General features: G+C 65.2%; 55 protein-coding genes (2 of these 55 cut by a window edge). 31 read left to right on the top strand and 24 right to left on the bottom strand.

From position 1 onward, the window contains the following. Positions 1 to 824 carry the 3' portion of a tRNA epoxyqueuosine(34) reductase QueG gene (gene queG / locus AC0L21_RS24645; RefSeq protein ID WP_473264340.1) on the top strand. Its footprint begins 328 nt before the window's first position, so only the last 824 of its 1152 coding nucleotides appear in the window; its start codon lies off the left edge, out of view; the stop codon is at positions 822 to 824. 195 nt (positions 825 to 1019) lie between these two features. Next, entirely contained in the window at positions 1020 to 1817 is a 798-nt protein-coding gene (locus AC0L21_RS24640; RefSeq protein ID WP_473264339.1) for an acyl-CoA thioesterase domain-containing protein, read from the top strand. A 17-nt stretch (positions 1818 to 1834) separates the two neighbouring features. Here AC0L21_RS24640 and AC0L21_RS24635 read toward each other — a convergent pair whose 3' ends face one another. Further along, positions 1835 to 2299, bottom strand: a complete 465-nt coding sequence (locus AC0L21_RS24635; RefSeq protein ID WP_473264338.1) for a nuclear transport factor 2 family protein — start codon at positions 2297 to 2299, stop codon at positions 1835 to 1837. A 149-nt stretch (positions 2300 to 2448) separates the two neighbouring features. After that, positions 2449 to 3273 carry an alpha/beta hydrolase gene (locus AC0L21_RS24630; RefSeq protein WP_473264337.1) on the bottom strand — a complete coding sequence of 275 codons (825 nt, stop codon included), beginning with the start codon at positions 3271 to 3273 and terminating at the stop codon, positions 2449 to 2451. Between the two features lie 249 nt (positions 3274 to 3522). On the opposite strand from AC0L21_RS24630, the gene infC reads away from it, so the two are divergent. Next, a complete protein-coding gene (gene infC / locus AC0L21_RS24625; RefSeq protein ID WP_085349942.1) occupies positions 3523 to 4062 on the top strand; it encodes a translation initiation factor IF-3 in 540 nt (179 codons plus the stop codon). A gap of 91 nt (positions 4063 to 4153) precedes the next feature. On the opposite strand, the gene AC0L21_RS24620 is transcribed toward infC, so the two are convergent. After that, on the bottom strand, positions 4154 to 4552 hold the full coding sequence (locus tag AC0L21_RS24620; protein WP_473264336.1) for a hypothetical protein: 399 nt from the start codon (positions 4550 to 4552) through the stop codon (positions 4154 to 4156). Positions 4553 to 4823: 271 nt separating this feature from the next. On the opposite strand from AC0L21_RS24620, the gene rpmI reads away from it, so the two are divergent. Both rpmI and rplT read left to right on the top strand, forming a co-directional pair. Then, positions 4824 to 5024 (top strand): 50S ribosomal protein L35, encoded by a 201-nt coding sequence (rpmI, locus tag AC0L21_RS24615; protein ID WP_007598540.1) that lies wholly within the window; start codon positions 4824 to 4826, stop codon positions 5022 to 5024. An 89-nt stretch (positions 5025 to 5113) separates the two neighbouring features. Beyond that, positions 5114 to 5473 (top strand): 50S ribosomal protein L20, encoded by a 360-nt coding sequence (gene rplT / locus AC0L21_RS24610; RefSeq protein ID WP_007598538.1) that lies wholly within the window; start codon positions 5114 to 5116, stop codon positions 5471 to 5473. A gap of 11 nt (positions 5474 to 5484) precedes the next feature. Here the strand turns inward: rplT and AC0L21_RS24605 are convergent, their stop codons facing one another. Continuing rightward, positions 5485 to 5895 carry a hypothetical protein gene (locus AC0L21_RS24605; RefSeq protein WP_473264335.1) on the bottom strand — a complete coding sequence of 137 codons (411 nt, stop codon included), beginning with the start codon at positions 5893 to 5895 and terminating at the stop codon, positions 5485 to 5487. A gap of 149 nt (positions 5896 to 6044) precedes the next feature. On the opposite strand from AC0L21_RS24605, the gene pheS reads away from it, so the two are divergent. From pheS to AC0L21_RS24585, 4 genes are all read left to right on the top strand, one after another. After that, positions 6045 to 7127: a phenylalanine--tRNA ligase subunit alpha gene (pheS, locus tag AC0L21_RS24600; protein WP_473264334.1), complete on the top strand. Its 1083-nt coding sequence runs from the start codon at positions 6045 to 6047 to the stop codon at positions 7125 to 7127. Positions 7128 to 7204: 77 nt separating this feature from the next. Continuing rightward, complete coding sequence (locus AC0L21_RS24595) at positions 7205 to 7669, top strand: endonuclease domain-containing protein (protein ID WP_473264333.1); 465 nt, start codon at positions 7205 to 7207, stop codon at positions 7667 to 7669. Continuing rightward, positions 7666 to 10074 (top strand): phenylalanine--tRNA ligase subunit beta, encoded by a 2409-nt coding sequence (gene pheT / locus AC0L21_RS24590; protein ID WP_473264332.1) that lies wholly within the window; start codon positions 7666 to 7668, stop codon positions 10072 to 10074. The genes AC0L21_RS24595 and pheT overlap by 4 nt, the downstream gene beginning before the upstream one ends. A 23-nt stretch (positions 10075 to 10097) precedes the next feature. Then, positions 10098 to 10868, top strand: coding sequence for a sulfite exporter TauE/SafE family protein (locus tag AC0L21_RS24585; protein ID WP_473264331.1), 771 nt, complete (start codon positions 10098 to 10100; stop codon positions 10866 to 10868). Between the two features lie 159 nt (positions 10869 to 11027). Here the strand turns inward: AC0L21_RS24585 and AC0L21_RS24580 are convergent, their stop codons facing one another. After that, entirely contained in the window at positions 11028 to 12425 is a 1398-nt protein-coding gene (locus AC0L21_RS24580) for a flavin monoamine oxidase family protein (RefSeq protein WP_473264330.1), read from the bottom strand. A 192-nt stretch (positions 12426 to 12617) separates the two neighbouring features. Between AC0L21_RS24580 and AC0L21_RS24575 the strand changes: the two genes are divergently transcribed. Further along, entirely contained in the window at positions 12618 to 13595 is a 978-nt protein-coding gene (locus AC0L21_RS24575; RefSeq protein WP_473264329.1) for a YiiX/YebB-like N1pC/P60 family cysteine hydrolase, read from the top strand. 107 nt (positions 13596 to 13702) lie between these two features. Here the strand turns inward: AC0L21_RS24575 and AC0L21_RS24570 are convergent, their stop codons facing one another. Beyond that, a complete protein-coding gene (locus tag AC0L21_RS24570; protein ID WP_007598521.1) occupies positions 13703 to 13978 on the bottom strand; it encodes a metal-sensitive transcriptional regulator in 276 nt (91 codons plus the stop codon). 50 nt (positions 13979 to 14028) lie between these two features. Here AC0L21_RS24570 and AC0L21_RS24565 point away from each other — a divergent pair, with 50 nt between their 5' ends. Next, positions 14029 to 16464, top strand: coding sequence for a heavy metal translocating P-type ATPase (locus AC0L21_RS24565; RefSeq protein ID WP_473264328.1), 2436 nt, complete (start codon positions 14029 to 14031; stop codon positions 16462 to 16464). 292 nt (positions 16465 to 16756) lie between these two features. On the opposite strand, the gene AC0L21_RS24560 is transcribed toward AC0L21_RS24565, so the two are convergent. Both AC0L21_RS24560 and AC0L21_RS24555 read right to left on the bottom strand, forming a co-directional pair. Further along, positions 16757 to 17704 carry a hydroxymethylglutaryl-CoA lyase gene (locus AC0L21_RS24560; RefSeq protein WP_473264327.1) on the bottom strand — a complete coding sequence of 316 codons (948 nt, stop codon included), beginning with the start codon at positions 17702 to 17704 and terminating at the stop codon, positions 16757 to 16759. Continuing rightward, complete coding sequence (locus AC0L21_RS24555; RefSeq protein WP_473264326.1) at positions 17701 to 18882, bottom strand: CoA transferase; 1182 nt, start codon at positions 18880 to 18882, stop codon at positions 17701 to 17703. Before AC0L21_RS24555 ends, AC0L21_RS24560 begins: the two co-directional genes overlap by 4 nt. A gap of 107 nt (positions 18883 to 18989) precedes the next feature. On the opposite strand from AC0L21_RS24555, the gene AC0L21_RS24550 reads away from it, so the two are divergent. The 3 genes from AC0L21_RS24550 (at position 18990) to AC0L21_RS24540 (ending at position 22531) form a co-directional block, all read left to right on the top strand. After that, a complete protein-coding gene (locus AC0L21_RS24550) occupies positions 18990 to 19922 on the top strand; it encodes a LysR family transcriptional regulator (RefSeq protein ID WP_473264325.1) in 933 nt (310 codons plus the stop codon). A gap of 182 nt (positions 19923 to 20104) precedes the next feature. Further along, positions 20105 to 21523 (top strand): MFS transporter, encoded by a 1419-nt coding sequence (locus AC0L21_RS24545; RefSeq protein WP_473264324.1) that lies wholly within the window; start codon positions 20105 to 20107, stop codon positions 21521 to 21523. A gap of 267 nt (positions 21524 to 21790) precedes the next feature. Next, positions 21791 to 22531, top strand: a complete 741-nt coding sequence (locus tag AC0L21_RS24540; protein ID WP_473264323.1) for a sulfate transporter family protein — start codon at positions 21791 to 21793, stop codon at positions 22529 to 22531. A gap of 6 nt (positions 22532 to 22537) precedes the next feature. On the opposite strand, the gene AC0L21_RS24535 is transcribed toward AC0L21_RS24540, so the two are convergent. The 3 genes from AC0L21_RS24535 to nth are packed head-to-tail and all read right to left on the bottom strand — an operon-like array spanning position 22538 to position 26076. Continuing rightward, a complete protein-coding gene (locus tag AC0L21_RS24535) occupies positions 22538 to 24166 on the bottom strand; it encodes an MFS transporter (protein WP_473264322.1) in 1629 nt (542 codons plus the stop codon). After that, positions 24153 to 25289: an HlyD family secretion protein gene (locus AC0L21_RS24530; RefSeq protein ID WP_473264321.1), complete on the bottom strand. Its 1137-nt coding sequence runs from the start codon at positions 25287 to 25289 to the stop codon at positions 24153 to 24155. The genes AC0L21_RS24535 and AC0L21_RS24530 overlap by 14 nt, the downstream gene beginning before the upstream one ends. Before the next feature lie 34 nt (positions 25290 to 25323). Continuing rightward, positions 25324 to 26076 carry an endonuclease III gene (gene nth, locus AC0L21_RS24525; RefSeq protein ID WP_473264320.1) on the bottom strand — a complete coding sequence of 251 codons (753 nt, stop codon included), beginning with the start codon at positions 26074 to 26076 and terminating at the stop codon, positions 25324 to 25326. A gap of 22 nt (positions 26077 to 26098) precedes the next feature. Between nth and AC0L21_RS24520 the strand changes: the two genes are divergently transcribed. Then, a complete protein-coding gene (locus AC0L21_RS24520) occupies positions 26099 to 26632 on the top strand; it encodes a DUF2244 domain-containing protein (protein WP_473264319.1) in 534 nt (177 codons plus the stop codon). 56 nt (positions 26633 to 26688) lie between these two features. Then, positions 26689 to 27585, top strand: a complete 897-nt coding sequence (locus AC0L21_RS24515; protein WP_027514780.1) for a methylated-DNA--[protein]-cysteine S-methyltransferase — start codon at positions 26689 to 26691, stop codon at positions 27583 to 27585. Between the two features lie 187 nt (positions 27586 to 27772). Here AC0L21_RS24515 and AC0L21_RS24510 read toward each other — a convergent pair whose 3' ends face one another. The 8 genes from AC0L21_RS24510 to dnaK form a co-directional block, all read right to left on the bottom strand. Continuing rightward, the gene (locus AC0L21_RS24510) at positions 27773 to 28396 is read right to left on the bottom strand and encodes a 2,3-bisphosphoglycerate-dependent phosphoglycerate mutase (protein ID WP_007598504.1); all 624 of its coding nucleotides are present in this window, start codon (positions 28394 to 28396) and stop codon (positions 27773 to 27775) included. Positions 28397 to 28476: 80 nt separating this feature from the next. Continuing rightward, positions 28477 to 29292, bottom strand: a complete 816-nt coding sequence (gene dapB, locus AC0L21_RS24505; protein WP_473264318.1) for a 4-hydroxy-tetrahydrodipicolinate reductase — start codon at positions 29290 to 29292, stop codon at positions 28477 to 28479. A 262-nt stretch (positions 29293 to 29554) separates the two neighbouring features. Continuing rightward, positions 29555 to 29866, bottom strand: coding sequence for a DUF1330 domain-containing protein (locus AC0L21_RS24500; RefSeq protein ID WP_473264317.1), 312 nt, complete (start codon positions 29864 to 29866; stop codon positions 29555 to 29557). A gap of 80 nt (positions 29867 to 29946) precedes the next feature. Further along, complete coding sequence (pyrF, locus tag AC0L21_RS24495) at positions 29947 to 30654, bottom strand: orotidine-5'-phosphate decarboxylase (protein ID WP_473264316.1); 708 nt, start codon at positions 30652 to 30654, stop codon at positions 29947 to 29949. Between the two features lie 6 nt (positions 30655 to 30660). Continuing rightward, positions 30661 to 31239 carry an NADPH-dependent FMN reductase gene (locus tag AC0L21_RS24490; RefSeq protein WP_473264315.1) on the bottom strand — a complete coding sequence of 193 codons (579 nt, stop codon included), beginning with the start codon at positions 31237 to 31239 and terminating at the stop codon, positions 30661 to 30663. 57 nt (positions 31240 to 31296) lie between these two features. Continuing rightward, positions 31297 to 31896, bottom strand: a complete 600-nt coding sequence (locus AC0L21_RS24485) for a class I SAM-dependent methyltransferase (RefSeq protein ID WP_007598495.1) — start codon at positions 31894 to 31896, stop codon at positions 31297 to 31299. An 88-nt stretch (positions 31897 to 31984) separates the two neighbouring features. After that, on the bottom strand, positions 31985 to 33118 hold the full coding sequence (dnaJ, locus tag AC0L21_RS24480) for a molecular chaperone DnaJ (protein ID WP_473264314.1): 1134 nt from the start codon (positions 33116 to 33118) through the stop codon (positions 31985 to 31987). A gap of 275 nt (positions 33119 to 33393) precedes the next feature. Then, the gene (gene dnaK, locus AC0L21_RS24475) at positions 33394 to 35295 is read right to left on the bottom strand and encodes a molecular chaperone DnaK (RefSeq protein WP_473264313.1); all 1902 of its coding nucleotides are present in this window, start codon (positions 35293 to 35295) and stop codon (positions 33394 to 33396) included. Between the two features lie 394 nt (positions 35296 to 35689). Here dnaK and AC0L21_RS24470 point away from each other — a divergent pair, with 394 nt between their 5' ends. Next, positions 35690 to 36631, top strand: a complete 942-nt coding sequence (locus AC0L21_RS24470; protein ID WP_473264312.1) for a hypothetical protein — start codon at positions 35690 to 35692, stop codon at positions 36629 to 36631. 284 nt (positions 36632 to 36915) lie between these two features. Beyond that, positions 36916 to 37638, top strand: a complete 723-nt coding sequence (pncA, locus tag AC0L21_RS24465) for a bifunctional nicotinamidase/pyrazinamidase (protein WP_027514788.1) — start codon at positions 36916 to 36918, stop codon at positions 37636 to 37638. 140 nt (positions 37639 to 37778) lie between these two features. Here the strand turns inward: pncA and grpE are convergent, their stop codons facing one another. After that, positions 37779 to 38393, bottom strand: a complete 615-nt coding sequence (gene grpE, locus AC0L21_RS24460) for a nucleotide exchange factor GrpE (protein WP_275168934.1) — start codon at positions 38391 to 38393, stop codon at positions 37779 to 37781. A 96-nt stretch (positions 38394 to 38489) separates the two neighbouring features. Then, the gene (gene hrcA, locus AC0L21_RS24455) at positions 38490 to 39578 is read right to left on the bottom strand and encodes a heat-inducible transcriptional repressor HrcA (RefSeq protein ID WP_007604027.1); all 1089 of its coding nucleotides are present in this window, start codon (positions 39576 to 39578) and stop codon (positions 38490 to 38492) included. A 181-nt stretch (positions 39579 to 39759) separates the two neighbouring features. Between hrcA and rph the strand changes: the two genes are divergently transcribed. The 3 genes from rph to hemW are packed head-to-tail and all read left to right on the top strand — an operon-like array spanning position 39760 to position 42321. After that, positions 39760 to 40473 (top strand): ribonuclease PH, encoded by a 714-nt coding sequence (gene rph / locus AC0L21_RS24450; RefSeq protein ID WP_085349273.1) that lies wholly within the window; start codon positions 39760 to 39762, stop codon positions 40471 to 40473. Between the two features lie 11 nt (positions 40474 to 40484). Beyond that, positions 40485 to 41120, top strand: coding sequence for an RdgB/HAM1 family non-canonical purine NTP pyrophosphatase (gene rdgB / locus AC0L21_RS24445; protein WP_473264311.1), 636 nt, complete (start codon positions 40485 to 40487; stop codon positions 41118 to 41120). Positions 41121 to 41136: 16 nt separating this feature from the next. Then, positions 41137 to 42321 carry a radical SAM family heme chaperone HemW gene (gene hemW / locus AC0L21_RS24440; RefSeq protein WP_473264362.1) on the top strand — a complete coding sequence of 395 codons (1185 nt, stop codon included), beginning with the start codon at positions 41137 to 41139 and terminating at the stop codon, positions 42319 to 42321. Positions 42322 to 42467: 146 nt separating this feature from the next. Here hemW and AC0L21_RS24435 read toward each other — a convergent pair whose 3' ends face one another. After that, positions 42468 to 43721, bottom strand: a complete 1254-nt coding sequence (locus AC0L21_RS24435) for a penicillin-binding protein activator (RefSeq protein WP_473264310.1) — start codon at positions 43719 to 43721, stop codon at positions 42468 to 42470. Between the two features lie 351 nt (positions 43722 to 44072). Between AC0L21_RS24435 and rsmI the strand changes: the two genes are divergently transcribed. The 7 genes from rsmI (at position 44073) to AC0L21_RS24400 (ending at position 51233) form a co-directional block, all read left to right on the top strand. Further along, positions 44073 to 45023 carry a 16S rRNA (cytidine(1402)-2'-O)-methyltransferase gene (gene rsmI, locus AC0L21_RS24430; RefSeq protein WP_473264309.1) on the top strand — a complete coding sequence of 317 codons (951 nt, stop codon included), beginning with the start codon at positions 44073 to 44075 and terminating at the stop codon, positions 45021 to 45023. Continuing rightward, complete coding sequence (locus AC0L21_RS24425; protein WP_473264308.1) at positions 45010 to 45411, top strand: YraN family protein; 402 nt, start codon at positions 45010 to 45012, stop codon at positions 45409 to 45411. Before rsmI ends, AC0L21_RS24425 begins: the two co-directional genes overlap by 14 nt. Positions 45412 to 45421: 10 nt before the next feature. Next, positions 45422 to 46366, top strand: coding sequence for a glutathione synthase (gene gshB / locus AC0L21_RS24420; protein ID WP_027566221.1), 945 nt, complete (start codon positions 45422 to 45424; stop codon positions 46364 to 46366). A 446-nt stretch (positions 46367 to 46812) separates the two neighbouring features. Further along, complete coding sequence (cpaB, locus tag AC0L21_RS24415) at positions 46813 to 47616, top strand: Flp pilus assembly protein CpaB (protein WP_473264307.1); 804 nt, start codon at positions 46813 to 46815, stop codon at positions 47614 to 47616. 10 nt (positions 47617 to 47626) lie between these two features. Further along, on the top strand, positions 47627 to 49144 hold the full coding sequence (locus AC0L21_RS24410) for a type II and III secretion system protein family protein (RefSeq protein WP_473264361.1): 1518 nt from the start codon (positions 47627 to 47629) through the stop codon (positions 49142 to 49144). A gap of 68 nt (positions 49145 to 49212) precedes the next feature. Further along, the gene (locus AC0L21_RS24405; protein ID WP_473264306.1) at positions 49213 to 49947 is read left to right on the top strand and encodes a CpaD family pilus assembly protein; all 735 of its coding nucleotides are present in this window, start codon (positions 49213 to 49215) and stop codon (positions 49945 to 49947) included. Beyond that, positions 49944 to 51233: a CpaE/TadZ family protein gene (locus tag AC0L21_RS24400; protein ID WP_106943964.1), complete on the top strand. Its 1290-nt coding sequence runs from the start codon at positions 49944 to 49946 to the stop codon at positions 51231 to 51233. The genes AC0L21_RS24405 and AC0L21_RS24400 overlap by 4 nt, the downstream gene beginning before the upstream one ends. A 108-nt stretch (positions 51234 to 51341) precedes the next feature. On the opposite strand, the gene AC0L21_RS24395 is transcribed toward AC0L21_RS24400, so the two are convergent. Then, entirely contained in the window at positions 51342 to 52127 is a 786-nt protein-coding gene (locus AC0L21_RS24395; RefSeq protein ID WP_473264305.1) for a tetratricopeptide repeat protein, read from the bottom strand. A gap of 80 nt (positions 52128 to 52207) precedes the next feature. After that, a complete protein-coding gene (locus tag AC0L21_RS24390) occupies positions 52208 to 52453 on the bottom strand; it encodes a PilZ domain-containing protein (RefSeq protein WP_007598461.1) in 246 nt (81 codons plus the stop codon). A gap of 228 nt (positions 52454 to 52681) precedes the next feature. Between AC0L21_RS24390 and AC0L21_RS24385 the strand changes: the two genes are divergently transcribed. From AC0L21_RS24385 to AC0L21_RS24375, 3 genes are all read left to right on the top strand, one after another. Further along, complete coding sequence (locus tag AC0L21_RS24385; RefSeq protein ID WP_354254677.1) at positions 52682 to 54220, top strand: YifB family Mg chelatase-like AAA ATPase; 1539 nt, start codon at positions 52682 to 52684, stop codon at positions 54218 to 54220. 98 nt (positions 54221 to 54318) lie between these two features. Further along, on the top strand, positions 54319 to 54786 hold the full coding sequence (locus AC0L21_RS24380) for a hypothetical protein (RefSeq protein WP_473264304.1): 468 nt from the start codon (positions 54319 to 54321) through the stop codon (positions 54784 to 54786). A 140-nt stretch (positions 54787 to 54926) separates the two neighbouring features. Continuing rightward, positions 54927 to 55263, top strand: the 5' end (the start) of a protein-coding gene (locus tag AC0L21_RS24375) for an ATP-binding protein (RefSeq protein WP_473264360.1). Its footprint extends 1889 nt past the window's final position; only the first 337 of its 2226 coding nucleotides appear in the window; the start codon lies at positions 54927 to 54929; its stop codon lies off the right edge, out of view.

Here is a 55263-nt window from a genome sequence, read left to right as displayed (position 1 = left end):
ACTATCACGACCTCATCAAGAAGCGCCTGAAGGCGCTCGCACGATGGCTGGTCGCGACCGCAACTTCTGAGGTGAAGCCTTGCGAAGTGAAAGTGTTCGTCGACACCGCGGCCGTGATGGAGAAGCCGCTGGCGCAAGCCGCGCATCTGGGCTGGCAGGGCAAGCATACCAATCTGGTCTCGCGCGAATTCGGCTCATGGCTGTTTCTCGGCGCGATCTACACCACACTGGAGCTCCCGCGCGACGATGGCGAGATCGATCATTGCGGCTCGTGCCGGGCGTGTCTCGACATCTGCCCGACCGCGGCCTTCCCCGCGCCCTACAGACTCGATGCGCGGCGCTGCATCTCGTACCTCACCATCGAGAACAAGGGACCGATCCCGCGCGAATTTCGCAAAAGCATCGGCAACCGCATCTATGGCTGCGACGATTGCCTCGCCGCCTGTCCCTGGAACAAGTTCGCGCAGGAGGGCCGCGAAGCCAAGCTCGCCGCACGTGACGCTTTGCGCGCGCCAGGTCTCGCCGAGCTCGCGCGGCTTGACGACGCGTCGTTCCGTGCGCTGTTCACGAAGTCTCCGGTGAAGCGCATCGGGCGCGACCGCTTTTTGCGCAACGTGCTGATCGCTATCGGCAACTCCGGCGATGCGGCACTGGCGGACGAGGCGCGGCGATTGCTGGAGGATGAGAGCGCGCTCGTGCGCGGGGCCGCGGTGTGGGCGCTGGGGCGGTTGGTGCCACGGGATGAGTTCGAGGCGATCAAGACGAATGCGATTGCTGGCGAGTCCGACAATAGCGTGCGCGAGGAGTGGCGCACCGCCTCCTAATCCTCTGCTGTCATGCTCCGCGAAAGCGGGGCATCCAGTACGCCGCGGCGTCTCGATGCAATCACAACCGCCTCGGAGTACTGGATCGTCCGCCTTCGCGGACGATGACAGCAGTTGTGTAGAGCGCAGTGCTGCGCCACTGACATCTCGCCGCCACCCTTGATTTCCCCACGCGTTCCTTCAAGCTCGCGCATCATGACAAACATGCCTTTCTTCACCCGCGACGGCGACACATTCCATCCGACGGAAGTCGCCAACGGCCCTTGGGATCCGAAATCGCTGCACGGACGCGTCATCGTCGGCCTGCTCGGCTTCGCCATCGAGGAACGCCATTCCGGTCCTGAATTCGTGCCGGCGCGGCTAACCGTCGACATGTTTCGGCTGCCGACCATCGACAAGCCGATCGAGGTGACGACACGGCTGGTGCGCGACGGGATGCGCATCCGCGTCGTGGAAGCAGAATTCTTTTCCGGCGGCGTCGGCATGGCGCGCGCCTCGTGCCAGCTGTTGCGGCGAACGCAGAATCCGGAGGGCAATGTCTGGTCGCCGCCGAACTGGGACGTGCCGAAGCCGGCCGACATTCCCAAGCCCACCGATCCCAGGCTCGGCATGAACGGCAAATGGACCACGCGACCGATCGCCGGCCAGATGGGCTCGCTCGGGCCGCGAAAACTCTGGATGAGCGAGGTGCGCGAGCTGGTCGCGGGCGTGCCGATGACGCCGTTCGTCCATGTCGCCACCGGCGCGGACTTCGCCAGTCCGTTCGCGAACGCCGGCGACAACGGGCTCGGCTACATCAACAGCGACGTCACGATCTATCTGCACCGCCTGCCGGTGACGAACTGGATCGGCTTCGAGGTGGTGAACCACCAGGCCACCGACGGTGTCGCGATCGGCGAATGCTGGCTCTATGACGAGCAGGGCCCGATCGGCACCGCCACGGTCGCGGCGCTGGCGCAGCGCAAGCCGATGGTAAATCCGTCGAAGCGGTAGGTGCGCAAGAACGACGGCTAGCCAAAATGCCGCTTCATTTCCGGCCGCGCCTTGAGCTCCGCGCCCTGCCTGGCGACGATCTTCGCAATCCGTTCCGGCGCAAACTTCAAATCGACAAACGCCGGCGCGGTGTTGGCGACCTCGTGATAGCTGACGATCCTGCCGTCGCGGAGCGTCATGATCGCCACGCCCTCGAACATCGCCCGCGCGCCATTCGCCTCCGGCAAGGTCGAGCGATAGCTGAACGTGTAGCGCGCATAGAGCCTGGTGCCGTTCGACACCGGCTCGTGCATGTCCCAGCGGAAGTCGGTCGCCGTGCGATAGAACCAGTCGTCGATCATCGCGGCGATCTTCTCGCGGCCGGCGAAGGCGCCGTAGAACACGTCGTGATAGACGCCGTCCTCGGTGAAGAGATCCGCGAAGGCTTTTCCGTTGCGTTGTTCGACGGCATCGCAGAAGGCGCGCAGCATGGCGGTGGTCATCGGCGGTTCTCCCCTCCCATTCTCAGTCATGCCCCGGCTTGACCGGGGCATCCAGTACGCCGCGGCTTCTCGGCTTGAGCACGAGCGCCTCTGGAATACTGGATCGCCCGATCAAGTCGGGCGATGACACCGAGTGCTAGGTGGCGATTTCACCCGATCTCGGCCACGGCGGCAAGAATGCGGGCGATGTCCTGCGGGCGCGAGAGGCGATGATCGCCGTCCTGGATCATGGTCAGCACGACGTCGTCGGCCGGCAGGCGATGGGTCAGCGCGAACGCATGCTGCCAGGGCACGTCAGGATCCTGCGCACCTTGCAGGATGCGGACGGGACAGCCGAGATCGATGGCGCTGCCGAGCAGGAGGTGGTTGCGCCCCTCCTCGATCAGATTCCGCGTGATCGGATAGGGCGAGCCGTCGCCGTAATCCGATGGTCTCAGCCAGAGGCCTTTGGTCTCGATCTCTTTCTTCACCGCGGGCGGAAAATTCTTCCACATCAGCTCCTCGGTGAAGTCGGGCGCCGGCGCGATCAGCACCAGGCCCGCCAGCGAGGCCTTGCCAGAACGCTTTTTGATCTCGCGCGCGAGCAGCAGCGCCATCCAGCCGCCCATGGACGAGCCGATCAGGACTTGCGGGCCGTCGCAGAACCGCTCGAATACCGCGACACTTTCCTCGAGCCAGCGCCCGATGGTTCCGTCGACGAAATCGCCGCCGGATTCGCCATGGCCGGAATAATCGAACCGGACCAATGCACGGCGGTGATCCCGGGCCCATTCGTCCAGTGCGACGGCCTTGCTGCCCTGCATGTCCGATTTGAACCCGCCGAGCCAGACCAGTCCCGGTCCTTGAGCAGATTCTTGACCAGCCTCTTGACCAGATTTTTGGGCCGCGCGGCGGCGCACCGCGATCCGGCGTGCGGACGGGCCCTCGCCCACATCGATGAAGTCGAGCACGGCATCGGGAATTGCAGGGGTCATGGAACGTTTACTCTGGCTATGCAGTTTGAGCTGTCCGGTCGTGCTCCGCAGCGCCGCCGGAGGTCGACATTGGCCCTTTGGGACGCTTGCGGAACAGAAGCAAGGTGTCTATGTCGGTCTGCGTGCCCCGCCGTGGCCAAAATGCCTCGCATTTGCGGCTTTTTCGACCGCCGCACGAGCGATTGCTTGCCGGCAACCGTATCTTCCTGCAAAATAGCCGCCTCTTTTCATAACTTTGGAGAACCACCCATTCGCCGTCCAAATAAAGCCCCGCCCACTGCCGCCAAAGACGGGCCGCGCATCAATGACGATATTCGCAATGCGCAGATCCAGCTGATCGATCAGACCGGTGACAACAAGGGCACCATCGAGACCGTCGCGGCTATCCGCCTGGCCCAGGAAGCCGGCATGGATTTGGTCGAGATCTCGCCGAACGTCAGCCCTCCCGTCTGCAAGATCATGGACTACGGGAAGTATAAGTATTCCGCGCAGAAAAAAGCCGCCGAAGCTCGCAAGCGGCAGAAGATCGTTGAGATCAAGGAGATCAAGCTCCGCCCGATGATCGACGACCACGATTACGAAGTGAAGATGCGCGCCATGCAGCGGTTCTTCGAAGAAGGCGACAAGGTCAAGATCACCCTGCGCTATCGCGGCCGCGAAATGGCGCACCAGGAGATCGGCACCAAGCTGCTCGACAAGATCAAGACCGACGTCGCCGAGCTCGCCAAGGTAGAGCAGGACGCGCGGTTCGAGGGCCGTCAGGTCGTCATGGTGCTTGCGCCGCGCTGACGCCGATCCTTTGAATTCGCAAATTCAACGGCCCGTCCGGATCTCCGGCGGGCCGTTTTGTTTTCTTACGCACCCGTCCTGTTGGCGATCGTTACGTCCTCGTCGCTTGCCAGGTGCCGCTGCACTGATCGCCGGAGATGATACCCTTCCACGAACCGGCGCCGTTCACGCCAGCGAGCCGGCCGCCGCCGCGGGCATGGGACGCCCCGACCGAGACCTGGACCGCGACGGTACCGCTGCGCTTGACCGTGCCGGAGACCCGGCCACCGCCCGCGGACGACACCCGACTGCCGACGACGGTAAACGGGACGCTGTAGCCGGAGCTGCAATTGCCGCGGGTGGTGGCGAAGGTGACGTTCCAGACGCCGTCATAGCCGCGAGCGTCGGCGGTGGCAGGAAAGGCGGCCGTGGCGAGCACGGCCAATAGCGCCAAGCGGCGTGGACGGGCAACATCAGTCGAAAACGAAAGCAATCGGGAAAAATGGGCCATTTTGGGTCCTGCTCCGGGCGACACGGCTCGGACATGAGGTTAGCAATTCCGGATAGTCGGCGGCTAGGTTCCACCGGTTCATCGTTGCCAATTCGCCCGTCCTCTGTCATAAGCCCAGCCTTCATTGCCCGGCTGATTAAGGGCTGCCGTGGCGGTGTCCGTGCGGGTTTCGCGCTTGTTCGTAAAACCTGAGCACAATCAACGCTCTAACGAGCATTTTGACGGCCAGCCGCCTTTGCGGGCGGATTTCTATGGCCATTAGGAGAGCCAAATGCCCAAGCTGAAGACCAAATCGGGCGCTAAAAAGCGCTTCAAGGTGACTGCCACCGGCAAAGTGATGTTCGCTCATCGCAGCAAGCGTCACGGCATGATCAAGCGGACGAAGAAGCAGATCCGGCAGCTGCGCGGCACCGCCGTGCTGTTCAAGACCGACGGCGACAACGTCAAGAAGTACTTCTTGCCGAACGCCTGATCGCGTCCAAGATCGTTCAAGATCATTGCCACCCGCGCCGCAGCTTCGCGGCGATCCGAACATCAAGTCACTTCTGAAGGATATTTGTCATGGCTCGCGTCAAACGCGGTGTGACCGCCCACGCCAAGCACAAGAAAGTCTACAAGGCCGCCAAGGGTTTCCGCGGCCGCCGCAAGAACACGATCCGCACCGCCAAGCCGGCGGTCGAGAAGGCTCTCGTGTATGCCTTCCGTGATCGCAAGCGCAAGAAGCGGACGTTCCGCGCGCTCTGGATCCAGCGCATCAACGCTGCCGTGCGTCCGTTCGGCCTGACCTACAGCCGCTTTATCGACGGCATGGCCAAGTCCGGGATCACCGTGGACCGCAAGGTGCTGTCGGATCTCGCGATCAACGAGCCCGCGTCGTTCCAGGCGATCGCCGAGAAGGCCAAGGCCGCTCTGGCGGCCTGAGCACGCCCGCGCTAACGGCCGGCTCCGCCAGCCTTCAGCGCGCGTTGCGAGTAGCGCTGGGCGATCTCCGCCCGGCAGAATGCCGTGAACGACAGATACATGGTGCCGGATTTATTCCGGTACTTCCGGTCGCACGCGCGCATCTCGCGTTGGTAAGCCTGTTTTCGCGCGGTGCTGAGGCCGGGCATGAAGTCCGCCTCGCATTTCTTCTCGACGGCGGCGCCGAGCTGGACATCGCCGCTCGCGGTCAATTGGCACTCCTGAAACATTTTCATCGCGCTTTCGCAGCCCTTCTGGGCAGCGATGGTGTCGACGACCTCGTCTAGCGTCATCGACTTCTCCATGCAGACCATGGCGCGCGCCGGGGTGCTCGCGACCAAGAGAACGACCGCGAGAGCAGGCAGACCGGATCTTGAGAGCATCGCGAAAGCCTCCTCGTATCCCCTTGGTGCCAGCCTCCCGCGCGAGGTTCAACCCAGCCGCTCGTCAGCCCGAACGACCGGCTTTTCGCTTGACGTTACGGCCTTCGGGCGGCGACAACCCAGCCGAATTTGGCAGCAGGGATTTGACCGTGTCCGACCTCGCAATGCTCGAAACATCCATCCTCGACCAGATCGCCGCCGCCGGTGACGAGCCCGCCCTCGAAGCGGTACGCGTCGCGGCCCTCGGCAAGAAGGGTTCGATCTCGGCGCTGCTTGCCACGCTCGGAAAAATGTCGCCGGACGAACGCAAGACGCAAGGCGCTGCGATCAACCAGGCCAAGGACAAGGTCACCGAGGCGCTCGCCGCGCGGCGCGACGTCTTGAAATCGGCGGCGCTCGACGCGCGGCTTGCGTCGGAGACCATCGACGTCACCCTGCCGCTGCGCGATGCGCCGGCTGAGGCCGGCCGCATCCATCCGCTGAGCCAGGTCTGGGACGAGCTGACCACGATCTTCGCCGACATGGGATTCTCGGTCGCCGAAGGCCCCGATATCGAGACCGACGACTACAACTTCACCAAGCTGAATTTTCCGGAAGGCCATCCCGCGCGCGAGATGCACGACACCTTCTTCTTCCATCCGAAGGAAGACGGCTCCCGCATGCTGTTGCGCACCCACACCTCGCCGGTGCAGGTGCGCACCATGCTGAGCCAGAAGCCGCCGATCCGCGTGATCTGCCCGGGCCGCACCTATCGCATCGATTCGGATGCGACCCACACGCCGCAATTCCACCAGGTCGAAGGCCTCGTCATCGACAAGCACTCGCATCTCGGCCACCTCAAATGGATCCTGCACGAGTTCTGCAAGGCGTTCTTCGAGGTCGATCACATCAACATGCGCTTCCGGCCCTCGTTCTTCCCGTTCACCGAGCCATCGCTGGAAGTCGACATCCAGTGCCGCCGCGACAAGGGCGAGATCCGCTTCGGCGAGGGCGAGGACTGGCTCGAGATTCTCGGCTGCGGCATGGTGCATCCGAACGTGCTGCGCGCCTGCGGCATCGATCCCGATGAGTATCAGGGCTTTGCCTGGGGCATGGGCATCGACCGCATCGCCATGCTGAAATACGGCATCGCCGATTTGCGCCAACTGTTCGACAGCGACGTCCGCTGGCTCTCCCATTACGGCTTCAAGCCGCTCGAAGTACCGACCCTCGCGGGAGGGCTGAGCTCGTGATGGGATCTGCGTCGACGAAAGCTCTCTCCGTTCCCTCCCCCCTTGTGGGGGAGGGGCAGGGAGGGGGGTAGCCGCGGATGCCGCACGCAGTCGTCAGCGACCGTCAGCGCAGCAGAGCGAAACAGCTTCGCCGCGCGATGACGCGCGCCGAGACGCTGCTGTGGCGATATCTAAAAGCTAACCGGATGGATGGCGTTGGTATTCGTCGTCAGACGCCGATCGGAAACTACATCGCCGATTTCGTGTGCTTCTCATCAAAGATCATCATTGAGGTCGATGGGGAATCTCACGACTTCGAGGAGCGCCAAAAGGCAGATCAGCGTCGCGACGCGTTCTTCGCTGCCGAAGGATTTCAGGTTCTGCGCTTCACCAACGAGCAGGTGATGACGAGTTTAGAGGGAGTCGTGGAGATAATTCGCCAAGCGGCTTCCGGCGGAGCCCGCGGCTTACCCCCCTCCCTGACCCTCCCCCACAAGGGGGGAGGGAACACTAATACCGACCAAAGCAATTCAACCGACAAGAGCCGAGGCACGCAGCCATGAAATTCACTCTCTCCTGGCTGAAGGAACATCTCGACACCGACGAGCCGCTGGAGAAGCTCGCCGACAAGCTCACCATGATCGGGCTCGAGGTCGAGAACATCGAGGACAAGGCGAAGGCGCTGAAGCCGTTCACCATCGCGAAGGTGATCTCCGCCGAGCAGCATCCGAATGCGGATCGGCTGCGCGTCTGCATGGTCGATACCGGTGACGGTGGCGCGCCGGTGCAGGTCGTGTGCGGCGCGCCGAATGCGCGGACGGGGCTTGTCAGCGTGTTCTCCCCGCCGGGCACCTACATCCCCGGCAAGGACATCACGCTCGGTGTCGGCACCATCCGCGGCGTCGAGAGCCGCGGCATGCTGTGCTCGGCGGCTGAATTGCAGATTTCCAACGACCATGACGGCATCATGGAATTGCCCGCGGACGCGCCGATCGGCGCTGCTTACGCCGCATGGGCCGGCCTCGGCGATCCCGTGGTCGAGATCAATCTGACCCCGAACCGGCAGGACTGCACCGGCGTGCACGGCATCGCGCGCGATCTTGCCGCCGCCGACATGGGCAAGTTCAAGGATCCGACCATCAAGCCGATCAAGGGCGAATTCCCCTGCCCGGTGAAGGTCACGGTCGAAGACGCCGCGCTGTGCCCCGGCTTCGCGCTACGCCTTGTGCGCGGCGTGAAGAACGGCCCGTCGCCGGAATGGCTGCAGAAGCGGCTGACTGCGATCGGGCTGCGCCCGATCAACGCGCTGGTCGATATCACCAACTTCATGACATACGACCGCGCACGGCCACTGCACGTGTTCGACGCGAAGAAAGTGAAGGGCAATCTCGTGGTGCGCCGCGCCCGTGACGGCGAGACGCTGCTCGCGCTCGACGGCCGCAGCTACAATCTCGATCCCGCGATTTGCGTGATCGCGGACGAGCACGGCGTCGAATCGCTCGCCGGCATCATGGGCGGCGAGGCCTCGGGCTGCGACGAGACCACCACCGACGTGCTGATCGAATCGGCGCTGTGGAACGAGATCAACATCGCCCAGACGGGGCGCAAGCTCGGCATCAATTCGGATGCGCGCTATCGTTTCGAGCGCGGTGTCGATCCGGCCTTCATGGTGCCGGGGCTGGAGCTTGCGACGAAACTGGTGATGGAGATGTGCGGCGGCACGCCGTCCGAGAACGTCGTGGTCGGCAAGACCTTCGGCGACGACCGCGTGATCGATTTTCCGGTCACCGAGGTCAAGCGGCTGTCGGGCATCGAGGTGCCGATGCCGGAGATGAAGCGTATCCTGACCCATCTCGGCTTCATGATGGCGGGCCCGGGCCCGGTCGTGAAGGTCGCGGTGCCGTCGTGGCGGACCGACGTGCACGGCAAGGCCGACATCGTCGAGGAAGTCGTCCGCATCTACGGCGTCGACAAGGTGCCGATGACGCCGTTCGAGCGCGGCGAGGACGCACGCAAACCCGTGCTGACCCCGCTCCAGCTCCGCACCCGCCGCGCCAGGCGCGCGCTGGCGAGCCGCGGCATCATCGAAGCGGTGACCTGGTCCTTCATCACCAAGCCTGCCGCGAAGCTTTTCGGCGGCGGCCAACGCGAGCTCGAGGTCGCCAACCCGATCGCATCGGATTTGTCCGACATGCGCCCGACCCTGTTGGCCGGCCTGATCGCGGCGGCGCAGGCCAATGCCGATCGCGGCTTTGGCGATGTCGCGCTGTTCGAGGTCGGGCAGGTGTTCAAGGGCGATCGCCCGCAGGATCAGTTCATGGCGGCAAGCGGCGTCCGCCGCGGCTTTGCGTCGTCGCAAGGTCTCGGACGGCACTGGTCGGGTTCGGCGCAGGCTGACTTGTTCGACGCCAAGGCCGATGCGCTCGCGGTGCTCGCCGCTGCCGGCGCGCCGATGCAGGCCCTTCAGATCGTCGCGGGCGGTCCGTCCTGGCTGCATCCCGGGCGCTCCGGCACGATCCAGATCGGGCCGCAGAACGTGCTCGGCTATTTCGGCGAGATGCATCCGCGCGCGCTCGAGGCGCTCGGCGCCGGCGGCCCGCTTGTCGTGTTCGAGGTGATCCTCGACCGCGTCCCCGAGGCGAAGAAGAAGTCGACCCGTGCCAAGCCCGTGATCGAGCTGTCGGCCTTCCAGCCCGTCTCGCGTGACTTCGCCTTCATTGTCAACCGCACCGTGAAGGGCGGCGACATCGTGCGCGCGGCCCAGAGCGTCGACAAGAAGCTGATCACCGCCGTGAACGTGTTCGACGTCTATGAAGGCAAGGGCATCGACGACGGCAAGAAGTCGATCGCGATCGCAGTGACGATCCAGCCGCGCGAAAAGACCCTGACCGACCAGGAGATCGAGGCCGTCGCCGCGAAGATTGTGGCGGAGGTGACGAAGAAGACCGGCGGCACTTTGAGAGCATGATCATGCTTGAGAAATCATAGAGCATGAATCTCACTGACTTTCTTCCGAAGGACGTCAGCCTCACCATTGCGATGGCGCTCTGCGCCGTCGCTTTCGTTTCGGGCACCGCGCGCGGCTTCTCCGGCTTCGGCTCGGCGCTGATCTTCATGCCGCTGGCGAGCAGCATCGCGGCGCCGCGTCTGGTTGCCGCGCTGCTCCTCGTGATCGATTTCGTCGCGGCCGCGCCGCTGCTGCCCGACGCCTGGCGCAAGGCCGACCGCAAGGCCACCGCCGTGATCGTGCTGGGCGCGCTGGTCGGCGTCCCCGTCGGCACCTATTTCCTCAGCGTGCTCGAGCCCGTCACGACGCGATGGATCATCTCCTGCTTCGTCGCCGCGCTGTTGCTTCTCTTGCTGTCGGGCTGGCGCTATCGCGGCAAGGACCACGCGTGGCTCTCGGTCGGCATCGGCAGCCTGTCCGGCTTCTGTAGCGGCCTCGCACAGACCGGTGGGCCGCCGATCGTCGGCTACTGGCTCGGTCGCCCCATCGCCCCGATCGTCGCGCGCGCCAACATCTTACTGTTCTTCGGCGCGTCAGATTTTTTCTCGATGGTCAGCTACGCGACGACGGGCCTGATCAGCCGCGAATCGCTCGTGCTCTCGCTCATCGTCGGGCCGGTCTATGCGATCGGCGTCGCCTTCGGCGCGTCGCTGTTCGGCCGTGCCAGCGAAAAAATGTTTCGTGCGATTTGTTACGGGCTGATCGCGATAGCGGTGATCGCCGGGCTGCCGGCGCTGGATGGGGTGTTGCGCTAAGCCATCCACAGTCGTCCTGGCGAAAGCCAGGACCCATTACCCCGGTCAGCGCTATAGCGCGAAGCTGACAGCCCCAAGTCTTCGCCAAACTGCGCCCTGGGGTAATGGGTCCTGGATCTGCGCTTCGCTTCGCTGCGCTTGTCCAGGACGACGACTGAATTAGTTCCTCTGCTGCCGCGGCGCGCGCCGCTTCTTCGTCGACTGCGTCGGCACGTCGGCCGGCTCGTCCTTCAGCGCGCCGATCTTGCGTAGCGCTGCGTCCGCGGCGCGCTCGCCGCTTTCCCAGGCGCCATCAACGGTGCCCCAGAGCGTCTCGTGCGTGGCTTCGCCGGCGAGGAACATGTTGCCGATCGGCTCGGCCAGGATTTTTCGCGAGAGCTGACCGCCGGGCGAGGCCGCCGACATCGCGCCCATCACGAAAGGCGAGGCGTTCCAGCGCGTCACGCTGGCCTTCTGCACGGCGGCGGCGACTTCGCTGCCGAACAGCTTCGTGATCCATTCTCTGGCGAAGGCCGTCATCGCCTTCTCGCCTTGCCCGGACAGATCGCGGCCGAACGAGCCGCCGACATCGATCGAGCACAGCGAGGATCCCCCGATATTGGCGAACATCAGCGCCGTCCGCGTCGAGTTGCTCTGCTCGATCAGGATGTCGTCGCGCGCGAGACCAAGCGGATTGCCCGGCAGTTGCAGCACGATGTGATCGTAGCTTCCGAGCGTGAGCTTCGAGGCGGCATCGAGCGTGCGCTTGGGAATGTCAGGCCCGAACTTGATCGCGCCCGAAATCAGCACGTTGGTCGAGACCGTGATGATGGCGGCGCGTGCGGCGATCCTGCCGGCCTGTGTCTCCACGCTGACGTCGCGATTGCTCCAGACGATCCGGCTCGCCGGCGTCGACAGCGCGACCGGCGCCTGCTCACCGAGTTTGGTGATCAGGGTCCCCAGGCCCTGGCGGCAGGCGATCGCGGCGTTGCGATCCTGTGCCCGCGCCTTGTCGATCGCAGACAGCTCCTTCAGGTCCTTGCCGGCGAAGCTCGCGCCCAGCATGAACTCGGCCGCGCCGGCCCAGTCGCCGAGATCCTTCGGCAGCACCGAGGCGCAGGCGGTATCGAGCTTGCCACGCGCGGCCTCGTCGATGGCGCGGTTGGCACGCACCAGCGCCGCCAGGAACTCCTCGGTCTCGCCGGCCCGTGCGTTGCGGCGGCCGATGCGCATCTTCTGGCCTGATGGCGCCGGCAGAACGTCGAGCCCGGCGCTGCGCGCCAGCCGGATCATCGGATTGGTGTCGGGATTGTGCATCCAGCGCGCGCCGCGATCGAACGGCGTGTCGAAGGTGGTCGTATCAGTGATGCAGCGGCCGCCGATCTGCGACGCAGCTTCCACCACCACGACCTTGCGATTGGCCGCCATGATGCGCCGCGCCGCGGCAATTCCGGCCGCGCCCGCACCGATCACGACGATGTCAGCCTCCCGCGGCAGGGTTGCGGCGGTTGCGCGCAGGACCGGCATCGCGGCAAGGCCCGCCGATGCCGATAGGAAGCTGCGGCGCGTGATTGTCATGGCATGGTTTCCGGAGACTTGCAGCAAACGGGAACAGCTAGCGAACCTTGCCGTATCTGATGTTGCGCGGCAACCATCATGGTGAATCAATCGTACTTGACGTCACGGATCAATGAACCGAATTGCAACACGTTCCGACCATGGTAGAGAAGAGAAAAAGACGGCCGGAAAAGGCCGTGGGGGAGTTTCGAAATGGGGACGGTCCTGGATTCAGTCGGCAAGCTGATTGCCGCGTACCTCTCGAAGGAGGTGCCGGGCTATGAGCCGTTCACGCCGAGCGACCCCGAGCATCTGCGCGGCGTCATCGAGCCCGGCGACGTGCTGCTGGTCGAGGGCAACAACCGCATCTCGGGCATCATCAAATATCTGACGCAGTCGACCTGGTCCCACGGCGCACTCTATGTCGGCCCGATCGAGGGCGCGGAAGAGCCCGACGGCGAGCCGCACGTGCTGATCGAGGCCAATATCGGCGAAGGCGTCACCTCCGCGCCGCTGTCGAAATATTTCCCCTATCACACCCGCGTCTGCCGCCCGGTCGGGCTGTCCTATGAGGACCGCACCACGGTCTGCCGCTATGCGATCAACCGCATCGGCTTCGGCTACGACACCAAGAACATCGTCGACCTCATGCGCTTTCTGTTTCCGCTGCCGATCCCGCAGCGCTGGCGGCGCCGCATGATCTCGATCGGCTCGGGCGATCCCACCAAGATCATCTGCTCGGCCCTGATCGCGCAGGCCTTCGACGCCGTGCGCTATCCGATCCTGCCGAAGATCACCAAGGCCGGCAGCCGCGCCGCCCGCCGCGAGATCCTTCACATCCGCGATTCCTCGCTCTACATGCCCCGCGACTTCGACATCTCGCCCTATTTCGAAGTCGTCAAACCCACCATCGTGCACGGCTTCGACTACACCGCCTTGCACTGGGCCGACAAGCAGAAGCCGCTCGAGGAGGTAGCCGGCACCTTCGGTGTGTTTCCAGAAACGTTCGGTGCGCCGCCGCTCGTTCCTGAAGCGATTGACGAAGAGGCGCCGCTTCCGGCTGAAGAAGTAAGCGTGCACCCAGCGGAGATAGTCGATCGCATCACCGTCTCGGAGCGCTTCCGGCGGCTGAAGAAGCTGGCCATGGACCGCCCAAGGCGGCGCGGTCGGGCGCGCGAAAGGGCGGCGTAGCCGTCGCTCCACTATCGTCATTGCGAGCGCAGCGAAGCAATCCAGACTGTCTCTGCCGGAGCAGTCTGGATTGCTTCGTCGCTACGCTTCTCGCAATGACGGCGAACCTACCGCTCCGCCCGCCCAATCACCGCCATCAGCTCCGCGATCTTCTCGCGCTGGTCGGCCTTGTCGCCGCTCGCGATCGCATGCTCGACGCAATGGGCGACGTGATCTTTCAGAACCTCTTCCTCGACCCGGCGCAGCGCGGCGCGCACCGCCGAGATCTGCGTGACGATGTCGATACAATAGCGGTCCTCCTCGACCATTTTCGAGAGGCCGCGAACCTGCCCCTCGATCCGGCCGAGACGTTTTCCGACAGATGCCTTGATGTCCTTGCGCATGCGGACTATATACCCCCATAGGGTATAGCTTGCAAGGCCGGAGCGTGGAAATGAACGATGCGGAACACGAGCACCATCACAAGCCGGAAACACATTCCGGATGCGGCTGTTCCGATAAGGCTGCCCCGGTCGACAAGCCCGCGGCTGCCTCCTGCTGCGGCGCGCACGGCGATCACGCGCATGACCACGGCGCTGCGGCAAAAGTCCGCGATCCCGTCTGCGGCATGACGGTCGATCCCGCGACGTCCAAGCATCGCTTCGACCATCACGGTGAGACCTTCCATTTCTGCTCGGCCGGCTGCCGCACCAAATTCGCCGCCGATCCCGCAAAGTACCTCGCCAAGGACAAGACGCCCGAACCCGAGATGCCTGCGGGCACGATCTACACCTGCCCGATGCATCCGCAGATCCGCCAAGTCGGGCCCGGAAGCTGTCCGATCTGCGGCATGGCGCTGGAGCCGGAAGTGGCGACCCTGGAGACCGGCCCCAATCCCGAGCTTGCCGACATGACGCGGCGGTTCTGGATCGGCGGCGTGCTGGCGCTGCCGGCCGTGGTGCTGGAGATGGGCGGCCATCTCGCAGGCCCGCACAACTGGATCGATGCGACGCTGTCGAACTGGATCCAGCTCGTCTTCGCAACGCCCGTGGTGCTGTGGGCCGGCTGGCCGTTCTTCGTCCGCGGCTGGCAGTCGCTGCTGACGCGCAACCTCAACATGTTCACGCTGATCGCGATGGGCACGGGCGTTGCCTATGTCTACAGCCTGATCGGCACTATCGCGCCGCAGATTTTCCCTGCCACCTTCCGCGGCCACGAAGGCGCGGTCGCGGTCTATTTCGAGGCGGCGGCGGTCATCACCGTGCTGGTGCTGCTCGGGCAGGTGCTTGAGCTGCGCGCCCGCGATGCGACGTCGGGTGCGATCAAGGCGCTGCTGCAGCTCGCCCCCAAGACCGCGCGCCGCGTCGATGCCGATGGCGGCGAGCACGAGGTCGAGATCGACGCACTTCACGCCGGTGACCGCTTGCGCGTGCGGCCGGGCGAAAAAGTGCCGGTCGACGGCGTCATTCTGGAAGGCCGCTCCTCGCTCGACGAGTCGCTGGTAACAGGCGAATCCATGCCGGTGACCAAGGAGACGGACGCGAAGGTGATCGCGGGCACGCTCAACCAGTCCGGCAGCTTCATCATGCGCGCCGACAAGGTGGGGCGTGAGACGCTGCTGTCGCAGATCGTGCAGATGGTCGCAGACGCGCAACGCTCGCGTGCGCCGATCCAGCGTCTCGCCGACCAGGTCGCGGGCTGGTTCGTGCCGACGGTGATTGCGGTCGCGGTCGCCGCCTTCGCCGCGTGGGCCTGGTTCGGGCCGGAGCCCCGGCTGGCCTTCGGGCTCGTCGCCGCCGTCAGCGTGCTGATCATCGCCTGCCCCTGCGCGCTCGGCCTGGCGACTCCGATGTCGATCATGGTCGGTGTCGGCCGCGGTGCGCAGGCGGGCGTACTGATCAAGAACGCCGAGGCGCTGGAGCGGATGGAGAAGATCGACACGCTGGTGGTCGACAAGACCGGCACGCTGACGGAGGGCAAGCCGAAGGTGGTTGCGATCGTGCCGGCGGCCGGCTTTGCGGAAGATGATATCCTCCGCATGGCCGCCAGTGTCGAGCGCGCCAGCGAGCATCCTCTGGCCGATGCGATCATGCGCGCCGCAAAGGAGAAGCAGCTCGCGCTGGGCGAGGTCGAGCAATTCGATTCGCCGACCGGCAAGGGCGCCACCGGCAAGGTCGACGGCAAAACCATCGTGCTCGGCAATGCCAAATATCTGACGTCGATCGGCATCGACACCAAAACGCTCGATGGCGAGGCCGAACGGCTGCGCGGCGATGGCGCGACCGTGATCAACATGGCCGTCGACGGCCGGCTTGCCGGCCTGTTCGCGATCGCCGATCCGGTCAAGGCCTCGACCCCGGAGGCGCTGAAGGCACTGGCGGCCGAAGGCATCAAGGTCATCATGCTGACCGGCGACAATCGCACCACCGCGGAGGCTGTCGCGCGCAGGCTCGGCATCGCCGATGTCGAGGCCGAGGTGCTGCCGGATCAGAAGAGCGCGGTGGTGACGAAGCTACAGAAGGCCGGCCGCAGCGTCGCGATGGCCGGCGACGGCGTCAACGACGCGCCGGCGCTGGCCGCTGCCGAAGTCGGCATCGCCATGGGCACCGGCACTGATGTGGCTATGGAGAGCGCCGGCGTCACCCTGCTGAAAGGCGATCTCACGGGCATCGTGCGGGCGCGAAAACTGTCGCAGGCGACCATGAGCAATATCCGGCAAAACCTGTTCTTCGCCTTCATCTACAACGCCGCAGGCATTCCGATCGCGGCCGGCATCCTCTATCCCACCTTCGGCGTGCTGCTCTCACCGATCATCGCCGCGGCCGCGATGGCGCTGTCCTCGGTCAGCGTGGTTGGAAACGCGCTGCGGCTACGGGCAACGCGGCTGTGAGCGAGCGCCTTCTCTCTCGCATCGCTCACGAAACGCGGTAAGATGCGCGCAGCCCGGATGAAGCGAAGCTGACGAAGGCACGCAAGCAGGCAGATCGGCATGAGTAGATTTGCCGCGCAGGCGGTGCGTTCCCCTCTCCCCTTGTGGGAGAGGGTGGCTCGCCGCGAAGCGGCGAGACGGGTGAGGGGTCTCTCTCCGCGCAGAAGAATCTCACGATCTGAGTGCGCGGACAGAGACCCCTCATCCGGCGCTTCGCGCCACCTTCTCCCACAAGGGGAGAAGGGAAGAAGGATCACGCCGCCTTCGCCGCGCTCCCACCCGGCAGCCCCGCACGCGCGACGCCGCCGTAGAGCGCTTCGTTGGGCATCTCCTCGCGCAGGATCCTGCGCACCGCGATCAACTTCTCCAGATCGATGCCGGTCGCAAAGCCCTTGCTCTCGCACAGGAACACGAGATCCTCGAACACGACATTGCCGGTCGCACCGGGAGCGAAGGGGCAGCCGCCGAGGCCGCCGAGCGAGCCGTCGAGGATACGCGCGCCTTCGTCGAGCGCCGCGGCCGCGTTCGCAATGCCCATGCCGCGGGTGTCGTGGAGATGGATGCAGATCGGCTTTGACCCTGCAAGCTTCACCGCGGCGCGCGTCAGCTCCGCCACCTGCTTCGGCCCGGCATAGCCGACGGTGTCGGCGATGCCAACGAAATCGACGCCAGCCTCCAGGCATTTGTCGACCAGCCGCAGCACTTCCGCAGGGTCAACCGCCCCGGTAATCGAGCAGCCCAGCGCCATCGAGATCGCCGCGTTCACAAGCGGCTTGTGGCTGGTGGCATCGCGCAGCTCGCACAGGCGTTTCAAATTCGCGATCGCGGACTCGCGCGAGCGGTGCGCATTGGCCTGGCTGTGCTCTTCCGTTGCCGACACCACGGAGGCGATTTCGCCGACGCCGGATTCCAGCGCCTCGTTCACGCCGCGTTCGTTGAGCGCAAGTGCGATGCCATGGGCGCCGGGCAATGAAGCGACGGTCGCAACAACGTCGCGAACATCGACGAATTGCGGAAAGGTCTTTGCCGGCAGAAACGAGCCGACCTCGAAATGCCGCACGCCAGCGGCATATTCCTCGCGCACCCAGCGCTGCTTGGCGTCGGTCGACGGAATTTTCTTCACGAGCTGGAGCCCGTCGCGCAGGCCGACTTCGCGCAGGCTGACGCGGTCTGCGGGGTAAATCTCCTGAATCCGGCTCATGCACGCCTCCCTGTTGTTTTTGACGTGGCGTCTTCGTTTTCGGTGTCGATCTCGGCGCGAACGGCCGCCGTGTCGGCGCCGAGCGGCGCGACCTTCAGGCCCTCGCCGATATGGTTGCCGTTCCATTCGATCGGCAGCGCCGGCACCCGGAACGGCTTGCCGTCGGCGGTGACATTGTTGACGAGCCCGCCCGGCCGTAGCACATGCGGATCGGTGAAGAGATCCTCGGGACGGTTGATCGGCGAGAAGCAGATGTTGAGCGCGTCGAGCCTCTGCGACAGTTTTGCCACGTCCCATTGCCTGATGATGTCGGCGACGCGCGGAATGATCCGCCCACGCGCCAGGATGCGATCGGTCGTGGTGCGCAAGGTGGGATCATCGAGGAATTCAGTCAGGCCGAACTCGCGGCAGAAGCTTTGCCAATGGCCTTCTGTGACGACGCCGATGAAGATGCGCTCGCCGCCGGCGGTCTCGAATATGTCGTAGATCGGCCAGGCATGCTCGCGCTCCGGCATCGAGCGCGGCTTGTTGCCGGTCATCTCGTATTCGACCATGTGCTGGGCGACCAGGAAGAGGCAGTTCTCGAACAGGCCGATGCGAATGTCGGCGCCGTCGCGTTGTCCCCCGCGCTTCTGGTAGAGCGCCGCGAGGATCGCGATCACGCCGAACATGCCGCCCATGATGTCATTGGCGGACGAGCCGACACGCTGGGGCTTTTCGCTGGTGCCGGTCATGGCGGCTAGCCCCGCCATCATCTGCACGACCTCGTCAAGTGCGGGGCGGTGCTCGTAGGGACCGGAGAGGAAACCCTTGTGGCCGGCGATGATCAGATCCGGATGGCGGCGACGCAATTCGTCCGCGCCAAGCCCCTGCTTCTCGAGCTGGCCGTCGCGAAAATTCTCGAGGAACACGTCGGCCGTCGCCAGCAGCCGATGCATGGTGTCGCGATCCTCAGGCTTCTCGAAATCCAGCACCACGCTGCGCTTGCCGCGGTTGAACAACGGAAAGAAGGCCGTGCCCATGCCCCCCAGGCTCCGGGTCTTGTCTCCCGCGGGCGGTTCGACCTTGATCACGTCGGCTCCGAGCTGCGCCAGGATCATGCCGCAGGTCGGGCCCATGACCATGTGGGTCATCTCGACCACGCGCACGCCTGCAAGCGGCAATCCGGCTTCGGCCATGCGTCTCTCCCTATCAATCGACCTTCGAAGACTAGGCCTTCACAAGCCTTCTGAAAAATATAATCTGTCGAAGATTGTCTTCGTACTTATAGAACGCTTGATCGCCCATGGATTCGCGCCAGCTCCGCTATTTCATCGCCATCTACGAGCAGCGGAACCTGTCGCGGGCGGCTGATCAGATCAATGTCGCGCAGTCGGCGCTGAGCCATCATATCTCCAACCTGGAGGCGGAATTCGCAACGCCCCTGTTCGAGCGCAAGCCGCGCGGCATGGAACCGACGGCAGCCGGCGAACGGCTCTACGAACACGCCCGCATCATCCTGCGCGCGATGGTGGAGGCCGAGACCGAGGTGCGCGAAGGCGCCCGGGTCATTGCCGGCGACATCTCCATCGGCATGGCCAATTCCGGCGTCAAGGCGATCGGCGTCGAGCTGATGCGCACGGTGCTTGCCAAATATCCCAAGCTCAAGCTGTCGCTCACCGAGAGCCTGTCGGGCGCGACGCTGATGCACCTGATGATCTCCAGCGTCGATCTGGCCCTGGTCTACAATCCGCCGTCAGAGAAAGAACTGATTACGGAACCAGTGCTCGAAGAGGAGATGTTCCTCGTCGGCATTCCGAAGCTGGTCGGCAAGGGCAAGACCCCGATCCGCTTCGAGGAGCTGAACCGGCTGCCGCTGATCCTGCTGCGCTATGGCCTCGGCCTGTCCTCGCGTGCGCTGCTCGACGATCCGGTCCTGCTCAAGCGGCTGGAAGGTAGCGCCATCCTGCACGCCAATTCGATCACCGGCATGACCGGCGCGCTGGTGGAAGGGCTCGGCTGCACCATCGCGACAAAACTGTTCGCGCGCGATGAGCTGGCGGCCGGCCGCCTGGTCGCACGCAAGGTGATCAATCCGAAGCTGACCCGCACACTCTACCTCTGCCGTCTGCGCAACCGCCCGATGACTTACGCCATGGAAGAGATGCGCCGACTGATGCTGGCATTGATCGCCGAGCAGGTGCGTAGCGGCGGCTGGCAGGCGGAGCTTGCGGGATAGCGCCGACCGGCTGTCCTGCCTCTCGTCGCCCGAGTTCGAAAATCTCGAACGCTCCCATCGATATGTTCTTCTGGATTTCCGCTATCGGCCGGCCAACATGACGTGGTCCGGCAGAGTTCACGACAAATGACAGAGATGAGCCGCCGGGAACAGCGCAATCCGCGCGCCACCGGGAGGATATCATGAGCGTCGTCGGCATCGACACGGGCATCGAACTCGGCACCGCATCCGCAGCACCGGACGAGATCTCGCGGCGGCTCGAGACGATGCCGGGGACTTCCTACGTCTGGCGCCTCGTCATCCTGCTGTCGCTCGGCGGCTGTTTCGAGATCTACGATCTGTTCCTCACCGGCTATATCGCACCGGGCCTGAACCGCAGCGGTCTCCTGACCACGACGACGCAGGCCTTCTTCGGCTTCTCCGGCATCGGCGCCTTCGTCGCCGCGACCTTTGCCGGCCTGTTCGTCGGCACCTTCTTCCTCGGCTTCCTCGCCGACCGTTTTGGGCGCCGCGCGATCTTCACCTACGCGTTGCTCGGCTACACCGCGGCCTCCGTGATCATGGCCTGCCAGACCTCCTCGGAGGGCCTGTTGTTGTGGCGCTTCCTCGCCGGCATCGGCATCGGTGTCGAAGTCATCACCATCGATGCCTATATCACCGAGCTGGTGCCGAGCCGGATGCGCGGCCGCGCCTTCGCCGTGAACCAGTCGATCATGTTCATCGCGGTGCCGGTCGTCGCCGCGCTGGCCTGGTGGCTTGTGCCGCTTTCGCCGTTCGGCGTCGACGGCTGGCGCTGGGTGGTGCTCATCGGGGCGGCCGCCAGCATGATCGTCTGGGTGCTCAGGCTGTTCCTGCCCGAAAGCCCGCTCTGGCTGGCGCGCCATGGCCGCGGTGAGGAGGCCTATCGCATCCTGGCAACGCTGGAAGCCGCCGGCGGAAACACGGCAGCGCCGCTCCCTACGCCGTCGTCTGCGCGGCCGGCAGCACGCTCGGTCGCGGAAATCGGCTTCGCCGATCTGTTCCGCCCGCCTTTCCTCTCGCTCGTCGTCCTCTTCATGGTGTTCAACCTCTGCCAGGCCTTCGGTTTCTACGGCTTCGCCAACTGGGTGCCGACGCTGCTGGTCGAGAAGGGCATCAACGTCACCAAGAGCCTGCAATATGCCTTCATCGTCGCCTTCGCCTATCCGATCGCGCCGCTGTTGGCCTCGAGCTTCGCCGACAGGTTCGAACGCCGGTGGATCATCGCGGGAGCTTGCATCGCCATCATCGTCTTCGGCATGGCGTTCGCGCAGCTGACCGAGCCTGTGCTGCTGATCATCTGCGGCGTGCTGCTGACGGCCTGCAACACGACGATGTCCTATGCCTATCACGCCTATCAGACCGAGGTGTTTCCGACCCAGATCCGGGCGCGCGCCTCCGGCCTCGTCTATTCGATGAGCCGGCTGAGCGCGACGTTCTCGGGCTTCGTCGTCGCCTACATGCTGAAGGAAGCCGGCGTCACCGGCGTGTTCAGCTTGATCACCGCGGCGATGCTGATTGTGGTGATCGCCATGGCGCTGTTCGGCCCGAACGTGCGCGGCAAGCCGCTGGATCTGGTGTAGCTGAGCTTGTCGTTGCCGGTGCCGCCCATCGTGGTGCCGACGCCATTGAGGAATCTGATAGCCGGTGGCGGGATCGGCATCGCCGTCTCGAACCATACAGCTCGAATGCCGGTTTCGGGCCTCCATCCTTGGAGAGGCTTGCTCCCCAAGCTCCTTTGGATGGGGGACGAGAGTTTCTATGACGCGGTCAGAGTGAGGCTGCCTCCCTTGCCGAACGGGCAACCTGTGTCTACTTCTCGCGGGTGATTTTCCCGAGAGGTACCTCCCATGTTGGATGCCGCCGTAAAGGCGCTGTCGCAAATGATCTCGCCGCCGATGCGCTCGATCCTGTGGCGGTCGATCGGAGTCGCACTGGTGCTGATCATCGTACTGGCGATCGGCCTGCAGCGGCTCCTGAGCTGGTTTGCGACCTATGGCGAGGGCTGGCTGGAGGGCCTGCTCGGACCGGGCTGGCATTCATCGCTCGAGGTGTTGTCCTGGATCATTTCGATCGCTGCGGGCTTCGGCGTCGTGTTCGGGGCTGTGTTCCTGATGCCCGCCATCACCTCGTTGGTGGCGAGCCTGTTCGTCGACGAAGTCGCCGACATTGTCGAGCGCGAGCACTATCCGGCGGAGCGGCCGGGCGTCGCGCTGCCGTTCAGCCAGGCGATGTACGAGGGCGTCAAGACCGCGCTGCTGACGATCCTGGTCTATCTGGTCGCGTTGCCGCTGGTGCTTTTCGCCGGCGCCGGTTTCCTGGTCTTCTTCCTCGCCACGGCCTGGCTGCTCGGCCGCGAATATTTCGAGCTCGCGGCGATGCGGTTTCGCTCGCCGGAGGAAGCCAAGGCGATGCGGCGCGACAATGCCGCGATCATCTTCACCGCGGGCCTGTTCATCGCAGCCTTCGTCTCGATCCCGATCCTCAATCTGGCGACGCCGATCTTCGCCATGGCCTTCATGGTCCACATGCACAAGCGGCTCTCAGGCCCGCGACCCGAGCTTATCGAACCGGCGCGGCAGATGCGCTGACGGTGTCTACCTCACCGACATCCCGCATCTGCGCAGCAGCATCCTGGCGAAGCCGAACGGCGCCGGCGTGAACGGGCCGGGCGGGGCACGGGTGACCAGGGCGACGACGCCGAGCGCGGCCATCGCGACCCAGAAGCACAGCCAGAAGCCGTCGATATAGGCGAGCACATTGGCCTCGCGCTGGACCAGGCCCGCGAGCGTGCCGACCGCGCGGGCCTGGGCCGAGCCGGCACCATGGGCCGCAAAATGGTCGGCGAGCTGTTTCAGCATGCGGACCACATCGACGTCGCCGACGCCGAGATTCTGGCCGAGATAGAAGGAATGGATCTGCTCGCGGACGCGCAGCCACGTCCCCATCAATGCCACGCCGATCTCGGCACCACCGAGCCGCATGATCTGGATATAGGCGGCAAACGAGGTGGCGCGGCTCGGATCGGAATTGGACAGCAGCGTGATGATCAGCGGCAGCAAGGTCAGTGATTGCCCAATCGCCTGGAGCAGCACGATGCCGGCGAAATCCTCGCGCGCCCAATCATGGCTGAGCTGCGTGCCCCAGAGATTGGCGGCGGCGAAGCAGGCAAATCCCACGACCACCACCGTGCGCGGATCGAAATGCCGCAGCAGCCAGATCGAGAGCGGCACCAGCACGAACATCGGCAACGCGCCGTAGGTAAGCAGCAGGAGGCCGCTCTGCTCCGGCCTGAGCAGGGCGATGGTGGCGAGGAAGTTCGGCACCAGCGACGCGTTGGAGAGGCTGGTCAGCGTGTAGAGCAGGATCAGGACCAACCCCAAGCCGATATTGCGCGAGAACAGGACGTTCACATGCGCCCAGGGCTGCCGGACCAGGGACTCGTTGACGAGGAAGCCCGCGACCAGCACCGCGCCGGCAATGATCAACGCCATCACCGTCCCCGACCCCAGCCAGTCCAGCCGGTTGCCCTGGTCGAGCCCGGCATAGATCATCGAGACGCCGGCGCCGAGCAGCAGCATGCCGCCCCAATCGGCCTCGCGCAGCAAAGCACGATTCACCGGCTCGTTCGGCGTGCCCCAATAGACCATCAGGCCCATCAGTGGCGCGATCAACACGCTCTGCCAGTACAGCCATTGCCAGCCGAAATGGTCGACATAGAAGCCGACCAGCGAGCTCGAGGTATCCAGCGCGAAGCCGACGCGGATCGAATAGATCGAGATCGCCGGGAGCCACCAGCGGATCGGCAAATTGCGGAACACGATCATCAGCGTCGCCGGCACGAAGGTGCCGAGCAAGAGGCCATGCACGACGCTGAGCGCGAGCAATGTCGGATAGTCGTGCACGAACGGGATGATCAGCGAGACCGCGGCATAGACGAGACTCGGGATACCGAGCACGCGGCGCAGGCCGAATACGGTGGCAAGCCAGGCCACCGCGGGTGCGATGAAGATCTGCGAGCCGATGCCCGCAGTGGAGAGCCAGGCGCCCTCGTCGAACGAGAGCGAGAACGCGCCGCGCAGGTCCGGCAGGCCTATTGTGGTCAGGCGGCTGTCGAAATTGGCGAGGAACGAGCCGAGCAGCACCGCTGCCACCGCAAACAGCGGCTGCGGGGCGACGCCGCCGCGCGAGAGCGGTCCGCGACTGGAATCGTCATTTTCCGCCATTGCCGGCCTTGGTGTCGATGCTGGTAACGACCGACATGCCCGGCACCAGCCGCGCCAGCAGCGGCTGGTTGTCGTCGAACTGGATGCGCACGGGAATGCGCTGCACGACTTTGGTGAAGTTGCCGGTTGCGTTGTCCGGCGGCAGCAGCGCGACCTGCGCGCCGGTCGCGGGCGCAATGCGCTCGACCCGGCCGCGCAGCTTCTCACGCGGGAAACTGTCGACCGTGATCTCGACCGGCTGGCCCGGTGCAACGTGCGTAAGCTGGGTCTCCTTGTAATTCGCGATCACATAGACCTTCGGCAACGGCACGACGTTGATGAGATTGGTGCCGATGTTGACGTAGTCGCCGGGCTGCACCTGCCGCTCGCCGACGACGCCGTCGAACGGCGCGGACATCTTGGTGTAGCCGAGCTTGAGCTTCGCACTCGCCAGCGTCGCCTTGGTCGCTTCGAGATCGGCGGCGCGCTGCTTCCTGGTGCCTTGCAGCACCTCGAGCTGGTGCTGCTGGGCCGCGATCACGGCGCGGCTCGCGCGCACATCGGCCTGCGCTTTGGCATAGCCTGCGACCGCCTGTTCGAAGTGCTGCCGCGTACCGGATTCGGTCTGCGACAGCGATTGCTGACGCTCCTGCTCCTGCCGCGCCTCGACCTCCACAGCTTCGGCCGAGAGCCGCGCCGCTTGCGCCTGCGCGATCGTCGCATATTGCAGCTCGATCTGATTGGCCAGATTGTCGAGCACGGCCTGCGCGGCGGCGACCGCGGCGTCGGACTGCGCGACTTGCGCGTCATAGTCGGCAGGATCGATCTGGATCAGGAGATCGCCGGCCTTGACGCGCTGGAAATCGGTGACTCCGACGGTCAGCACTTCGCCGGAGACCCGACTGGCAAGCCGCGTCAGCTCGGCGCGCACATAGGCGTCGTTGGTGGTCTGGACCGCCGAATTGCCGACCCATTCGTCGAAGCGCTGCGTTGCCAGCGCGACGAAGCCGAGCGCGACGATCACCGCGAACAGCGGAATCGCGAGCCGGCTCCACAGTGAACTCGCCGGTCGCTGCGTTGGCTTCGGTGGCGGCGCCGGTGTAGCAGCAGGCGGCGACGGCGAGATTTGTTCCTGCTGACTCACGCTAGACTCCAAAAACCATTTCCCGAACGCTATTTCAGACCGTCTTTTCCGGCCACCGGCAGAGATCGTTGATCAGGCAAACCTCGCAGCGCGGCTTGCGCGCGATGCAAGTATAGCGGCCATGCAGGATCAGCCAATGATGGGCATGCAGCATGAACTCGGCCGGGATCACCTTTTCGAGACCGAGCTCGACCTCCAGCGGCGTCTTGCCGGGCGCAAGTCCGGTCCGGTTGCCGACGCGGAAGACATGCGTGTCGACCGCCATGGTGTGCTCGCCGAAGGCCATGTTGAGCACGACATTGGCGGTCTTGCGCCCGGCGCCGGGCAGCGACTCGATCCCGGCGCGCGTGCGCGGCACCTCGCCGCCGAACTCGCTGAGCAGCTTCGCCGACAGCGCGATCACGTTCTTCGCCTTGGTGCGGTAGAGGCCGATGGTCTTGATGTACTCGCGCAGGCGTTCCTCGCCGAGGTCGAGCATCTTCTGCGGCGTGTCGGCGATCGCAAACAGCGCGCGCGTCGCCTTGTTGACGCCGGCGTCGGTCGCCTGTGCCGACAGCACCACGGCGACCAGCAGCGTGAAGGGATTGACGTGCTCGAGCTCGCCTTTGGGCTCCGGGTTGGCCTTGCGGAAACGGTTGAAGACCTCGTGGACCTCGGGCGGTGTCCAAGGTTTCATGGCCTTGAGGGATTTCTTGGCGGGAGCCTTCGGCTTCGCGGCGGCCGCCTTCGCCTTTTTCTTCGGCACGGACGTTTTGCGCGGGGCCGGCTTGCGGGTGATTTTCGCCATGATCGGGATATACTGAGGGAGGATGAGCACAGGCAACGAAATTGAGCGCGAACGATCCGGAAGCGAGGCTGAGCCTCAGATCTTTTCCGCGCGCCTGACGCCGCACCGCTCGCTGAACCGCACCGGCTTCCTCGCGGTGATGCTGTTCCTGAGCGCCGTCAGCTTCGTCACTGGCCTCGTCTTCCTGATGATGGGCGCGTGGCCGGTGTTCGGCTTCTTCGGCCTGGATGTGCTGGTGATCTGGTGGGCCTTCAAGGCCAATTTCCGCGCGGCGCGGGCCAGCGAGGAGATCGTGGTCACGCCATCTGAATTGCGCGTGCGGCGCATCAGCCAGCACGGCCAAACCGTCGAGTGGACCTTCAATCCGCTCTGGGTCCAGCTCGACATGGAAATCGACGAGGATTTTGGCATCGAGCACCTCTATCTGATCTCGCGAGGTCACCAGATCCAGATCGCCCGCTTCCTGGGACCGGACGAAAAGGCAAGTTTTTACAAAGGTTTGGTTGAGGCCTTGAATGCCGCCAGGCGCGGCCCGACCTACAATCCGGTCACCTGATTTGCGCATCGGAAATCGGGTGGTTTCGCACCCCGCCCTCTCCTACATTTCCAATCATGATGACACTCGCGATACATGACCAGCGCCTGGCCGGGCCGGGCTCCCAGAACGCCGCGTTGCGCGACTATGATTCCGTGCGCCGGGCGATCGCCTTCATTTCGGAAAACTGGCGCGCGCAGCCGACCATCGAGGCGATGGCGGATGCGGCCGGCGTCACGCCGGACGAGCTGCACCATCTGTTCCGCCGCTGGGCCTCGATCACGCCAAAGGCCTTCATGCAGGCGCTCACGCTCGATCACGCCAAGGGCTTGCTCAGGGACTCCGCGAGCATCCTGGACGCCGCGCTCGACTCCGGGCTTTCGGGTCCGGGCCGGCTGCATGATCTGTTCGTCACCCATGAGGCGATGTCGCCGGGCGAATGGAAGAACGGCGGCGCGGGACTGATCTTGCGCTACGGCTTCCATCACTCGCCGTTCGGCACCGCGATCGTGATCGCGACCGATCGCGGACTGTCGGGCCTGGCTTTCGCCGATCCCGGTGAGGAACAGGTAGCGCTTGCCGACATGACGCGGCGCTGGCGGAACGCAACTTACGTCGAGGATCACGAAGGTACCGCACCATTGGCGCAGCGCATCTTCGACACAAAACTGTGGCGCCCGGATCAGCCGCTGCGCGTGGTGATGATCGGCACCGATTTCGAGGTCCGGGTGTGGGAGACGCTGTTGAAGATCCCGATGGGCCGCGCGGTGTCCTATTCAGACATCGCCTGCAACATCAACAGCCCGAAAGCCTCACGCGCCGTCGGCGCCGCCGTCGGCAAGAACCCGGTGTCCTTCGTCGTGCCCTGCCACCGCGCGCTCGGCAAGAGCGGCACGCTCACCGGCTACCATTGGGGCATCACCCGCAAGCAGGCGATGCTGGGCTGGGAGGCCGGGCAGCTGGGAATGCAGTAATAGTTGCTGCGCGTAGTCTGCCCCACATGGTCGTCCTGGCGAAAGCCAGGACCCATTATCCCAGGAAGATGTTTTGGCGCCGACTTCCAACCACCAGTCATCGAAAATCAACGACGGTGGTTATGGGTCCTGGCTTTCGCCAGAATGACACCGAGTGTTTGGCCGGCTCCGTCGCGCGCGAACGTCTTTAGCCCGCCAGATCCAGTTTCGAGGCCACGGTCGAATCCGCATTGAGCCGGTAGATAATCGGCACACCGGTGGCGAGCTCGCGCTTCAAAATGCCTTCGGGCGAGAGCTTCTCCAGCACCATGATCAGCGCGCGCAGCGAATTGCCGTGGGCGGCGACCAATGTGCGCTTGCCATTGAGCACGCCGGGCAGGATCTCCTGCACGTAATAGGGTAGCGCGCGCGCCAGCGTGTCTTTCAGACTTTCGCCACCGGGCGGCGGCACGTCGTAGGAGCGGCGCCAGATCAGCACCTGGTCCTCACCCCATTTCTTGCGGGCGTCGTCCTTGTTGAGGCCGGAGAGATCGCCATAGTCGCGCTCGTTCAGCGCGAGGTTCTTCGTCGTCGGCAGTCCCTTCTGGTCGAGCTCGCCGAGAATGAGATCGAGCGTATGCTGGGCGCGCGTCAACACCGAGGTGTAGGCGACGTCGAACACGAGACCCTGCGCCTTCAGCTTGCGGCCGGCTTCCGAGGCTTCCTTCACGCCGAGTTCGGTGAGGTCAGGATCCTTCCAACCCGTGAACAGGTTCTTCAGATTCCATTCGCTCTGGCCGTGCCGCACCAGCACGAGAAGACGTTCGCTCATTGACTGCTTTCCGTTTCGTTCGTTGTCTAAGCATGATCGTGTCGGAAAATCGCTTCACGCTTTCCCGGATCATGCCTCGTTCAGATATCAGACAGGCCGAGCACGTCGGCCATGGAGTAGTGCCCCGGCTTCTTGCCATGCGCCCAGAGCGCGGCCTTCAGCGCGCCGTGGGCGAACAGCATGCGATCCTCCGCTTGATGCGACAGCGTCAGCCGCTCGAACGGGCCGAGGAAGCTCACGCTGTGATCGCCGGCCGCGGTGCCGCCGCGCAACGACGCAAAGCCGATGTCGCCGGGCTTGCGCGCGCCGGTGATGCCGTCGCGGCCGCGATCTGCATGCTCGTCGAGCGCGATGCCGCGGCCGCTAGCTGCCGCCTGGCCCAGCATCAGTGCCGTGCCCGAGGGCGCGTCGACCTTCATGCGGTGATGGGTTTCGACGATCTCGATGTCGAAGCTCTCGTCGAGCGCCTTGGCAACGCGCTTGACGACGGCGGCGAGCAGATTGACTCCCAGGCTCATATTGCCGGACTGCACCACCACGGCGCGGTTGGTGACGCTCTTGATCACGGCGTTGTCGGAGCCCGACAGGCCGGTCGTTCCGATGACGTGCACGAGGCCGCGCTCGGCGGCGATCGCGACATTGGCGAGCGTCGCCGCGGGCACGGTGAAATCCAGAATGCCGTCGGCGTCCTTCGACAACGCCCAGAGATCGCCGGAGAGCTTGATGCCGTTGGCCGGCAAGCCCGCGAGCACGCCGGCATCCTTGCCGAGCAGCTCCGAGCCCGGCGCCTCCAGCGCGCCCGCCAGCACCGCGCCTTTGCTCTCGGCAATCGCCCGCGTCAGCGCCCGGCCCATCCGGCCGCCGGCTCCAGCAACAATCAAGCGCATGTCGGACATGGTGCGATCCTCTCACGGGCGTTGTAGCGGGGGGATGCAGTTCCGGCAACCAAGGGGGATTGGGAGCAGGCAGGCTTCCACCCTCCCCCGGAGCGCCGGTCGCTTGCGGCCATCCTTCGAGACGCCCGCCTACGGCGGGCCCTCAGGATGAGGTCGGAATCCCTGGCAACAAATTCGACGAGCGCCGATACTGCTTAGCCTCATCCTGAGGAGACCGCGGAGCGGTCGTCCCGAAGGACGAGGCGTGCGCGCAGACCCAGCCTCAGCCGTCTGACGGCTGCGGGCCGTCATAGCCCTCGATGATGATGAGGTCGGCGACGGAGTGCGGCTGGCGCACCTTGATGTTGGCCTGGTATTCCGGCGAGTTGTAGCAGGCGATCGCGGTCTCGTAGTCCGGGAATTCGATCACGACGTTGCGGGTGCGGCTGCTGCCTTCGACGGTGGTGAACTTGCCGGCGCGGATGACGAAGCGGCCACTCCATTTCTTGAAGATCGGACCATTGGCGACGGCATAAGGCTTGTAGCCCTCGTCACTGCTCACGTCGACGCGCCCGATCCAGTAGCCCTTTGCCATTGTTCTTCTCCCTGTGTTGTTGGGTTTCTATTTGAGCATGATCTGATCGGAAAACCGCTGCACACTTTTCCGGATCATGCTCAGAGTGCCCCGGCGATCTCGCTCTGGATCGCCTCCGCGATCGCCTTGGGGTCCGTGGCTTCCACCACCGGCCGCCCGACGACGAGATAGTCCGCGCCGGCGGCAATCGCGCGGCCCGGCGTCATGATGCGTTTCTGGTCGCCGCTTGCAGCGCCTGCCGGCCGGATGCCGGGGGTGACGAGGCTCATCTGGTGGCCGACGATCTTGCGCAAGGCTCCGACTTCCTCGGGCGACGACACCAGCCCGTCGATGCCGAGCACCTGCGCCTGCTGCGCGCGCGCTTCGACGAGCTCGGAGACGCCGAGCCGGAAGCCCGCCGCGTGCAGATCGTCCCCGTTGTAGGACGTCAGAACAGTGACCGCGAGGATCTTCAGGTTCGAGCTGCCGCGACCTTCGACGGCGCCCTTCATGGTCTGCGGATAAGCGTGCACGGTGAGGAAGGTCGCGCCGAGCCTGGTGATGCTGTCGACGCCTTGCGCCACGGTGTTCCCGATGTCGTGCAGCTTGAGATCGAGAAAGACCTTCTTGCCCTTGTCGGCGAGCTTGCCGACCAGCGGCAAGCCGCCGGCATAAGCGAGCCGATAGCCGATCTTGTAGAAGGTGACGCTGTCGCCGAGCCGGTTGACCATCGCTTCCGCGGCATCAACGCCGGGCAGATCGAGCGCGACGATCAGGCGGTCTTTCGGGGCGATCTCGGCTGGCGTCATGTCACCTCACATCATGCGTTGAGAAACGTCGATCAACTGCCGCACCAGTTCCTTCAACGCGGCGGAATCGCCCTCGTGCTTCAGCCTGTCCATATCGTCATAGGCCTGGTCGGCAAAGGCGAGCGTGAGCTGGTTGGCAATCACATTGGCGTGGCAGGAGGTCAGGATCAGCCGCAGCGCCTGCAGCGCGCGAGCCGCGCCGAGCCGGCTCTGCGAGGCGCCGGCGAGCGCGAAGACGCGGTTGCGGAACACCTCGCCGCGCGGCTCGTGCAGCTCATGCACGCGGCTGACCCAGTCGATCGCGTTCTTCAGCAGCGGCGGCACCGAGGCATTGTATTCGGGCGAGACGATCAGCACACCGTGATGCGCGCCGATCATACGCTTGAGATTGATTGCGTGCTTGGGCACACCGGATTTGGCCTGCAGGTCGCCGTCATAGATCGGCAGCGGAAAATCGGCGAGCGAGATGCGGGTGACGTCGATGCCGGCCTGGTCGAATGCATAGGCGGCGACCGCTGCCAGCTTCGCATTGTGCGAGCCGGTGCGCAGGGAGCCGGGAATGATCAGGATTTTCGGTGCGGACATCCGCTTCCATGCGTTCGGCGAAACGAGCCCGCCACGCAAACAGGAATGCCGGCGGAATTAGTCCTTGCGATACACCCAGACGCGGGCCGGCGGAAGGTTCATCCAGATCCGTTCCGAGGCCTCTGTGGACACGCCGGGCAGCGATTTCGGAATTGGCGGCACCACCGCATAGGTGAACTGGACGAAGGGCGCACCGGGCGCCAGGGCCGTGAAGGCGTCGCGGATGAGCCGCAGCCGCGTCAGCATCGGTTTTGTGACCAGCGGCAGGCCCGAGACGACCGCGGAGGCCGGCGCGCTCAGCACGTTCCACAGCGTGTCGCGCAGGCGATAGGCATCGCCCTGCACCACCTTGGCCTGCGGATAGCGGTCGCGCAGCAGGGCGCAGAAGCCCGGATTGTATTCGACGAGCACGAGACGCTTCTGGTCGACGCCGCGCTCGACCAGGGCCGAGGTGATGGCGCCGGTGCCGGGCCCGAGCTCGACCACCGGTGCGTCCGAATTGACATCGACGTAATGGGCCATGGTCCGGGCCAGCAGCTTGCCCGACGGCATCACCGCGCCCATGTGGAGGGGCTTTTCGATCCATGACCGGAGAAAACGCACCTCGTCATCGAGACGGGGCTTCTTCAACGCACGCGCGGACGATGGCAATGGCATGTCGGGACCGGCCGGGACCGCGGGACCGCGGCGTGTCAGAAAATGGTCATAAAGACGTATAGGCCGAAGAGGGCACGGTCAAGACGCGTCAACTCGCTCGATTACCGAAGAAATCCTTGACCTTGGTGAAGAAGCCCTCGGATTCCGGCTGGGTGTTGCCGGAGGAGAGCTTGTCGAACTCGGCCAGCAATTCCTGCTGCTTCTTGGTGAGGTTCTGCGGGGTCTCGACCACGACCTGAACGTACATGTCGCCCATCTGGCGCGAGCGCAGCACCGGCATGCCTTTTGATGCAATGCGGAATCGGCGGCTGGACTGGGTGCCCGCGGGGACCTTCACCTTGGTCTTGCCCTTGTCGATGGTCGGCACCTCGAATTCGCCACCAAGCGCCGCCGTTACCATCGAGATCGGCACACGACAATGCAGATCGGCGCCGTCGCGCTGGAAGAACTGGTGCTGGGCCAGCGACAGGAAGATGTAGAGGTCGCCGGGCGGTCCGCCGCGGACCCCGGCCTCGCCTTCGCCGGCGAGCCTGATCCTGGTGCCGTCCTCGACTCCAGGGGGAATGTTGACCGAAAGATTCCGCTCACGGGTGACCCGTCCCTGACCCGAGCAGGACGGGCAGGCGTCCTCGATCATCTGGCCGCGCCCCTGGCAGCCCGGACAGGTGCGCTCCAGCGTGAAGAAGCCCTGCGACTGCCTTACGCGCCCGGCGCCGCCGCAGGTCGAGCAGGTCTTCGGCTTGGTGCCGGCCTTGGCCCCGATGCCCGAACAGGCCTCGCAGGTGACCGAGACCGGAATCTCGATCTGCGCGGTCTTGCCGCCAAAAGCTTCCTCGAGCGTGATTTCCATGTTGTAGCGCAGGTCGGCGCCGCGCTCGCGGCCGCCACGGCCGCCGCGCTGTCCGGCCATGCCGAACAGATCTTCGAAAATGTCGGAAAAGGAGGAGGCGAAGCCCGCACCGAAACCGGCACCACCGCCGCCGCCCTGCTCGAAGGCGGCATGGCCGTAACGGTCATAGGCGGCGCGCTTGTCCTTGTCTTTCAGGACCTCGTAGGCCTCGTTGATTTCCTTGAATTTGACTTCGCTGGTGTCGTCCCCGGGATTGCGGTCGGGGTGAAACTTCATCGCCAGCTTGCGGAACGACGATTTCAGGACGGAATCGTCGGCATCGCGTTCGACTTCGAGGGTTTCGTAATAGCAGCGCTTGGTGGACGTGGACATGATGAGCTCGGTCTATCCGATCGCGATTCAAGTCGGAGCGAAGCAACGTCGCCATGCGACGATATAGGCAGCCTTCCGCCTCGCGGCAGAGGATTGCACGGCAGCATTCAGAATAACGGCTGGGAATTGATCGATGGTAACGGCGCCGATTTTATCAGTGCCGATTTTCACAGTGGCTTGGCTCGTCGAGCCCGACACGATGGCCTCCCCCGCGAGGGAGGAGGCCGTTGGCGCGTGTGGGGTCCAAGCCGTCCGCATCATCACCCTCGCGGGGTTCAGGCGGACTTCTTGTTGGTCTTGTCGTCGTCGACTTCGGTAAATTCCGCGTCGACGACGTCGTCCTTGGCCGCATCCTTCTTGGCGTCGGCCTCGGCCTGCTGCTTGTACATGGCCTCGCCGAGCTTCATCGAAGCCTGGGCCAACGTTTGGGTCTTGGCCTTGATCGCCTCGGCATCGTCGCCCTTCAGCGCTTCCTTGAGGTCGCTGACGGCATCCTCGATGGCGCGGCGCTCGGTCTCTGCGACCTTCGAACCGTGCTCGGCCAGCGCCTTCTCGGTCGAATGCACCAGTCCATCCGCGTCGTTCTTGGCGGTCACGGCCTCGCGGCGCTTCTTGTCCGCCTCGGCATTGGCCTCTGCGTCCTTGACCATCTTCTCGATGTCGGCTTCCGACAGACCGCCGGAGGCCTGGATGCGGATCTGCTGCTCCTTGGACGTGGCCTTGTCCTTCGCCGAGACGTTGACGATGCCGTTGGCGTCGATGTCGAAGGTCACCTCGATCTGCGGCATGCCGCGCGGGGCCGGCGGAATGCCCATCAGGTCGAACTGGCCGAGCATCTTGTTGTCGGCCGCCATTTCACGCTCGCCCTGGAAGACGCGGATGGTGACCGCGTTCTGGCTGTCCTCGGCGGTCGAGAACACCTGGCTCTTCTTGGTCGGGATCGTGGTGTTGCGGTCGATGATGCGGGTGAACACGCCGCCCAGCGTCTCGATGCCCAGCGACAGCGGGGTCACGTCGAGCAGCAGCACGTCCTTGACGTCGCCCTGAAGCACGCCGGCCTGGATCGCGGCGCCGATCGCCACGACTTCGTCCGGGTTGACACCCTTGTGCGGCTCCTTGCCGAACAGCTGCTTCACGACTTCCTGGACCTTCGGCATGCGCGACATGCCGCCGACCAGCACCACTTCGCCGATCTCTGCGGCGGTGAGGCCGGCATCCTTCAGCGCCTTGCGGCAGGGCTCGACGGTCTTCTGGACAAGGTCATCGACCAGCGCCTCGAACTTGGCGCGGGTGAGCTTCATCGTCAGATGCTTCGGGCCGGTCTGGTCCGCGGTGATGAAGGGCAGGTTGATCTCGGTCTGCGTCGTCGACGACAGCTCGATCTTGGCCTTTTCGGCGGCTTCCTTCAGGCGCTGCAACGCGAGCTTGTCGTTGCGCAGGTTGATGCCCTGCTCCTTCTGGAATTCGTCGGCCAGATAGCCAACCAAGCGCATGTCGAAGTCTTCGCCGCCGAGGAAGGTGTCGCCGTTGGTCGACTTCACCTCGAACACGCCGTCGCCGATTTCGAGAATCGAGATATCGAACGTGCCGCCGCCGAGATCGTACACGGCGATCGTGCCGGCCTTGGTCTTGTCGAGGCCGTAGGCGAGCGCGGCCGCGGTCGGCTCGTTGATGATGCGCAGCACTTCAAGGCCCGCGATCTTGCCGGCGTCCTTGGTTGCCTGGCGCTGGGCGTCGTTGAAGTAGGCGGGCACGGTGATGACGGCCTGGTCGACCTTCTGGCCGAGATGGGCTTCCGCGGTCTCCTTCATCTTCTGCAAGATGAACGCCGAGACCTGCGAGGGCGAGTAGGTCTGGCCGTCGGCCTCGACCCAGGCGTCGCCGTTGGAAGCCTTCACGATCTTGTACGGAACGAGCTTCTTGTCCTTCTCGACCGTCGGGTCGTCGTAGCGGCGGCCGATCAGGCGCTTCACTGCGAAGAACGTGCGCTCGGGATTGGTGACGGCCTGGCGCTTGGCCGGCTGGCCGACGAGGCGCTCACCGTCGTCCGTCACGGCGACGATCGAAGGCGTCGTGCGCATGCCTTCGGAATTCTCGATGACTTTGGCGTTCTTGCCATCCATTACGGCGACGCACGAATTCGTGGTGCCGAGGTCGATCCCGATGACCTTTCCCATGGTCCTATATCCTTGTTTTTGCGGCAGGCTGGCTGGGCCCAGAAGGCACCCGAACCGAAACCCCCTAAGATCAAACATTCGCGATATTGCGATGGTTGGGGGTCATATAGGAGGGGGGGAGGTGCCTGCAAGGACCGAACGCAAGTTTCGGCCGTGAAAACATTGGGTTTTGGAAGAACATATCCGGGCTGAACCGCCCTTGCGGGTGAGGAAATATTAACAGGTCCGGCGATCGGCCGGCATGCGCTACCGCATTCCGCCCGCTCTGTTGCGGCCAGACCAAAACCGCTAAAAGGCGGGCAGCCGGCCGGGCTCGTCCTCGGGCTGCCTCGCGCGACAAAGCGGCCGGCCGGCCACCATCGAACGGCCTCAATGTGAACCAATCAGAGTGCCCATGAAGCTGATCCGCCCCCTCGCCGCGCTCGCCCTCCTCGTCGCCTCTGCGCTCCCGGCTCTGGCTGCCGACGCCGTTTTCCCACCTGGCTTGCGCCTCGGCATGGTGCCATTGGTCGGCCTCAGCACGGCCAAGACCTTTCCCGGCTTCGAGAGCGAGGACGGCGGCGTCAAGGTGCTGATCACAGAACTGCCGCCGGCGGCCTATGGCGAGGTCGTGAGCGCCTTCAACTCCAATCCGGCCGGAGCCAACGGCGTCAAGCAGGACAAGATCGAGACGCCCGCGGGCCTTGCCTATTTCACCACCGAGAGCGGCAAGGCCGGCGAGACGCCGGTGCGGCGCTATTCGATGATCGTGCCGGGCGCCGGCTTCTCCGGCTATGTCGCGGTGCAGATTCCGGAGAATGCGAGCAAGATCTACACCGACGAGGCGGTGCGGCAGATGTTCGCGAGCGTCGTCACCCGCAAGCAGGTCTCGGTCGAAGAGCAGATCGCGCTGATGCCGTTCAAGATCACCGATCTCGCCGACTTCAAGGACGTTCGCACGCTGGCGCCGGGCTCGAGCATCATCCTGGCCGACGGCGACGAAAGCTCCGGCTATGAATCGAAGCCGTTCATCATCCTCGGCGTGATTGGCGCCACCCCGCAAGCCGCCGACGACCGCGCCCGCTTCGCCCAGGAGGCGGCGCTCCAGATCCCCGGCGTGCGGGAGTCGCGCGTCACCATGTCCGAGCCGATCCGCATCAGCGGCCAGCAGGGTTTCGAGACCCGGATCGACGGCGTCAGCGGCAAGGACAAGACGCCGGTGACTGTGGTGCAGTGGATCCGCTTCAGCAGCGGCGGCGCCTCGCTGCGCATCATCGCCAGCGCCCCGCGCGAGCAATGGCCGGTCGCCTTCACCCGCTTCCGCGCGGTCCGCGACGGCATCCAGCCGAAGGGCTAGCAGCATCTGCGCATGAGATGCGCTCCCTCCCCCGCTTGCGGGGGAGGGCTGGGGAGAGCTGGGGAGAGGGTGTCCCCGCACAGGGACACTCCCCCAGAGAATAGAGCCCTCACCCGCCGCGCTCTACGAGCGCAGCGACCTCTCCCGCAAGCGGGAGAGGTGCACCGAACCCGCGGCTCAAGCCCAACCACTCACCAAAGCCGGCTGCATTTTCGGGCTTCTGTTCGTATACGAACGGAACTAGGCTCCCGTTCCGTTGAGTTCATCCTGGAGGGAGGCGAATGATGCTGGATCGGCGACAAGTCTTGGCGGCGCTCGGGACGAGCGCGCTCGTGGCGCTCGCGCCAACCGCGATTCTGGCGGCCACATCGATCAAGCCGGACGATGCATCCGCGCTGCTCGTGATCGACGTGCAGAACTGCTTCCTGCCCGGCGGCAGCCTTGCCGTGAAGGAAGGCGAGCAGGTGGTGCCCGTCATCAACAAGATCTCGAAAGCGTTTTCGAACGTGGTGATGACGCAGGACTGGCACACGCAAGGCCATGTTTCCTTTGCGTCAGTCCACGCCGGCAAGAAGCCGTTCGAGACCGTCGATCTTCCCTACGGCAAGCAGGTGCTGTGGCCCGACCATTGCGTGCAGGGCACCGACGGCGCCGCGCTGTCGAAAGACCTTGCGATCCCGCACGCCGAGCTCATCATCCGCAAGGGTTTTCACAAGGATGTCGACAGCTATTCGGCCTTCCTCGAAGCCGACGGCAAGACCTCGACCGGACTTGCCGGTTATCTGAAGGCGCGCAAGATCAAGCGCGTCTTCGTAGTCGGGCTGGCGACGGATTTTTGCGTCGCCTGGACCGCGCTCGACGCACGCAAAGCGGGCTTCGAGGTCTATGTGGTGGAAGACGCCTGCCGCGGCATCGACAATCAGGGTTCGCTCGCAAAGGCCTGGGCCGACATGGCCAAGGCCGGCGTGAAGCGGATTCAGTCCGCGGATATCGCGGCGAGCGCGTAGGCAACGCCGAGAGCAGCCAATCCCTCATCCTGAGGAGCGCGCTTCTTCGCGCGCGTCTCGAAGGATGAAGGCCTCGCTGCGACGGCCGGGCCTGCATGGTTCGAGACGGCGCTGACGCGCCTCCTCACCATGAGGATCGGTTAGTTGGCCGCGCCGTTCGGCTCGTTGCTGTTGGCGGGCGCGGCCTTGGCGCCGCCCTTGGCGACACCGACCAAGGCGGGACGCAGCACGCGCTCGCCGATGGTGTAGCCGGCCTGCATGACCTGCACGACGGTGCCCGCGGGCACCGACGCATCGGGCACCTCGAACATCGCCTGCTGGAAGTTCGGATCGAACTTCTGGCCCAAGGGGTCGAATTTCTTCACGCCATGTTTTTCCAGCGCGCTGAGCAGCGAGCGCTCCGTCAGCTCGACGCCCTCGATCAGCGAGGCGAGGCCTGCATCGGCCGCCGCGCGGGCCTCGGCCGGAACGGCATCGAGCGCGCGCTGGAGGTTGTCGGCAATGTCGAGCACGTCGCGGGCAAAGCCCGTGACGCCGTAGAGCTTGGAGTCCGCGACCTCCTTGGCGGTGCGCTTGCGCAAATTTTCCATCTCGGCCAGCGTCCGCAGCATGCGGTCGCGCGCCTCGGCGGCTTCCTTCTGCAGGAGCTCGACCGAGCCGGGCTCGGGATCATCGGGCATGATGTAGGGTTTTGACACCACGGGCTCGCCGGCCGCAGCACTCGTGTCTTCGGGTTGCCGGTCTCGATCGGTCATCGGCTCTCTTTTCGCATTCGTCTCAGGGGTTTTCTGGCCCGCATATCGTGCTTCGGGCGCGGAAAATCAAGCGCCCGTGATCGGGGGAGACGCCGGTCAGCCCCCCAGGAGCCGGCTGACGATGCGGGCAGCGTAGTCCACGGTCGGGATCACGCGGGCATAATTCAGCCGCGTCGGCCCGATCACGCCCAAAACGCCGACGATATGGCCGGCAGCGTCCCGATAAGGCGAGATGATGGTGGACGAGCCCGACAGCGAGAACAGCTTGTTCTCACTGCCTATGAAGATCCGCACGCCTTCCGCGGTCTCGGCCCGCCCGAGCAGGTCGATCACGCCGCGCTTGGTCTCGAGATCGTCGAACAGCAGGCGAACGCGCTCGAGATCCTCCAGCGCATGCAAATCCTCGAGCAGATTGGCGTGGCCGCGGACGATGAGCTGGCGGTCCTCGTTCTCACCGCCGGACCAGCTGGCAATCCCGGCCGAGATCACCTTGTGCGTCAGCTGATCGAGCTCGGTGCGCGCCTCTCCGAGCGCGGTCTCGAGCTCGAGCCGCGCCTCGGCCAGGGTCCGGCCCCGGATCCGCGCATTGAGGAAGTTGCCGGCTTCGGTCAACGCCGAGGATGGAACTCCCGGCGGCAGCGTCAAGACGCGGTTTTCGACCTGCCCGTCCTCGCCGACCAGGATCACCAATGCCTTTTCCGGTTCCAAGCGGACGAATTCGATATGTTTCAGCCGCGCGTTGGATTTCGGCGTCAGCACGACGGCGGCGGCGCGGGTCAGGCCGGAGAGCCGCGTCAATGCCTCCTCGAGCGCGGCCTCCACCGATTGCGCGTGGCCCACGGAGGTCAACTGGCTCTGGATCGCCTGCCGTTCACCGTCGTTGAGGTCGCCGACCTGCATCAGGGCATCGACGAAGAACCGCAGGCCGAGTTCCGTCGGCAGCCGGCCGGCCGAGGTGTGCGGCGCGTAGATCAGGCCGAGCTGTTCCAGGTCGGCCATGACGTTGCGGACCGAAGCGGGCGACAGCGGCATGGCGATCAGGCGCGAAATATTGCGCGAGCCCACCGGCTCCCCGGTCGCGAGGTAGCTTTCGACGATTTGACGAAAGATGTCGCGGGAACGCTCGTTGAGCTGGGCGAGGCCCGCGCGCGGCGCGATCAGATGGATCGGATCGTGATGGGCCACAGACGGTAACTCCTCTCGGCTGCTTGTAATTTGTCTATCCGGGGGGCTTCTGACAAGCGTGGCGTTCGCGGATTGGAAATCGGGGGTGAATAAGGCCTCGATCTTCCCCCTTGCCGCCCACCCTCACCCCCCCTACAAGCACCGCCAACAGCCCTTTTCCGAGAGTTTTGGAGGATTTCCCATGCGGCCAAGCCGCCGTGCGCCCGATGAATTGCGCCCCGTGACGCTGGAGCGTGGCGTGGTCAAATATGCGGAAGGCTCGTGCCTGGTGAAGTTCGGCGACACCCATGTGCTGGTCACCGCCACGCTGGAAGACCGCCTGCCGCCATGGCTGAAGGGCCAGGGCCGCGGCTGGGTCACCGCCGAATACGGCATGCTGCCGCGCGCGACCTCGGAACGCACCCGCCGCGAGGCCTCCGCCGGAAAACAGAGCGGCCGCACCGTCGAAATTCAGCGCCTGATCGGCCGCTCGCTTCGCACCATCATCAATCTCGAAGCGCTCGGCGAGCGCCAGATCACGGTCGATTGCGACGTGCTCCAGGCCGACGGCGGCACTCGCACGGCCTCGATCACCGGTGCCTGGGTCGCGCTCGCCGATTGCGTCAGCTGGATGAAGGCGCGCAACATGGTCAAAGCCAATGTGTTGCGCGACAACGTCGCCGCGATCTCCTGCGGCATCTACAAGGGCGCGCCCGTGCTCGACCTCGACTATGCCGAGGACTCCGAAGCCGATACCGACGCCAATTTCGTCATGACGGGCGATGGCCGCATCATCGAGGTCCAGGGCACCGCGGAACGCGAGCCGTTCACCGAAGCCGAGTTCCTGGCGTTGATGGCGCTGGCGCGCAAGGGCGTGGCGCGTCTGGTGGACTTGCAGAAACTGGCGGTAGCGTAGTCAATAGGCCGATGCATCGCCGAATCACCGGAAAGCTGGTCATCGCGACCCATAATCCCGGCAAGCTCGCCGAGATGAAGGAGCTGCTCGCGCCTTACGGCATCGATGCCGTGTCGGCCGGCGAGCTCGGCCTTGCCGAGCCGGAAGAAACCGGAAACGATTTCCGCAGCAATGCCGCGATCAAGGCGGTTGCGGCAGCGCAGGCCACCAAGCTGCCGTCCTTCGCCGATGATTCCGGCATCGTGGTCGACGCGCTCGACGGGGCGCCCGGCATCTACTCGGCGCGCTGGGCCGGTCCGAACAAGGATTTTGCCGCGGCAATGGCGCAGATCGAGCGTCTGCTGCAGGAGCGCGGCGCGACCACGCCCGCCAAGCGCAAGGCGCATTTCGTTTCCGCGCTCTGCGTTGCATGGCCCGACCATCATCTCGAAGAGGTCGAGGCGCGCGTCGACGGCACGCTGGTGTGGCCGCCGCGCGGCACCGCCGGCTTCGGCTACGACCCGATGTTTTTGCCCGACGGCCACAGCCGCACCTTCGGCGAGATGGAGAGCATCGAGAAGCACGGCCTGCCGCCGCTCGGTCTCGGCCTGTCGCATCGTGCCCGCGCCTTCGTGAAACTGGCGGAGATCTGCCTTGAGCCGCGCTAGAGCGTTTTCGAGCGAAGTGGATACCGGTTCGCGCCAGGAAAACGCGTCAAAACAAGAATCCGAAGCCTTCGGCGTCTACGTGCACTGGCCGTTCTGCCTGTCGAAGTGCCCCTATTGCGACTTCAACAGCCATGTCCGCCACGCCGCGATCGACGAGGCGCGTTTTGCGTCAGCATTCGCGCGTGAGATCGAAACGACCGCGCAACGTTCGCCCGGCCGCGAAGTCACCTCGATCTTTCTCGGCGGCGGCACGCCATCCCTGATGCAGCCTGCGACCGTCGGCGCTGTGCTCGATGCCATCGGCAAGCACTGGACCGTGGCGAAAGACGTTGAAGTCACGCTGGAGGCAAACCCAACCAGCGTCGAAGCCACGCGCTTCGCCGGCTATCGCGCCGCCGGCGTCAACCGCGTCTCGCTCGGCGTGCAGGCGCTCGACGATGCCTCGCTGAAGGCGCTGGGCCGCATGCACAGCGCGCGCGAGGCCCTCGACGCGGTCGCCATCGCGCGCCGCTCGTTCGATCGTTATTCGTTCGACCTGATCTACGCCCGTCCCGACCAGACGCCGGCGATGTGGGCCGATGAATTGCGTCTCGCGATCGACGAGGCAGCCGAGCATCTGTCGCTCTATCAGTTGACGATCGAAGAAGGCACGCCGTTCTTCGGCCTGCATCAGGCCGGCAAGCTGAAGACGCCGGATGAAGCGATCGCACGCGCGCTCTACGACGTCACGCAGGAAACCTGCGACAAGCTCGGCCTGCCCGCCTACGAGATTTCAAATCACGCGCGGCGGGGCGCCGAGTGCCGGCACAATCTGGTCTACTGGCGCGGCGAGGAATATGCCGGCATCGGCCCCGGTGCCCATGGCCGGCTCGACATCGACGGCATTAGGCACGCGACCGCTACCGAGAAGCGTCCCGAGGCCTGGGTGATGCGGGTCGAGACCAACGGGCACGGCGTCGTCACTGACGATCTCCTCAACAGCGAAGAGCGCGCCGACGAATTTCTGCTGATGGGGTTGCGCCTTGCCGAGGGCATCGACCCCGAGCGCTACCGCGCGCTGTCAGGCCGCTCGCTCGATCCCAAGCGCATCACGCTGCTGCGCGAAGAAGGCGCGATCACCGTGGATGCAACGGGGCGGCTGCGCGTGACCAGCAGCGGTTTTCCGGTGCTGGACGCAGTGGTCGCGGATCTCGCGGCGTAAGGTCTCGACCGAATTCGGCGGTGCGCTCCCTCGCCCGCTTGCGGGAGAGGGTTGGGGAGAGGGTGTCTCCGGGACAACCGCTAGAGGAAAGAACCCTCACCCGGCGCTACGCGCCGACCTCTCCCGCAAGCGGGAGAGGTGAACCATCAAGCCCCAAAACTCTTCGGCGAGCCGGCCACGGCTACGCCGCCGCCCGTCGTGACCTTCATCACCGCGAGGCCCCGCTCATTGGTGCCGTCGGCGCGGAAGCGGAACAGGCCGTCGATGCCGGCGAAGCCGGAAGGATTGGTGAGCACGTCGGACGAGAAGCGCGTGGTGCCTTGCGTGCGCGCCAGCGCGGCGACCAGGGCAACCGCATCATAGGCGAGCGTTGCGGTGCGCACGGGCTCGGCGCCGTATTTGGTACGATAGCGGCCGGAGAAGGCGCGGAAGCCGGCCGGGTCCGGCGCGGCGTAGAGGCCGCCTTGCAAGCTTGAACTGGCATAGACGCGCGGACTGTCCCACAGGCCGGTGCCGAGCAGCTGGATATTGCGCAGGTTAGCACCCGCGGCGCTCAACGCATCGGCGACAGAGACGACGGCGTCGCCATCATCGGCGATGAACAGCGCATCGGCGCTGCCGAGCTGCTGCGCCACGGTCCGGGCCGGCGTGGCGCGATCGGCGCCGTATTTCTCGAATGCGACGATGCGCCCGCCGCGGCGCGGCACTGCCGCCTTCACCGCGGCCTCGACCACATTGCCATAGGCATTGTCCGGCACCAGAACGGCGACGGAGCGCTTTCCGATGCTGGCGGAATATTCGACGATGCGGTTGACGTCGGACTCCGGCAGGAAGCTCAGCAGATAGACACCGCGGCCGGCGATGCTGGAATCGGTCGAGAACGCTATCACCGAAATGCCGCGCGTACGCGCGATCTGCGCCACCGCAGGCACCGATTGCGCGAACAGCGGCCCCAGGATGATCTCGGCGCCCTCGTCGACCGCCTGCTGCGCGCTCGCCTGCGCGCCCTGCGGGCTGCCATTGTCGTCCTTGATCAGGAGCTGGATGTTGGGATTCTGGAACTCGGCCAACGCCATCTCGGCGGCATTGCGCATCGACTGCGCAGCGAGGCCGGCATTGCCGGATGCCGACAGCGGCAGGATCACGGCAACCTTCACCCCGCCGGTGCCGGCGGTCGTCGCCTGCTGCGGCGGGCCAGCCGGCTGGGCGGGAGGCGGAGAGGAACTACTGAACGGATTGGAGAACTGGCTCAGGCTCTGCTGCACGCCGGCGCAGGCCGACAGCAGCGGCGCGCCGAGCAACAGGCCGAGCGCGCTTCGCCGGGTCGCCCCTGACATCAGGGGCCCCTGAACGGGAGACTCCTCCGAAGAGGAATATCTGGGATCACGTGGGCCCGTCATGACAGTTTCTCTTCTGACCGACCGTCGCCAGCCGGTCACGACATCTTTCCACGACACCGGCCATGGATTCAGGCATATTGTCGGCAAATAGTTAACTCAAACAAAAGGATAATGCCCGCTTAACGCGGCTTCCTCTCAAGTTCTGGCTCGCTGTCCGCCGTCCGTCACCCAGCATCAAGGCGGCGTTTCCGCCGCGAATATGGCGCTGACGCTTCATTCCCTCGGGAATGTGATGTCGAGTGGATCACATTCCAGTCCTTCCTCGCCCCTTGCCTCGCCCCTTGCCCAGGCACGATCTTTTTCCGGGGACCGGTTCCCAGCCCCGGGGATCATGCCTAAGTTCGTCTGATTATGCGCGCAAAGCCGTCCCCGATAAATACACCTGAGACGACGGAGCCCGCCTCGCGCGGTTTCTCCATCGACGCCCATCGGCTTGTCGCGCCGAAGGCCGCACCGGGCCTGCACCTGGTCGCGACCCCCATCGGCAATCTCGGTGACATCACCCTGCGGGCGCTGCAAACCCTCGCCGGGGTCGATGTCATCGCCTGCGAGGACACCCGCATTACGCGACGTCTGACCGAGCGCTACGACATCTCCGCGCAGCTCAAGCAGTATCACGAGCATAACGCGGAAGCGGCCCGCCCGAAGATCCTGGAGCGGCTTTCGCAGGGCGGCTCGATCGCGCTGGTGTCGGACGCCGGCACGCCGCTGATCTCGGACCCCGGCTACAAGCTGGTGCGCGAGGTCTGCGCCGCCGGCCACGCGGTCTACGCGCTGCCCGGTCCGTCCTCGGTGCTGGCGGCACTGTCGGTCGCAGCGCTGCCGACCGACCGCTTCTTCTTCGAAGGCTTCCTGCCGGCGAAATCGGCCGCGCGGCGGTCGCGCCTGGCCGAGCTTGCGCGCATCGATGCGACGCTGGTGATGTTCGATTCCGGCAACCGCGTGCAGGACACGCTCGCCGAGCTCGCCGAGATCATGGGGACCCGCGAAGCCGCGATCTGCCGCGAGCTGACGAAACTGCACGAGCAGATTTCGCGCGCGACGCTGTGTGAGCTCGCGCGCGGCGCCGACACGCTGGAGACGCGCGGAGAATTCGTGCTGGTGATCGCTCCGCCTGCGGCGGATGCCGAGATGCTGACATCGGACGCGCTCGACGACGTCCTGCGCGAGCAGCTCGCCGCGAACAGCGTCAAGGATGCGGTTGCGCATGCGGTCGCGCTCTCGGGCCGGCCGCGCCGCGAGGTCTATGCCCGCGCGCTCGAGCTTGCCAAAGATCTGCGGGGCGGCGATGGCGAAGACTAACGCCCCGGCGGAACCGAAAATCGCCTCGCCCGAGCGCGTCGCCGCGTTTCGTACCGGCATCTCCGCGGAAAGCCGCGCCGCGGCCTATCTCATGGCCAAAGGTTACCGCATCCTCGCCAAACGCTACCGGACGCCGCATGGCGAGATCGACATCGTGGCGCGCCGCCGCAATTTGATTGCATTCGTCGAGGTCAAGGCGCGCGCGACGCTGGACGACGCCGCCTTCGCGGTGACGCCGCGCCAGCAGCAGCGCATCATCGACGCCGCGCAAGGCTGGCTCGTCGCGCATCCCGAGCATGCGGAATTTGAAATGCGATTCGATGCCATGCTGATTGCGCCGCGGTCACTTCCACGCCATGTGTTGGCGGCATTCGACGCCTCGACCTGAAAGGCAGACCATGAAACTGAACGTCGCCGTCCAGATGGACCCCATCGCCCGCATCAACATCAAGGGTGATTCCACCTTTGCGCTGCTCCTGGAGGCTCAGAAGCGCGGCCACGGCCTGTCCTATTACACGCCCGACAAGCTCTCGATGGTCGGCGAGGAGATCGTCGCTCCCGTTCAGCTGCTCACCGTGCGCGACGAGCCCGGCAATCATTTCACCCTGGGCGAACCCAGGCGCGAGGCGCTCAACGGCTTCGACGTGGTGCTGCTGCGCCAGGATCCGCCGTTCGACCTCGCCTACATCACCTCGACGCACCTTCTCGAACGCATCCATCCGAAGACGCTCGTCGTCAACGATCCCGCCTCGGTGCGCAACGCGCCGGAGAAGCTGTTCGTGATGAACTTTCCGCAGCTGATGCCGCCGACGCTGATCTCGCGCGACCTCGACGAGATCAACGCGTTTCGCGACAGGCACGGCGCCGTCGTCATGAAGCCGCTGCACGGCCACGGCGGCGCGGCGGTGTTCCGCGTGATGCCGCAGGACATGAATTTCGGCTCGCTGTTCGACATGTTCTCGGTGACATTCAAGGAAGCCTGGGTGATCCAGCAGTTCATCCCCGAGGTGAAGCACGGCGACAAGCGCATCATCCTGATCAACGGCGAGTTCGCCGGCGCCGTGAATCGCGTCCCGGCCGCCGACGACCTTCGCTCCAACATGGTGCGCGGCGGCGCAGCGCAGGAGACCGAGCTCACGCCGCGCGAGCGCGAGATCTGCGCCACCGTCGGCCCGGCGCTGCGCGAGCGCGGGCTGTTGTTCGTGGGCATCGACGTCATCAACGGCAACCTCACCGAGATCAACGTGACCTCGCCGACCGGCATCCGCGCCATCGCGCGGCTCGGCGGACCGGACGTTGCCGCAAAGCTCTGGGACGTGATCGAACAGAAGCGGGCGAAGTAGGGGAGCGCACTACCTCTCCAACGTCGTCCTGGCGAAGGCCGGGACCCATAGCCACAGGGCGTGGTTTGGCGAAGACTCGTCGTTGGTACTTCTGTCTTCTACAATCGAGAGATCACGCGGTATGAGTCCCGGCCTTCGCCGGGACGACAGCGATGGTGTGGCGCATTGCTTCCGGCTCTTAGCCATGACACCGCACCCGCACATCACTAACCACGCATTCACCATGACGCGGCGCGCATCGTTCGAACGCACGGGCCGCGACTGCGTGAAACTACGGGGCCAGTGGCCGACCGGCTAACGCGACGTTCACCATCTGCCGAAAGACCCCAGCGCGGCCAGCGCTCACATTCGGCCTCGCAACACCGCTTATACTTTTACTGCCTACTCATCGACGTTGGGGAACCCGCCAGGTGCGGTTCGAGTGCCCTGCGTAAGAGTAGAAGCGTATGAACACCGCACGCATTGTCGTTCTCGTCATCGCGCTGGGCGCCGGCGGCGTCGCTGCGTATCTGGCGAGCGGCTATGACAACAAGCCCGCGCCCGTTCTCCCCGTCGCCGAGAAGCTGCCGACGGTCGAGGTGCTGGTCGCCAAGAACGACATCCAGCTCGGTCAAGCCGTGAAGCCCGAGGACCTGCAATGGCAGGTCTGGCCGGCGGCGACCGCGAGCAGCGCCTTCATCCGCCGCGACAACAGGCCCGAGGCGCAGATCCAGATCGCAGGCTCGATCGCACGCGTGCCATTGATGCAGGGCGAGCCGATCCGCGAGCAGAAGCTGGTCAAGGCCGACGGCTCCGGCTTCATGGCCGCGATCCTGCCGTCGGGCATGCGCGCCGTCTCCACCGAGATTTCAGCAGAGACCGGCGCCGGCGGCTTCATCCTGCCGAATGACCGCGTCGACATCGTGCTGACCCGCCGCCTGAAGAATCCTGACGGGGCCGCCGGTAACGACCTCATCCTGTCCGAAGCGATCCTGACCAATATCCGCGTGCTCGCGATCGACCAGGCGCCAAAGGAAAAGGACGGCCAGAATGCCGTCGTCGGCAGGACCGTCACGCTCGAGCTCAAACCCGACCAGGTCGGCACGCTATCGGCGGCGCGCCAGGGCGGCACGCTGACACTCGCGCTGCGCAGCATCGTCGATGCCAACTCGGTCGACAGCACGCCCGAGGACCTGGCGAGCAAGCGGTCGGGCGGGGTCAACGTGATCCGCTACGGCGTACAGGCGCGGCAACTGACGTCACAGAAGTGATGGGGATATGATGAACTACGGGGATGATCGGACGGGCATGCGCATTCGGGGGAATCGCGCGCGCTCGTTCTGGACGGGGACGATACTGATCCTGGGGCTCCTCGCAGCCCCCGATATCGTCAGCGCCGCAGATGCGCCGGTCGGCGACCAGGCGCCGATGCAGGCAGCGGATCTCGATGTGTCGCCGGTCGGAACGATCGTGCCTGCGAAGACGCGCTTCCTGTCGCTCGGCGTCGGCAAGTCCGCCGTCATCGACCTGCCGCGCGACGTCAAGGACGTGCTGGTCGCCGATCCCAAGATCGCCAATGCCGTGATCCGCTCGGCCCAACGCGCCTATATCATCGGCGGACAGGTCGGCCAGACCAACGTCGTGTTCTTCGCCGCCGACGGCCAGCAGGTGGCTGCCTACGACATCGCGGTGAAGCGCGATCTCAACGGCATGCGCACGGCGCTGCGTCAGTCGCTGCCGGGCGTGCAGATCGAAGGCGTGGGCGACAGCGTGATGCTGACCGGCTCGGTGTCGAGCCCGGTCGAGGCGCAGCAGGCCGGCGACGTCGCCGCCAAACTGGTCGGCGGCTCCGAGAAGGTGGTCAACAACATCGTCGTGCGCGGCCGCGACCAGGTGATGCTCAAGGTCGTCGTCGGCGAAGTGCGCCGCGATATCGTCAAGCAGTTGGGCGTCGATCTCAGCGCCAGCCTGAACGCCGGCACCGCAGTGGTGAACTTCAACAATTCCAACCCGTTCTCGGTCAGCGGTGGACCGATCGTCAGCAACAACGGATTAGGTGTCGCCGGCCTCACCAAGGGCTTCGCGACCGTCAGCGCCACGATGCGCGCGATGGAAAGTGCCGGTGTCATGCGCACGCTCGCCGAGCCGAGCCTGACCGCGATCTCCGGCGAATCCGCCACCTTCATCGCCGGCGGCGAATTCCCCATTCCGTCGGGCTATGCCTGCGATCCTGTCACCCACGTTTGTACCACCCAGATCACCTACAAGAAGTTCGGCATCTCCCTGAACTTCACCCCGGTCGTACTGAGCGAGGGCCGGATCAGCCTGCGGGTGATGACCGAGGTATCCGAGTTGTCGAACCAGAGCGCCATCACGGTGACCCAGGCGCTGTCGTCGAGCTCGACCAACTCGATCACGATTCCCTCGATCCAGACCCGTCGCGCCGAAACGACACTGGAAATTCCCTCGGGCGGTTCGATGGCGATGGCCGGCCTGATCCAGCAGCAGACCAAACAGGCGATCAACGGCCTGCCCGGCGTCGACCAGGTGCCGATCATCGGCGCGCTGTTCCGCAGCCAGGACTTCGTCAACAACGAAACCGAGCTGATGGTGATCGTGACCCCCTATGTGGTGCGCGCGGTGGCTCAGAAGGAACTGTCCCGGCCCGACGACGGCTTTGCGCCGGCCTCTGACGCCCAGACGGCGCTGCTCGGCCGCATGAACCGCCTCTACGGCATCGCGCGCCGCGTCGATCCGATCGCGGGCACGCCCGGCGATTTCGGCTTCATCATCGACTGATGGCGAACGGACGGCTTGGGGAACGGGACAAGAGACGGGCGAGAGATGGGGCACGAGGGGACGAAGCGATGACGAAGACCATGGCCGATCGACGTCGCAAGTTGAGCGTCGCGCTGGCGCTGACGGGGCTCTCCGTCATGCTGGGCGCCTGCAACACCACCGGCGAGATCGTCACCCAGACGGTGCCGACCGACTATCGCCAGCGTCACCCGATCGCGGTCGAGGAAGCCAAGAAGTCGATCGTGATCTTCGTCGGCAAGGCTCGCGGCGGCCTCTCGGCCGCGCAGCACGCGGACGTCGCCGGCATTGCCCGGGACTGGGTGCGCGAAGGCACCGGCTCGGTCGTGGTCGACGTCCCCGCCAACGCCGCGAATTCGCGCGCGGCCGCAGCGACCTATCACGAGATCCGTTCCGTGCTCGCATCCGTCGGCGTGCCCTCGCGTGCCATCGTCCAGCACCCCTATCGGCCCGAGGATCCCGGACTGCTGCCCACCATCCGCCTGAGCTATTCCCGGATCGCCGCGGTCGCCGGCCCCTGCGGGCTGTGGCCGGAAGATATCGGCCCCTCCATCCTCGACCCCGGCTACAACGAGAACCAGCCCTATTTCAATCTGGGCTGCGCCAGCCAGCGCAACCTCGCGGCCATGATCGACAATCCGGCCGACCTCGAGCAGCCGCGGTCCGAGACGCCGGCCTATAACGCACGGCGCGACATGGCCTTCGAGCGCTATCGCAAGGGCACGCCGATCGGGACCACCAATCCAGACGCCGACAAGGCCAAACTCAGCGACACAGGCAGATGACACGCGTCCACGACGAAGAAGCGGACGATCCGCAGCACCCCGAGGAACACATTGCGCCGGTTCCTCGCATCTCCGTGCAGGCCTTTTGCGAGACCGAGCAGACGCTCGCCGCGGTGACCGCGGCCGGGCAGGATCGCCGTCTCGCCAAGGCGCATCTCACCGCCAAGGACGGCGGCCTCGCTGCGGCCATCGAAGTCTATGAAACGATGCCGACGCCGAACGTCATCGTGATCGAATCCGACGGCACGCGCGACATCCTCGAGGGCCTCGACGACCTCGCCGGCGTCTGCGATCCCGGCACCCGTGTGGTCGTGATCGGCAATCCCAACGACACCGCGCCCTATCGCGAGCTGGTCCGCCGCGGCGTCAACGACTATGTGGTGGGACCGGTCGAAACGCTCGACGTCGTCCGCTCGATCTGCAGCCTGTTCTCGGCGTCCGAAACCATCATCACCGGCCGCGTCATCGCGGTGGTCGGCGCCAAGGGCGGTGTCGGTGCCTCCACCGTCGCGCACAACGTGGCCTGGACCATCGCCCGCGACCTCGCGCTCGATTCCGTCGTGATCGATCTCGACCTCGCCTTCGGTACCGCGGGTCTCGACTACAACCAGGACCCGGTGCAGGGCATCGCCAATGCGGTGCTGTCACAGGACCGGCCGGACACGGCCCTGATGGAGCGTCTGCTCTCCAAATGCACCGAGCGGCTCAGCCTCCTTGCTGCGCCTGCCACCCTCGACCGCGTCTACGATTTCGGCGCGGAGGCCTTCGACGCGGTGTTCGACACGCTACGGATGACCACGCCCTGCATCGTGCTCGACGTTCCCCACCAATGGTCCGGCTGGACCCGACGCGCGCTGGTCAACGCGGACGACATCGTGATCGTGGCCGAGCCCGATCTTGCGAACCTGCGCAACACCAAGAACATGCTGAACGTGTTGAAGGCGGCGCGGCCGAACGACCGGCCACCGCTCTACTGCATCAACCAGGTCGGCATGCCCAAGCGTGCGGAGATCGAGGTCAAGGCCTTCGCCAAGACCATGGAGAGCCAGCCTATCGCGGTGATCCCGTTCGATTCGAAGCTGTTCTCGACCGCGGCCAACAACGGCCAGATGATCGCGGAGGTCTCCAAGAGCCACCGCACCACCGAGCTGTTCCAGAACATGGCGAACCGCCTTGCCGGGCGCGGCGAGGTGAAGAAGCCGAAGCGCTCGCTGCTCGGCCCGCTGCTGAAGAAGCTGAAGGGCAGGTCGGGGCGCGGATCAGCCCCGCATCGCAAGGCGTCGTAGGGACGAGAGCTGAACTCTCTCCGTTCCCTCCCCCCTTGTGGGGGAGGGAACGCACCTCCCTCGGTGCGCTCGGCGAGGCTCAATCTGTCGAGCTCAGGAACGAGCCGGTTACTTCTCCGCCCGCTGCTGCTTCTTCACCAGCAATTGCCGCAGCGCCGTGACCTTTGCCGCCGCTTGATCCGGCGGCAGGTCGGCCTTCACGATGGTCTCGGCCTCCGCCTGCTTTCCTTCCAGTCCCAGCACGAGCGCGAGATTGGCGCGCACGCGCGAATCGGCGGGATTGCGCGCGTGCGCACGGCGCATCGTTTCCTCCGCCCGCGGCAGATTGTTCTGCAGCATGTAGGACAGTCCGAGATTGGACAGCACCGACGGCTCGTCCGGCACGATCTTCAGCGCGGCGGCGTAGTATTGCTGCGCTTCCTCGTTGCGGCCGAGCTGATCGAGCGCGGCGCCCTGCGCCGACAGAATATGCCAGTCGGGATCCTCGGGCGAATGCGCGCGACCGAGGACGTCGAACGCCTGCTGGAAACTGCCGCTGTCGGCGAGCGCGCGGCCATAGCCGGCGAGCAGCGCCTTGTTGTTGGAATGGGTGAGCACGGCCTGCTCCAGCACCGCGAGCGCCTGCGCGCGCTGGCCGGTCTGACGCAACGCCTTGCCGTATTCGAGCGCGATGTTGGGATCGCCAGGTTTGGCACGATAGCGCTCGCGCAGCGCGTCCATGTCCGGCCTCACGTCGGGCTTGGTGTCGGCCCTGCCAGCCGTGTCCGACTTTCCGCCGAGCGCGCCGGTGATGTCTTCGATGCCGGTGGTCTGACAGCCGCCGAGGGCCAGGATCAGAAGCGCGGAAAACAGATATCTCGCCGGAGGAGAGGCGACGGACGAACGCTTGGACATACTCTGATCACTCGGCGACTGATCAGAGATGCTTACCGATTAACGCTAAAGTCCCGTTAAGGCGGGGCGCTTCCGATGGCTCAGTCGGTGAATTCAGCGCCGAACTCGCAGCCGATGCGCCAGCGCAGGCGGCACTGGCGGGAATAGTCGGGTGCGAAGATGATGGTGAATTGCGGCGGCACTTCCAGAAATTCCGCCACTACTTTCACGCCGCCATCCGAAATATCGGTGATCGTGCAGTCCCGCGGCAGCGAACCCGCGCCAAAATGAATCTTGGCGAGCCGCGTGCACATCCGTCGTTCGCTTCTCCGGCGATTTGCAAGCATTTGAATTGTTCACCCGTTAGACCACGGCCCATCCCGCACCCCTAGGAGTAGCGGACATTCGTTGGAATGTGCTGAGCAGAGCAGCTTGCATTCGAGGCGTAGTGTCTTCGTCGTGTTTACGATCGGTTAGGGCCTTCCAGGCCCCCTCAACACGTTCCCGTATTGTTCTTGCAAGGACTGGCCCGCTCTGCTACCCCTAATTGTGCAAAAGGGCAGGCTGGTTCGGGCATGGTTCAGCGGGTTTCTACCGTCGCCTTTGAGGGGATCGAGGCCCGCGCGGTCGACGTGCAGGTGCAGGTCGCGCCCGGTCTGCCGGCCTTCGCGATCGTCGGTCTCCCGGACAAGGCGGTGTCGGAGGCGCGCGAGCGGGTCCGCTCGGCGCTGATCGCCTCGGGGCTGGCGCTGCCGGCGCGGCGGATCACCGTCAATCTCGCGCCCGCCGATCTGCCCAAGGAAGGCAGCCATTATGACCTGCCGATCGCGCTCGGGCTGATGGGGGCGATCGGCGCGATTCCACCGGATGCACTGACCGGCTTCACCGTTCTGGGTGAGCTTGGCCTCGACGGATCGATCGCGCCGGTGGCCGGTGTCCTTCCTGCCGCAATCGGCGCCAATGTGCGCGAGGAGGGGCTGATCTGTCCGGCGGCTTGCGGCTCGGAAGCGGCATGGGCGAGCCCGGACATCCAGATCATCGCCGCAAGTTCACTGATCCAGATCGCGAACCATTTCAAGGGAACGCAGGTGCTGTCGCGGCCGGTGCCGAAGGTGCATGAAGCAGCAAGCTCGCCCCTCGACCTGCGCGACATCAAGGGCCAGGAGAGCGCCAAGCGGGCGCTGGAGATCGCGGCCGCCGGCGGTCATCACCTGCTCATGATCGGCGCGCCCGGCGCCGGCAAATCGATGCTGGCGGCACGCCTGCCCTCGATCCTGCCACCGTTGTCACCGGGCGAGTTGCTCGAGGTTTCGATGATCGCCTCTGTTGCCGGCGAGATCGAGGGCGGCGCGCTGACGGCGCGGCGGCCGTTTCGCTCGCCGCATCATTCCGCCAGCATGGCCGCGCTTACCGGCGGCGGCATGCGCGCACGGCCCGGCGAGATCTCGCTCGCGCATCAGGGCGTGCTGTTCCTCGACGAGCTCCCCGAATTCGATCCGCGCGTGCTGGATTCGCTGCGCCAGCCGCTGGAGAACGGCGAGGTCTCGGTCTCCCGCGCCAACCACCGCGTCACCTATCCCGCGCGCTTCATGCTGGTCGCCGCGATGAATCCCTGCCGCTGCGGCAATGCGTTCGAGCCCGGCTATGCCTGCAAGCGCGGTCGCATCGATCGCTGCACGGGCGACTACCAGGCCCGCATCTCGGGGCCGCTGATGGACCGCATCGATTTGCGCATCGAGGTTCCCGCGGTGACCGCGGCCGATTTGATCCTGCCGCCGCCGGCGGAGGGTTCGGCCGAAGTCGCCGCGCGCGTGGCCGCCGCGCGCGACATCCAGCTCGCGCGCTACGCGGACGCCGGCCTGCCGAAGGTTCGCACCAACGCCGAAGCCCCGGCCTCGGTGCTGGAGGAGATCGCCAAGCCGGATGCGCAAGGCCAGAAGCTGCTGCGCGACGCCGCCGAGACCATGCGGCTGTCGGCGCGTGGCTATCACCGCGTGCTGCGGGTGGCGCGCACGCTGGCCGATCTCGACGGCGCCGACAAGATCGGCCGGCTGCATCTGGCCGAAGCACTGTCCTATCGCGCACTCGCGGAGGATGTGCGGCAGCTGGCGTGATCATTCCGCGCATCAACCCGGCGGTAACGAGTTTCCTTTACGCTCTGCAAACCATAAGGCCCATCAGTTCCCGTACGGGGCCCGGCGAGTAGCGTGTCATGTTGCGTTTCAATATCCTGGCCTCGGTTATTCCCGTTTTGGCGGCCGCGGTGTTTGCCCGCAGCGAGATCGGATCGGTCTCGCATCCCTGCATCGCCCTCGGCGACACCTCGGTCGAGCTGACGTCGCTGTTCTGGACCGCCGGCGTGCATGTCGCCTTCACGGATGATCCCGCGCGCGCCACGGTGCGGGTTCAGATCACCGAGGATGCGGACGCTGCCGACTTCGCGGTCGTCGACGACGGCCTCGGGTCGGAATCGGAGTCCTGCCAGGCCAACCCCTCGACGCGCCTGATCTCGATTGCCGCGCAGCCCGTCGACGGCGGCCAGGTGGTCTATCTCTCCACCGAAGGGCCGGCGGATTACCGCGTCTATGTGCGCTCGAAAACCTTCTCGCAGCGCGAGGCCGCGGCGCTAATCGTCGGCGCCCGCGGCGGCCACCGTCATCTCCAGGCCGCCTCGCTTTGAGCCGCCTCGCTTTGCGCCGTTAACGCCTCGTCAACCCTGTTTGGAGGCGGTCGCGACACCTCAAACTGTTCGCAAGGTCGGCGGCACATCGTCGTTTACAGCGAGCACAGGTTTTTACGAAAAGAGTCGGGTCGGTGGCGATGGATCGGACGTTCCGGATCAAGGTGCGCATGCGCCGCTTCAGGCGACAGTACCCCAGAATCGCCTTCGCGATCCGCTCCATCATGATCTTCTCGGCGACCTTCGGCGGCGCCTATGGGTTTGTCTCCGGCAGCCGGTCCGAGACGTCCGGCTACGATCCCAATGCGTTTGCGATCGGCGTCAGCTTCCTGTTCGCGCTCGCCTGCCTCGGCCTCGCCACGCTCAGCATGCGCCTGCGCTTCGTCAACAAGCGGATGCGTGCACTGGCCGCCCACAACGAAACGCTGATCGACCGCAATTGGGAGCTGAAGGAAGCCGAAGAACGCGCTCGCAGCC

Source organism: Bradyrhizobium sp. WSM4873 (assembly GCF_055811355.1).
This window is presented reverse-complemented; position numbering and strand designations above follow the sequence as displayed.

Bases quoted from the DNA above. Each gene is read 5' to 3' on its own strand.
- AC0L21_RS24640 (WP_473264339.1), top strand. From the start codon at position 1,020: ATGACAAACATGCCTTTCTTCACCCGCGACGGCGACACATTCCATCCG.
- AC0L21_RS24635 (WP_473264338.1), bottom strand. From the start codon at position 2,299: ATGACCACCGCCATGCTGCGCGCCTTCTGCGATGCCGTCGAACAACGC.
- AC0L21_RS24630 (WP_473264337.1), bottom strand. From the start codon at position 3,273: ATGACCCCTGCAATTCCCGATGCCGTGCTCGACTTCATCGATGTGGGC.
- AC0L21_RS24620 (WP_473264336.1), bottom strand. From the start codon at position 4,552: ATGGCCCATTTTTCCCGATTGCTTTCGTTTTCGACTGATGTTGCCCGT.
- rpmI (WP_007598540.1), top strand. From the start codon at position 4,824: ATGCCCAAGCTGAAGACCAAATCGGGCGCTAAAAAGCGCTTCAAGGTG.
- rplT (WP_007598538.1), top strand. From the start codon at position 5,114: ATGGCTCGCGTCAAACGCGGTGTGACCGCCCACGCCAAGCACAAGAAA.
- AC0L21_RS24605 (WP_473264335.1), bottom strand. From the start codon at position 5,895: ATGCTCTCAAGATCCGGTCTGCCTGCTCTCGCGGTCGTTCTCTTGGTC.
- AC0L21_RS24595 (WP_473264333.1), top strand. From the start codon at position 7,205: ATGCCGCACGCAGTCGTCAGCGACCGTCAGCGCAGCAGAGCGAAACAG.
- pheT (WP_473264332.1), top strand. From the start codon at position 7,666: ATGAAATTCACTCTCTCCTGGCTGAAGGAACATCTCGACACCGACGAG.
- AC0L21_RS24585 (WP_473264331.1), top strand. From the start codon at position 10,098: ATGAATCTCACTGACTTTCTTCCGAAGGACGTCAGCCTCACCATTGCG.
- AC0L21_RS24580 (WP_473264330.1), bottom strand. From the start codon at position 12,425: ATGACAATCACGCGCCGCAGCTTCCTATCGGCATCGGCGGGCCTTGCC.
- AC0L21_RS24575 (WP_473264329.1), top strand. From the start codon at position 12,618: ATGGGGACGGTCCTGGATTCAGTCGGCAAGCTGATTGCCGCGTACCTC.
- AC0L21_RS24570 (WP_007598521.1), bottom strand. From the start codon at position 13,978: ATGCGCAAGGACATCAAGGCATCTGTCGGAAAACGTCTCGGCCGGATC.
- AC0L21_RS24565 (WP_473264328.1), top strand. From the start codon at position 14,029: ATGAACGATGCGGAACACGAGCACCATCACAAGCCGGAAACACATTCC.
- AC0L21_RS24560 (WP_473264327.1), bottom strand. From the start codon at position 17,704: ATGAGCCGGATTCAGGAGATTTACCCCGCAGACCGCGTCAGCCTGCGC.
- AC0L21_RS24555 (WP_473264326.1), bottom strand. From the start codon at position 18,882: ATGGCCGAAGCCGGATTGCCGCTTGCAGGCGTGCGCGTGGTCGAGATG.
- AC0L21_RS24550 (WP_473264325.1), top strand. From the start codon at position 18,990: ATGGATTCGCGCCAGCTCCGCTATTTCATCGCCATCTACGAGCAGCGG.
- AC0L21_RS24545 (WP_473264324.1), top strand. From the start codon at position 20,105: ATGAGCGTCGTCGGCATCGACACGGGCATCGAACTCGGCACCGCATCC.
- AC0L21_RS24540 (WP_473264323.1), top strand. From the start codon at position 21,791: ATGTTGGATGCCGCCGTAAAGGCGCTGTCGCAAATGATCTCGCCGCCG.
- AC0L21_RS24535 (WP_473264322.1), bottom strand. From the start codon at position 24,166: ATGGCGGAAAATGACGATTCCAGTCGCGGACCGCTCTCGCGCGGCGGC.
- nth (WP_473264320.1), bottom strand. From the start codon at position 26,076: ATGGCGAAAATCACCCGCAAGCCGGCCCCGCGCAAAACGTCCGTGCCG.
- AC0L21_RS24520 (WP_473264319.1), top strand. From the start codon at position 26,099: ATGAGCACAGGCAACGAAATTGAGCGCGAACGATCCGGAAGCGAGGCT.
- AC0L21_RS24515 (WP_027514780.1), top strand. From the start codon at position 26,689: ATGATGACACTCGCGATACATGACCAGCGCCTGGCCGGGCCGGGCTCC.
- AC0L21_RS24510 (WP_007598504.1), bottom strand. From the start codon at position 28,396: ATGAGCGAACGTCTTCTCGTGCTGGTGCGGCACGGCCAGAGCGAATGG.
- dapB (WP_473264318.1), bottom strand. From the start codon at position 29,292: ATGTCCGACATGCGCTTGATTGTTGCTGGAGCCGGCGGCCGGATGGGC.
- AC0L21_RS24500 (WP_473264317.1), bottom strand. From the start codon at position 29,866: ATGGCAAAGGGCTACTGGATCGGGCGCGTCGACGTGAGCAGTGACGAG.
- pyrF (WP_473264316.1), bottom strand. From the start codon at position 30,654: ATGACGCCAGCCGAGATCGCCCCGAAAGACCGCCTGATCGTCGCGCTC.
- AC0L21_RS24490 (WP_473264315.1), bottom strand. From the start codon at position 31,239: ATGTCCGCACCGAAAATCCTGATCATTCCCGGCTCCCTGCGCACCGGC.
- AC0L21_RS24485 (WP_007598495.1), bottom strand. From the start codon at position 31,896: ATGCCATTGCCATCGTCCGCGCGTGCGTTGAAGAAGCCCCGTCTCGAT.
- dnaJ (WP_473264314.1), bottom strand. From the start codon at position 33,118: ATGTCCACGTCCACCAAGCGCTGCTATTACGAAACCCTCGAAGTCGAA.
- dnaK (WP_473264313.1), bottom strand. From the start codon at position 35,295: ATGGGAAAGGTCATCGGGATCGACCTCGGCACCACGAATTCGTGCGTC.
- AC0L21_RS24470 (WP_473264312.1), top strand. From the start codon at position 35,690: ATGAAGCTGATCCGCCCCCTCGCCGCGCTCGCCCTCCTCGTCGCCTCT.
- pncA (WP_027514788.1), top strand. From the start codon at position 36,916: ATGCTGGATCGGCGACAAGTCTTGGCGGCGCTCGGGACGAGCGCGCTC.
- grpE (WP_275168934.1), bottom strand. From the start codon at position 38,393: ATGACCGATCGAGACCGGCAACCCGAAGACACGAGTGCTGCGGCCGGC.
- rph (WP_085349273.1), top strand. From the start codon at position 39,760: ATGCGGCCAAGCCGCCGTGCGCCCGATGAATTGCGCCCCGTGACGCTG.
- rdgB (WP_473264311.1), top strand. From the start codon at position 40,485: ATGCATCGCCGAATCACCGGAAAGCTGGTCATCGCGACCCATAATCCC.
- AC0L21_RS24435 (WP_473264310.1), bottom strand. From the start codon at position 43,721: ATGACGGGCCCACGTGATCCCAGATATTCCTCTTCGGAGGAGTCTCCC.
- rsmI (WP_473264309.1), top strand. From the start codon at position 44,073: ATGCGCGCAAAGCCGTCCCCGATAAATACACCTGAGACGACGGAGCCC.
- AC0L21_RS24425 (WP_473264308.1), top strand. From the start codon at position 45,010: ATGGCGAAGACTAACGCCCCGGCGGAACCGAAAATCGCCTCGCCCGAG.
- gshB (WP_027566221.1), top strand. From the start codon at position 45,422: ATGAAACTGAACGTCGCCGTCCAGATGGACCCCATCGCCCGCATCAAC.
- cpaB (WP_473264307.1), top strand. From the start codon at position 46,813: ATGAACACCGCACGCATTGTCGTTCTCGTCATCGCGCTGGGCGCCGGC.
- AC0L21_RS24410 (WP_473264361.1), top strand. From the start codon at position 47,627: ATGAACTACGGGGATGATCGGACGGGCATGCGCATTCGGGGGAATCGC.
- AC0L21_RS24405 (WP_473264306.1), top strand. From the start codon at position 49,213: ATGACGAAGACCATGGCCGATCGACGTCGCAAGTTGAGCGTCGCGCTG.
- AC0L21_RS24400 (WP_106943964.1), top strand. From the start codon at position 49,944: ATGACACGCGTCCACGACGAAGAAGCGGACGATCCGCAGCACCCCGAG.
- AC0L21_RS24395 (WP_473264305.1), bottom strand. From the start codon at position 52,127: ATGTCCAAGCGTTCGTCCGTCGCCTCTCCTCCGGCGAGATATCTGTTT.
- AC0L21_RS24390 (WP_007598461.1), bottom strand. From the start codon at position 52,453: ATGCTTGCAAATCGCCGGAGAAGCGAACGACGGATGTGCACGCGGCTC.
- AC0L21_RS24385 (WP_354254677.1), top strand. From the start codon at position 52,682: ATGGTTCAGCGGGTTTCTACCGTCGCCTTTGAGGGGATCGAGGCCCGC.
- AC0L21_RS24380 (WP_473264304.1), top strand. From the start codon at position 54,319: ATGTTGCGTTTCAATATCCTGGCCTCGGTTATTCCCGTTTTGGCGGCC.